The sequence below is a fragment of the Streptomyces sp. NPDC111656 genome (assembly GCF_055656965.1).
Genome location: NZ_JBVKCA010000002.1, coordinates 870,273 through 927,943 on the forward strand (window position 1 = coordinate 870,273; position 57,671 = coordinate 927,943).

49 protein-coding genes, 2 pseudogenes and 1 riboswitch (2 of these 52 cut by a window edge) are annotated in these 57,671 nt (G+C 69.4%); of the genes and pseudogenes, 19 read left to right on the plus strand and 32 right to left on the minus strand.

Annotated elements, in window-relative coordinates; all coding sequences use genetic code 11:
* On the minus strand, positions 1–310 hold the start of the coding sequence (locus ACZ7M3_RS09555) for a CHRD domain-containing protein (protein ID WP_472061972.1). The gene continues 722 nt to the left of window position 1, outside the view; 310 of the gene's 1,032 nt are visible here — the first part of the coding sequence; its start codon is at positions 308–310; the stop codon falls past the left edge of the window.
* Positions 311–513: 203 nt separating this feature from the next.
* Complete coding sequence (locus tag ACZ7M3_RS09560) at positions 514–1,524, minus strand: polyprenyl synthetase family protein (RefSeq protein WP_060894821.1); 1,011 nt, start codon at positions 1,522–1,524, stop codon at positions 514–516.
* 285 nt (positions 1,525–1,809) lie between these two features.
* Here ACZ7M3_RS09560 and ACZ7M3_RS09565 point away from each other — a divergent pair.
* From ACZ7M3_RS09565 to ACZ7M3_RS09575, 3 genes and pseudogenes are all read left to right on the plus strand, one after another.
* Positions 1,810–3,639: pseudogene (locus tag ACZ7M3_RS09565) on the plus strand (CocE/NonD family hydrolase); the annotation flags it as partial.
* Entirely contained in the window at positions 3,621–3,863 is a 243-nt protein-coding gene (locus tag ACZ7M3_RS09570; protein ID WP_472062225.1) for a hypothetical protein, read from the plus strand. The pseudogene ACZ7M3_RS09565 and the gene ACZ7M3_RS09570, both read left to right, overlap by 19 nt.
* A 315-nt stretch (positions 3,864–4,178) precedes the next feature.
* A riboswitch (cyclic di-AMP (ydaO/yuaA leader) is annotated at positions 4,179–4,298 on the plus strand.
* Positions 4,299–4,300: 2 nt separating this feature from the next.
* Positions 4,301–4,999, plus strand: a complete 699-nt coding sequence (locus ACZ7M3_RS09575) for a LysM peptidoglycan-binding domain-containing protein (protein WP_388531626.1) — start codon at positions 4,301–4,303, stop codon at positions 4,997–4,999.
* A gap of 149 nt (positions 5,000–5,148) precedes the next feature.
* On the opposite strand, the pseudogene ACZ7M3_RS09580 reads toward ACZ7M3_RS09575, so the two are convergent.
* From ACZ7M3_RS09580 to ACZ7M3_RS09590, 3 genes and pseudogenes are all read right to left on the minus strand, one after another.
* Positions 5,149–5,949 (minus strand): annotated as a pseudogene (locus tag ACZ7M3_RS09580) (HAD family hydrolase); the annotation flags it as partial.
* A gap of 304 nt (positions 5,950–6,253) precedes the next feature.
* Complete coding sequence (locus tag ACZ7M3_RS09585) at positions 6,254–7,456, minus strand: FAD-dependent oxidoreductase (protein ID WP_472061975.1); 1,203 nt, start codon at positions 7,454–7,456, stop codon at positions 6,254–6,256.
* 27 nt (positions 7,457–7,483) lie between these two features.
* Complete coding sequence (locus tag ACZ7M3_RS09590; protein ID WP_472062208.1) at positions 7,484–8,734, minus strand: carboxylate--amine ligase; 1,251 nt, start codon at positions 8,732–8,734, stop codon at positions 7,484–7,486.
* A 365-nt stretch (positions 8,735–9,099) separates the two neighbouring features.
* Between ACZ7M3_RS09590 and fahA the strand changes: the two genes are divergently transcribed.
* The 7 genes from fahA to ACZ7M3_RS09625 all read left to right on the plus strand — a co-directional run bounded on the left by fahA (position 9,100) and on the right by ACZ7M3_RS09625 (position 17,835).
* Complete coding sequence (gene fahA, locus ACZ7M3_RS09595; RefSeq protein ID WP_472061977.1) at positions 9,100–10,323, plus strand: fumarylacetoacetase; 1,224 nt, start codon at positions 9,100–9,102, stop codon at positions 10,321–10,323.
* Between the two features lie 573 nt (positions 10,324–10,896).
* Positions 10,897–11,676 (plus strand): GntR family transcriptional regulator, encoded by a 780-nt coding sequence (locus ACZ7M3_RS09600; protein ID WP_472061979.1) that lies wholly within the window; start codon positions 10,897–10,899, stop codon positions 11,674–11,676.
* Positions 11,677–11,827: 151 nt separating this feature from the next.
* Positions 11,828–12,055 (plus strand): 4Fe-4S dicluster domain-containing protein, encoded by a 228-nt coding sequence (locus ACZ7M3_RS09605; RefSeq protein WP_010986276.1) that lies wholly within the window; start codon positions 11,828–11,830, stop codon positions 12,053–12,055.
* Between the two features lie 15 nt (positions 12,056–12,070).
* Positions 12,071–13,420 carry an ABC transporter substrate-binding protein gene (locus ACZ7M3_RS09610; RefSeq protein ID WP_472061981.1) on the plus strand — a complete coding sequence of 450 codons (1,350 nt, stop codon included), beginning with the start codon at positions 12,071–12,073 and terminating at the stop codon, positions 13,418–13,420.
* Complete coding sequence (locus ACZ7M3_RS09615; RefSeq protein ID WP_472061983.1) at positions 13,417–14,274, plus strand: ABC transporter permease; 858 nt, start codon at positions 13,417–13,419, stop codon at positions 14,272–14,274. Before ACZ7M3_RS09610 ends, ACZ7M3_RS09615 begins: the two co-directional genes overlap by 4 nt.
* Positions 14,258–15,064: an ABC transporter ATP-binding protein gene (locus ACZ7M3_RS09620; protein ID WP_472061985.1), complete on the plus strand. Its 807-nt coding sequence runs from the start codon at positions 14,258–14,260 to the stop codon at positions 15,062–15,064. Before ACZ7M3_RS09615 ends, ACZ7M3_RS09620 begins: the two co-directional genes overlap by 17 nt.
* A gap of 11 nt (positions 15,065–15,075) precedes the next feature.
* Positions 15,076–17,835, plus strand: coding sequence for a fumarate reductase/succinate dehydrogenase flavoprotein subunit (locus ACZ7M3_RS09625; protein WP_472061987.1), 2,760 nt, complete (start codon positions 15,076–15,078; stop codon positions 17,833–17,835).
* Positions 17,836–17,877: 42 nt separating this feature from the next.
* Here ACZ7M3_RS09625 and recQ read toward each other — a convergent pair whose 3' ends face one another.
* From recQ to ACZ7M3_RS09700, 15 genes are all read right to left on the minus strand, one after another.
* Positions 17,878–19,869: a DNA helicase RecQ gene (recQ, locus tag ACZ7M3_RS09630; RefSeq protein WP_472062210.1), complete on the minus strand. Its 1,992-nt coding sequence runs from the start codon at positions 19,867–19,869 to the stop codon at positions 17,878–17,880.
* Positions 19,870–20,280: 411 nt separating this feature from the next.
* Positions 20,281–21,930 (minus strand): NADH-quinone oxidoreductase subunit NuoN, encoded by a 1,650-nt coding sequence (nuoN, locus tag ACZ7M3_RS09635; RefSeq protein ID WP_351302323.1) that lies wholly within the window; start codon positions 21,928–21,930, stop codon positions 20,281–20,283.
* Positions 21,927–23,498, minus strand: a complete 1,572-nt coding sequence (locus ACZ7M3_RS09640; RefSeq protein ID WP_472061989.1) for an NADH-quinone oxidoreductase subunit M — start codon at positions 23,496–23,498, stop codon at positions 21,927–21,929. Before ACZ7M3_RS09640 ends, nuoN begins: the two co-directional genes overlap by 4 nt.
* A 5-nt stretch (positions 23,499–23,503) precedes the next feature.
* Entirely contained in the window at positions 23,504–25,417 is a 1,914-nt protein-coding gene (gene nuoL, locus ACZ7M3_RS09645) for an NADH-quinone oxidoreductase subunit L (protein ID WP_472061991.1), read from the minus strand.
* A 14-nt stretch (positions 25,418–25,431) separates the two neighbouring features.
* Entirely contained in the window at positions 25,432–25,731 is a 300-nt protein-coding gene (gene nuoK / locus ACZ7M3_RS09650; RefSeq protein WP_095853175.1) for an NADH-quinone oxidoreductase subunit NuoK, read from the minus strand.
* Positions 25,728–26,546 carry an NADH-quinone oxidoreductase subunit J gene (locus ACZ7M3_RS09655; RefSeq protein WP_168494509.1) on the minus strand — a complete coding sequence of 273 codons (819 nt, stop codon included), beginning with the start codon at positions 26,544–26,546 and terminating at the stop codon, positions 25,728–25,730. The genes nuoK and ACZ7M3_RS09655 overlap by 4 nt, the downstream gene beginning before the upstream one ends.
* Positions 26,543–27,145 (minus strand): NADH-quinone oxidoreductase subunit NuoI, encoded by a 603-nt coding sequence (nuoI, locus tag ACZ7M3_RS09660; protein WP_261687290.1) that lies wholly within the window; start codon positions 27,143–27,145, stop codon positions 26,543–26,545. The genes ACZ7M3_RS09655 and nuoI overlap by 4 nt, the downstream gene beginning before the upstream one ends.
* Complete coding sequence (nuoH, locus tag ACZ7M3_RS09665; RefSeq protein WP_472061994.1) at positions 27,138–28,514, minus strand: NADH-quinone oxidoreductase subunit NuoH; 1,377 nt, start codon at positions 28,512–28,514, stop codon at positions 27,138–27,140. The genes nuoI and nuoH overlap by 8 nt, the downstream gene beginning before the upstream one ends.
* Positions 28,511–31,015, minus strand: a complete 2,505-nt coding sequence (locus ACZ7M3_RS09670) for an NADH-quinone oxidoreductase subunit G (RefSeq protein ID WP_472061996.1) — start codon at positions 31,013–31,015, stop codon at positions 28,511–28,513. Before ACZ7M3_RS09670 ends, nuoH begins: the two co-directional genes overlap by 4 nt.
* Positions 31,012–32,361, minus strand: a complete 1,350-nt coding sequence (gene nuoF / locus ACZ7M3_RS09675; protein ID WP_177324079.1) for an NADH-quinone oxidoreductase subunit NuoF — start codon at positions 32,359–32,361, stop codon at positions 31,012–31,014. The genes ACZ7M3_RS09670 and nuoF overlap by 4 nt, the downstream gene beginning before the upstream one ends.
* Entirely contained in the window at positions 32,358–33,167 is an 810-nt protein-coding gene (gene nuoE, locus ACZ7M3_RS09680; RefSeq protein ID WP_355303184.1) for an NADH-quinone oxidoreductase subunit NuoE, read from the minus strand. Before nuoE ends, nuoF begins: the two co-directional genes overlap by 4 nt.
* 29 nt (positions 33,168–33,196) lie before the next feature.
* Complete coding sequence (locus ACZ7M3_RS09685) at positions 33,197–34,540, minus strand: NADH-quinone oxidoreductase subunit D (protein ID WP_384907150.1); 1,344 nt, start codon at positions 34,538–34,540, stop codon at positions 33,197–33,199.
* Positions 34,537–35,277: an NADH-quinone oxidoreductase subunit C gene (locus ACZ7M3_RS09690; RefSeq protein WP_472061998.1), complete on the minus strand. Its 741-nt coding sequence runs from the start codon at positions 35,275–35,277 to the stop codon at positions 34,537–34,539. The genes ACZ7M3_RS09685 and ACZ7M3_RS09690 overlap by 4 nt, the downstream gene beginning before the upstream one ends.
* Positions 35,274–35,828, minus strand: coding sequence for a NuoB/complex I 20 kDa subunit family protein (locus ACZ7M3_RS09695; protein ID WP_003998928.1), 555 nt, complete (start codon positions 35,826–35,828; stop codon positions 35,274–35,276). Before ACZ7M3_RS09695 ends, ACZ7M3_RS09690 begins: the two co-directional genes overlap by 4 nt.
* Before the next feature lie 14 nt (positions 35,829–35,842).
* Complete coding sequence (locus ACZ7M3_RS09700; protein ID WP_007383963.1) at positions 35,843–36,202, minus strand: NADH-quinone oxidoreductase subunit A; 360 nt, start codon at positions 36,200–36,202, stop codon at positions 35,843–35,845.
* Between the two features lie 725 nt (positions 36,203–36,927).
* Between ACZ7M3_RS09700 and ACZ7M3_RS09705 the strand changes: the two genes are divergently transcribed.
* A complete protein-coding gene (locus tag ACZ7M3_RS09705; protein WP_472062001.1) occupies positions 36,928–37,773 on the plus strand; it encodes a C40 family peptidase in 846 nt (281 codons plus the stop codon).
* 132 nt (positions 37,774–37,905) lie between these two features.
* Here ACZ7M3_RS09705 and ACZ7M3_RS09710 read toward each other — a convergent pair whose 3' ends face one another.
* Positions 37,906–39,201 carry a geranylgeranyl reductase family protein gene (locus ACZ7M3_RS09710; protein ID WP_067367481.1) on the minus strand — a complete coding sequence of 432 codons (1,296 nt, stop codon included), beginning with the start codon at positions 39,199–39,201 and terminating at the stop codon, positions 37,906–37,908.
* A gap of 98 nt (positions 39,202–39,299) precedes the next feature.
* Between ACZ7M3_RS09710 and ACZ7M3_RS09715 the strand changes: the two genes are divergently transcribed.
* Both ACZ7M3_RS09715 and ACZ7M3_RS09720 read left to right on the plus strand, forming a co-directional pair.
* Positions 39,300–39,806 carry a GNAT family N-acetyltransferase gene (locus ACZ7M3_RS09715; protein ID WP_472062003.1) on the plus strand — a complete coding sequence of 169 codons (507 nt, stop codon included), beginning with the start codon at positions 39,300–39,302 and terminating at the stop codon, positions 39,804–39,806.
* Positions 39,807–39,865: 59 nt separating this feature from the next.
* Positions 39,866–40,198: a PASTA domain-containing protein gene (locus ACZ7M3_RS09720; protein ID WP_261687295.1), complete on the plus strand. Its 333-nt coding sequence runs from the start codon at positions 39,866–39,868 to the stop codon at positions 40,196–40,198.
* Between the two features lie 48 nt (positions 40,199–40,246).
* On the opposite strand, the gene ACZ7M3_RS09725 is transcribed toward ACZ7M3_RS09720, so the two are convergent.
* The 4 genes from ACZ7M3_RS09725 to ACZ7M3_RS09740 all read right to left on the minus strand — a co-directional run bounded on the left by ACZ7M3_RS09725 (position 40,247) and on the right by ACZ7M3_RS09740 (position 45,155).
* Positions 40,247–40,942 (minus strand): demethylmenaquinone methyltransferase, encoded by a 696-nt coding sequence (locus ACZ7M3_RS09725; protein ID WP_355303063.1) that lies wholly within the window; start codon positions 40,940–40,942, stop codon positions 40,247–40,249.
* A gap of 71 nt (positions 40,943–41,013) precedes the next feature.
* A complete protein-coding gene (locus tag ACZ7M3_RS09730) occupies positions 41,014–42,396 on the minus strand; it encodes an acyltransferase family protein (protein WP_472062006.1) in 1,383 nt (460 codons plus the stop codon).
* Position 42,397: 1 nt separating this feature from the next.
* On the minus strand, positions 42,398–44,815 hold the full coding sequence (locus tag ACZ7M3_RS09735) for a bifunctional polysaccharide deacetylase/glycosyltransferase family 2 protein (RefSeq protein WP_472062008.1): 2,418 nt from the start codon (positions 44,813–44,815) through the stop codon (positions 42,398–42,400).
* Between the two features lie 19 nt (positions 44,816–44,834).
* A complete protein-coding gene (locus ACZ7M3_RS09740) occupies positions 44,835–45,155 on the minus strand; it encodes a hypothetical protein (RefSeq protein ID WP_306454735.1) in 321 nt (106 codons plus the stop codon).
* Between the two features lie 388 nt (positions 45,156–45,543).
* Here ACZ7M3_RS09740 and ACZ7M3_RS09745 point away from each other — a divergent pair, with 388 nt between their 5' ends.
* Positions 45,544–46,596, plus strand: coding sequence for a chitinase (locus ACZ7M3_RS09745; RefSeq protein ID WP_472062010.1), 1,053 nt, complete (start codon positions 45,544–45,546; stop codon positions 46,594–46,596).
* 85 nt (positions 46,597–46,681) lie between these two features.
* Here the strand turns inward: ACZ7M3_RS09745 and ACZ7M3_RS09750 are convergent, their stop codons facing one another.
* The 5 genes from ACZ7M3_RS09750 to ACZ7M3_RS09770 all read right to left on the minus strand — a co-directional run bounded on the left by ACZ7M3_RS09750 (position 46,682) and on the right by ACZ7M3_RS09770 (position 52,005).
* Positions 46,682–47,128 (minus strand): imidazolonepropionase-like domain-containing protein, encoded by a 447-nt coding sequence (locus tag ACZ7M3_RS09750; RefSeq protein ID WP_472062012.1) that lies wholly within the window; start codon positions 47,126–47,128, stop codon positions 46,682–46,684.
* 6 nt (positions 47,129–47,134) lie between these two features.
* On the minus strand, positions 47,135–48,349 hold the full coding sequence (mqnC, locus tag ACZ7M3_RS09755; protein WP_067367507.1) for a cyclic dehypoxanthinyl futalosine synthase: 1,215 nt from the start codon (positions 48,347–48,349) through the stop codon (positions 47,135–47,137).
* A 72-nt stretch (positions 48,350–48,421) separates the two neighbouring features.
* The gene (locus ACZ7M3_RS09760; RefSeq protein ID WP_472062014.1) at positions 48,422–49,300 is read right to left on the minus strand and encodes a prepilin peptidase; all 879 of its coding nucleotides are present in this window, start codon (positions 49,298–49,300) and stop codon (positions 48,422–48,424) included.
* A gap of 2 nt (positions 49,301–49,302) precedes the next feature.
* Entirely contained in the window at positions 49,303–51,048 is a 1,746-nt protein-coding gene (locus tag ACZ7M3_RS09765; RefSeq protein WP_472062016.1) for a serine/threonine-protein kinase, read from the minus strand.
* 108 nt (positions 51,049–51,156) lie between these two features.
* The gene (locus tag ACZ7M3_RS09770) at positions 51,157–52,005 is read right to left on the minus strand and encodes a menaquinone biosynthetic enzyme MqnA/MqnD family protein (RefSeq protein ID WP_095853193.1); all 849 of its coding nucleotides are present in this window, start codon (positions 52,003–52,005) and stop codon (positions 51,157–51,159) included.
* Positions 52,006–52,349: 344 nt separating this feature from the next.
* Here ACZ7M3_RS09770 and ACZ7M3_RS09775 point away from each other — a divergent pair, with 344 nt between their 5' ends.
* Positions 52,350–52,553, plus strand: a complete 204-nt coding sequence (locus ACZ7M3_RS09775; protein WP_028805073.1) for a cold-shock protein — start codon at positions 52,350–52,352, stop codon at positions 52,551–52,553.
* A gap of 115 nt (positions 52,554–52,668) precedes the next feature.
* On the opposite strand, the gene ACZ7M3_RS09780 is transcribed toward ACZ7M3_RS09775, so the two are convergent.
* Together ACZ7M3_RS09780 and ACZ7M3_RS09785 are read right to left on the minus strand one after the other, a co-directional pair.
* Positions 52,669–54,573 (minus strand): AMP-dependent synthetase/ligase, encoded by a 1,905-nt coding sequence (locus ACZ7M3_RS09780; protein ID WP_472062019.1) that lies wholly within the window; start codon positions 54,571–54,573, stop codon positions 52,669–52,671.
* A 192-nt stretch (positions 54,574–54,765) separates the two neighbouring features.
* Positions 54,766–55,188, minus strand: coding sequence for an ATP-binding protein (locus ACZ7M3_RS09785; protein ID WP_472062021.1), 423 nt, complete (start codon positions 55,186–55,188; stop codon positions 54,766–54,768).
* A gap of 133 nt (positions 55,189–55,321) precedes the next feature.
* Here ACZ7M3_RS09785 and ACZ7M3_RS09790 point away from each other — a divergent pair, with 133 nt between their 5' ends.
* The 4 genes from ACZ7M3_RS09790 to ACZ7M3_RS09805 form a co-directional block, all read left to right on the plus strand.
* Entirely contained in the window at positions 55,322–56,185 is an 864-nt protein-coding gene (locus ACZ7M3_RS09790) for a helix-turn-helix domain-containing protein (protein ID WP_472062023.1), read from the plus strand.
* Positions 56,182–56,445 carry a DUF397 domain-containing protein gene (locus tag ACZ7M3_RS09795; RefSeq protein ID WP_472062024.1) on the plus strand — a complete coding sequence of 88 codons (264 nt, stop codon included), beginning with the start codon at positions 56,182–56,184 and terminating at the stop codon, positions 56,443–56,445. Before ACZ7M3_RS09790 ends, ACZ7M3_RS09795 begins: the two co-directional genes overlap by 4 nt.
* Positions 56,446–56,506: 61 nt before the next feature.
* Complete coding sequence (locus ACZ7M3_RS09800) at positions 56,507–57,343, plus strand: MaoC family dehydratase (RefSeq protein WP_472062026.1); 837 nt, start codon at positions 56,507–56,509, stop codon at positions 57,341–57,343.
* Between the two features lie 216 nt (positions 57,344–57,559).
* Positions 57,560–57,671: the start of a DUF6716 putative glycosyltransferase gene (locus ACZ7M3_RS09805; protein ID WP_472062028.1), read on the plus strand. It continues 1,181 nt past the right edge of the window; the window shows 112 of its 1,293 coding nt (coding positions 1–112); its start codon is at positions 57,560–57,562; its stop codon lies beyond the right edge, outside the window.

Genomic DNA, 57,671 nt, shown 5'->3' on the forward strand with positions numbered 1-57,671 from the left:
CCAGAGCCGCGCCGTCCTTGTCGCCGACGGCGGGGCCGCCCTGGACGGGCACCTCGTTGGCGCCACGGAGGCTGGTGGCGAGGATGGTGCCGCCGCTGCCGCCGACGACCCCGCTCTGCGCGACGATGGCCTGGTCGCCGTGCACCGAGTGGCTCATGCCGCCGTGGTCACTGTGGTGGCTGCCGCCTGCGGCGACCGCCGGGATGACGGCGGCGGCGACACCGGCCGCGGCCGCCACCGCGACACCGGCCATGATCAGGCCCTTGCGGCGCGTGTCCGACATGGCCTTGAACGTGACGTTCGATTCCATGATTCTTTTTTCTCCCCGTAATGCAGCTGACGCCCCCTGCGTCAGCTTCTGTGCGGGAGTACGGACCGATTCCTACTCTGGACTCAATCCAACAATGTGACGTGCGTCACAACGAGTATGACCTGCGTCGACACCCGGGGAGGGCGTACGCCAGCGGCCCGCCCCGGTAGCAGCTCGCTCCGGCAGTGGCTCGCTCCGGGCACCTATCCGGCCCGGTGCACCACCGCGTCCACCAGCTCCATGAGCGCCGCCTTCGCGTCGCACTCGGGGAGCGGGACGAGCGCGGCGCGGGCCTCCTCCGCGTACCGCACGGTGTCACGGCGGGCCTGCTCCAGCGCCGGATGCGCCCGCAGCAGGGCCAGCGCCTCCGCGTGCCGGTCGTCGTCCGTGAGGTCGGAGTCGAGCAGCTCGCACAGCGCGATGTCCTCGGCGAGACCGAGCCGCTCCGCCCGCTCGCGCAGCCGCAGCACCGGCAGCGTGGCGATGCCCTCGCGCAGGTCCGTACCGGGCGTCTTCCCGGACTCGTGCGAGTCGGAGGCGATGTCCAGCACATCGTCCGCGAGCTGGAAGGCGACGCCCAGCCGCTCCCCGTACTGCGTCAGTACGTCCACGACCGTCTCGTCGGCGCCCGACATCATCGCGCCGAACCGGCACGCCACGGCGACCAGCGAGCCGGTCTTGCCGCCGAGCACGTCGAGGTAGTGGTCGACCGGGTCGCGCCCGTCGCGCGGCCCCGCCGTCTCCAGGATCTGTCCGGTGACGAGCCGCTCGAACGCCTCGGCCTGGATACGGACGGCCTCGGGCCCGAGGTCGGCCAGGGTGTGGGACGCGCGCGCGAAGAGGAAGTCGCCGGTGAGCACGGCGACCGAGTTGCCCCAGCGGGTGTTCGCGCTGGGCACGCCGCGCCGCGCGTCGGCCTCGTCCATCACGTCGTCGTGGTACAGGGTGGCGAGATGGGTCAGTTCGACGACCACGGCCGAGGGCACGACACCCGGCGCGTAGGGGTCACCGAACTGCGCGGCGAGCATCACGAGCAGCGGACGGAACCGCTTCCCGCCGGCGCGCAGCAGGTGCTGCGCGGCCTCTGTGATGAAGGGGACCTCGCTCTTGGTGACTTCGAGCAAGCCCTCCTCCACAGCCGTCAATCCGGCCTGGACATCGGCTTCGAGAGCCTGGTCCCGCACGCTCAGCCCGAACGGCCCGACGACGGTCACGAGAGGTTCTCCTGTCTGCTGACGATCACATGGCGAACTCGGTCGATCATTCGGTCGATGACACGGTTTGTCGATGTGTCGCTGCCATCACTCAAGTCAGCGTATCCGGTCACGTTTCGATCACCACGAGCGCCCACCGTCCCCACTGCCGACTTCCTCCCGACTTCCCTCTCCCCCGCCACCTGATGTCCCCCGAGCGGCAGACAGTCCCACACCTGGGCGGTACGGGATCACGGGCGGTATGTTCTTGATCGGTCGATACGACCGGATATGACCGTGATGAGCATGCACATCCGTACGTCCTTCTCTCACGAGACGACTCACGAGGATCTGTGGATCCCGCTCCCGGACGGCACCCGCCTGCACGCGCGCGTGTGGCGCCCGCTGGCCGACGCGCCCGTCCCCGCTTCCTCGAATATCTCCCGGACCGGCTCACCGACCGGACCGCGCCACGCGACTGGCGGCGCCGCCCCTGGTACGCGGGCCACGGCTACGCGTCCGTCCGGGTGGATGCCCGCGGTCGCGGCAAGTCGGAGGGCGGGCCGACGGACCCGTACGGGGAGGACGAGCGGGCCGACGGACCCGTACGGGGAGGGCGAGCGGGCCGACGGGGTGAAGTGATCCACCGGCTGGCGGACCGGCTCTGGCGCAGCGGCGCGGTGGGCATGTTCGGCATCCCTCGGGGCGGCTTCACCTCCCTCCGGATCGCGGCCCTCGCGCCCGAACCGCTCAAGGCGATCGTCACGGTCTGTTCGACCGACGACCCCTATGACAACGACGGGCACCGCATGGCAGGTTCCGTCCTCGCCGTCGAGACGCACGCCCGGGCGGCCACGGCGCTCGCCGACGCCGCCCGTCCGCCGGATCCTGCGCACGTGGGCCAGGTGATGTGGCGCGGCATGTGGGTGAAGCGCCTGGAGACGGTGGAGCCGTTCATCCATACGTGGCTATAGGTGGCTGTACGTGGCTGTCCCACCCGACCCGGGACGCGTACCGGGCTCCACGCCGGTGTGTGCGAGGACGGGGGAGCGCGAGGACGGGGGATACGGAGGGATCCGGACCGGGGCCTGCCGCCGGGCCCGGCGATCGGCTTCCTCCAGGAGACGCCGGGGTGGTGGGACCACTGGCTCGGGCCGGCCGATACGAGCGCCGCCGAGCCCAATCCCGATCCCGATCCCGACCCGGACCCGGACCCGGACCCAGACCCAGACGCGATCGGCCATCCCGACCTCGGCGCGATCAACAATCCCGGCCCCGGCGCGACCGCCGATCCGGACCCCGACGTGAACGACGATCCGGACCCCGACGTGAGCAACCGTGACGTCATGACGCAGCCCCTCCCGCGCTCCTACGTCATGGCCGCGCGCCCCCGGCGACGACGTACCCGCCCCTCCCCGGCCGCTGGGTGTGGCGACACCGCCTGGCCCTCCCCCTCCGTGACCCCGATCGCGTACGCGCTGCGGGCGCACCGGTGCCGGTGCGCTCCCCTCAGCACACGGGGGTGGACGCGGGCCGTTTCCGCCCCGTCGGGAACGACGCGGACCTGCCGCCGAACCAGCGGGAGGAGGACGCGAGGTCGACCTGCTTCGAGTTCGAGATCCCGGGGGGCCTGGTTCCTGGGGGCGCCCCAGGGTCCGCCTCCGCCGACGTCGCTGCCGACGGTTCCTCGACGCTGGTGACCCGGGGTGCTCTGAACCTGTCAGCGCGCTACGGCCCCGACCAGGCGGTCTCCTGGAAACCGGGCTCTACGGAGGACGTGGTTTTCGACCTGACCGCCATCGGCTACGCGTTCCCGTCCGGCCACCGCATCCGGCTCTCCCTGTCCTCCGCCCACTGGCCGTGGATCTGACCCCGGCCGGGCTCGGCGGTGGGGTTCGCCCTGGACCCGGCGGGCAGTTCCCTCGAACTTCCGGTGCGAGCAAGGGAGTCGGACCCGGGACACGTACACCATCGACGTCGATCCGTCCGCACCGCCCGGAGCCGCCCTGGGACGCCCGGGTCGAGACACGCTCTGAACTCAGCTGCGACGTCCGGGAGTTCGCCACCTCGAACGAGCTGATCCGCAAGGACGGCAACGCGGTGGTCTTCCATCGGACGTGGGAGAGAAGAATCCCCGGGCCGAGGCAGTGGCGAGGGGCAACAGGGCCTATGCGGGGCAGGAGTTCGAGCCCCGCCCGGACCCGATGTGCCACGAATTTCCCGAATACCGGGCCTGCGGCCTCTACTTCAAGCCCAACGTCGGCCGGCTCCCTGACGACGACCTCGACACGGACCTGTCCGCATGGGAGGTCCGTCCGGCTCCGCCCGCGAGCTCACCGGCCTGGACACTCGAAGCGTGATGTCCGATTTGCCGCCAGTGCCGCTTTATTTCTGCTTGGTCGCGTGAATTGGGTCACTCCCATACAGGGTGGGCTCTTTATCCCCTCTTGACGACTTCCCCTTTGCATAAGGCAAGTTGAGTGTCACGTTCCGGATTAATCGGGCATTTTCTCCCTCCTATCGCCCAGGTGAAAGCGATCTACACCGGGAAATGAGGGCTTGTTCCGGACATGTGCTCTCGCATACGTTCACGTCAATCCGGACGGACCGCCCAATCCTGCCGCCGACCGGAACAACCCAGCCACCCACACACACGCACGGCAGGAGCGGGGGACCCAGGTAAGCCGCCGATCCGGACACCGGAACGGCTAGGGGTGAAGTCGCACACACCGTGCGGCCGGGCAGCTCCCGCCCGAACCCGACAGCTCACTTCGCAGGCGCCGGAGAGGAATTCGCCATGTCCGCACGAGGCAAGCACCGCAGCTTCAAGATCCACGGCATGCTCACTCGGGGCATCCTCGCCGCGGGAATGGGCGGAGTCGCACTCGCCCTTCCGCTCGTGAGCGCGACCTGCGCGCAGGCCGCCACGGCCACCACCACTGATGTCCAGCTCATCACGTACAAGGTGGTCCCGGGCGACACCCTGGCCAAGATCGCGCAGAAGTACCCCAAGAGCGGCGGCGCGGCGAAGCTGTACACCGCCAACCGCGCGGTCATAGGCCCCGACCCGACGACGCTCCGTCCGGGCCTCACCCTGACCGTGGGCACCAGAACCGTCAAAACCCCCACCAAGAAGACCCCGGCGAAGACGGCGCCCACCACGTCGAAGACGTACGCGAACAACCTCGACGGATGGATCAAGCACTCGCTGGACATCATGGCCCGCAACAAGATCCCCGGCACCTACAACGGCATCCACCGCAACGTCATGCGCGAGTCCTCCGGAAACCCCCTGGCCATCAACAACTGGGACTCCAACGCCAAGGCCGGCATCCCCTCCAAGGGCCTGCTCCAGGTCATCGACCCCACGTTCAAGGCCTACCACGTGCCGGGCACGTCGATGAACCCCTACGACCCGGTCGCGAACATCACGGCGGCCTGCAACTACGCGGCGCACAAGTACGGCTCGATCGACAACGTCAACGGGGCCTACTGACAGGACTGGTGGGGCTGGTTGGGCCGGTAGGGCTGGTACGACTGCCGGGGCTGATGCGGCTGATACGGCTGATGAGGTCGGAGAGACTCGGAGAGCCCCCGGGACCCACCGGGCTCTCCGGACTCCCGGAACCGATCCGACCGGCACGGAAACAGCCGCTCCAGCACCACCGCGATCCCGTCGTCCTCGTTCGACAGCGTCACCTCGTCGGCCACCGCCTTCAGCTCCGGATGGGCGTTGGCCATGGCGACCCCCCGGGCGGCCCAGTCGAACATGGGGATGTCGTTGGGCATGTCGCCGAAGGCGATGGTGTCGGCGGGAGTGAGGCCGAGGTGGGTGGCGGCGAGCGCCAGACCGGTTGCCTTGGTCACGCCGCATGGCTGGAGTTCGACGGTCCCGGGCCCCGACATGGTGACGGTGGCCAGCGAGCCCACCACACCCCGGGCCGCCGAGGCCAACTCGTCGTCGGACAGCGACGGATGGCGGAGCAACACCTTGCTGATCGGCTCCGTCCACAGTTCGTCGCGGTGGCGCACTCGTACCGCCGGAAGCGTCGGATGCGGCATCACGTACCCCGGCTCGATGAGCGTCAGCCCGTCCACGCCGTCCTGGTCCACCGCGGCGTAGAGCAGTCCGACTTCCGCCTCGATCTTGCCGAGCGCGGTCTCCGCGAGTTCCCTGTCCAGGGTCACCGACCACAGCAGCCGGTCTGCCGCCGCGTCGTACAGCTGCGCCCCCTGCCCACACACCGCCAGCCCCGCGCCGCCGAGTTCGTCGAGCAACGGTCGTACTCTCGGCGCCGGGCGCCCCGTCACGACCAGGTGTCGGGCGCCCGCCTCGGCCACCCTCCCCAATGCGGCCCGGGACCGGTCGGAGAGGGTGTCGTCGCCGCGGAGCAGCGTTCCGTCCAGGTCAGTGGCGATAAGTGAATATGCAGTCGGAGCGGCCATGATCCGAAGAATACGGATCGAACGACTCGTCGGCCCGGCGGGAACCGGACGACGTCCGGTATCCCGTCAGCAACTGCGTTCACCGTACGGGGCGTACTGGGCGTACAAAGTGCACTTCCGCCCCCGCTCACCGAAGCGGGCGATACGAAAAGACTCCGAGCGGAATGTCACTCCAGAGGATGACGCGGCTGCGGTGACTGTGGCCGTCTGAGCCCAACACGAGCTCCGACGCGGCGGGTTGGGCCCCGCCCATGGCGTGGCCCACCGGTCACCGACCCCTCCGGCCGTACGGACCCCGGTCACCTCATGCGTGCGCGCCCGCCAAGTGCTTGGCCAGCCGCGGCGAAGCGAACTCCGTACCGCACACGAACCGCATCACCGGCCCGTACGAAGCCGCCGCCGGCAACCCCGTGAAGTACAGCCCGGGCACCGAGGAGCAGTACCCCGCACCGAGCTTGGGAGTGCCGCGGCTCACCGCGAGTGCCGTACGCAACTCGTGTCCCAGGAAGTCCATCGCGGCGATGTCGACGCGATATCCGGTCGCCGCGATGACATGGTCGGCGGCGAGCTCCTCGGCCCGTCCGCCCAGGGTCTGCACGGAGAGGACCGGACGCCCGTCGGAGACGTCGGCGCGAACGATCCCGGAAACCTCGCTGACCTCGACCTTGCCCTCGAAGCGGTCGCGCAGCCACCACGCCCCGAGGGGGCCGAGCACCCGGCGGACCAGGTAGTGCCGGGCCTCGCCGGGCAGATACCGGTAGGGATGCGGGTAGTAGCTGAGCGCCCACAGGGACCAGGCGCGCCCGAAGGGCGACTCGGGACGCAGCTTCGGCTGCTTCCAGGGCGGTGCGCCGAAGGCGACCCTGCCCCGTCCCCGGGACACCACCCGGACCTGCGCGCCCGCCTCCGCCGCGAGCGCCGCCGTCTCCAGCGCGGACTGGCCCGCGCCGACGACGATCAGTTCCTTGCCGGAGAACCGGGTGAGGTCGTGGTGCTGGGAGCTGTGCGAGACGGGGCCGGTGGGTGTGGGTCCGTCCGCCGCCGCGCCTCCTAGTTCGGGCGGCAGATGGGCGAGTCCGTACAGTCCCGTGGCCACGACGACCGCCCGCGCCGTGAACGACTCCCCCGAGTCCAGCTTGAGTTCGAAGCCCTCGCTGCCCCGGCGGTCGACGGACACCACCCGCACCCGCTCCAGCTCGGGCACCAGCTTCTGCTGGAACCACTCCCCGTACGCGATGAACGTCTCGACCGGAATGATGTCCTCGTCCGTGACGAGTCGGCGGATCCCCGCCGCGTCGCAGTAGTCGGCGATCGTGTGGCCGGGCTGCGGGGCGTCGAGACTGGACGCGACCGGGGTCGACTTGAGGAGCATCCCCTTGGGCATGTGGTCACGCCAGCTCACCATGGGCTCGCCGAACACGCGCACCGGGATGCCACGCGCCCGCAGATGGGCGGCGGTGGACAGGCCGAACGGGCCTGCACCGATGACTGCTACCGGATGAATCACGAAGTCCCTCCCCAGGACGTACTTTCGTCACTTCGTGGTCGTACTGGTGCTGCTGCCACGGCGGTTGGTCCGCCACAGCTGATACAGATGCCTCGCGCCCGGCCGCACGAAGCGCGCGAGCATCGTGAAGAACGGCCGCAGGTCGTCACCCGCGAGCCAGGCCAGCTCCGTGCCACTCGCGCGAGTCGGCGCGTGCGGGGTCGTGTAGCCGCTGCGCCGGTAGGCGAGCAGGGCCGGCAGGTCGATGTTCTCCACGATGTACCGGTGACCGGCCCGCTGTTCCCCTTCGGGAACGGTGCGCCCGGTCAGGTCGAGATGCATGGCCCGGACGACGTCGATCCCCGACTCGTTCTCGAAGAGCCGGAACTGCGCGCCCATCCGGGGGTTGAAGTCGAGGAGTTTGTACTGCCCGTCGCGCCGGTCGAAGCGCAGGTCGAGGTCGATGACGCCGCTGAAGCCGATCTGTTTGATGAAACGTGCGGCGAGGTCCGCGAGTTCCGGATTGTCGACGACGTACGCGTTCGCCGTCATTCCCGCGTGCGGCGGCCAGGAGCGGACCTTCACGCCCGTGAACATCGCGAGCGGCGTCGAGTCCACGTCGAAGTACGCGTGCACGATCCAGTCCTCCGCCTCCTCCCTGGGCAGGTACTCCTGGAGGATCACGCCCGGCTGATCACCCCAGTCCCGGGCGAGTGACAGCAGCCCCTCCCGGGTCGCGATCCTCGTCGTCCCGTTCACCGCCGGCTGGCTGCGGCGTACGAACGCCTCCCGGTTCTTGGCGACGATCGGAAACCGAGCGCTCTCGGCGAACTCCACGATCTCCTCGTACGACTGCGGAAAGGCCGCCGCCGGACTGGGGATGCCGTGTTCCACACAGAGTTCGTGCAGGCCCTGCTTGCTGGCGAGGCGCCGGGGCAGTTTGGCGTCGACCCGGGGGAAGAGAAACCGCTCCCCCAGCTCCTCCTGGTGCTCGGCGATCAGGACGGCCGCCTCCTCGTCCGTCGGGACGAGCACCGTCGGCCTCCCGATGCGGGCCCCGATCCGCAGCAACCCCTCGACGAGACGCTCCGGCTCCTCCGTCCCCGTCGTCGGCCAGACGAAGGCACGGCGCAGATAGCGCGAGGCCGCGGCAGGCGTGTAACGGTCCTCGGTGATCGCATACATCGGTATGCCGAGGCGGCCCAGACTTCGAATGGCGCCCACACCGCCGTGGTGCAGCGGATAGTCGCCAAACTTCACGATCAGGCCCGGAACGTTCCGATCGGCGTCGACCGGCACTCCGCTGACGCTCCTGGCCACGGGTCCCCCCACGTGTCCCCCCTACGGACCGGACCCACCCCGTCCGTGTCCCCAAAGGACGCTAAGCCGGAACTACCGCGTCCGACAAGGCCTATTCGGACATTGCGAACTCTTTAGGCACTGTCGAGGCAACTCTTCAGATACTGCCACTGCGCCTCACGACAACTCGCGGCAACTCATGGCAACTCTTTGGGCACTGCCGCAGCACGTCACTCCCCCCGTAACCTGTGCCGCGACCACCCGGAACACGTGAAACACCCGCGCACGCACCGCGCGGATGACACGGCCAAGCCAGTCACACGAACCACACAGCGCGCACGACCACGAAAGCGAGGCACCACCCGATGCCCCCCTTCGATGTCCCCGAGGGCGATCCCTTCGGCCCGCACAACCTCCCCTACGGCGTCTTCTCCCGGGCCGGAGCGTCCGAGCGGAGCGTCGGCGTCCGGCTCGGCGACCACGTCCTCGACGCGGGAGCGACCGCCCGGGCACTCGGCTCGCCCTATGCCGAACTGCTCGCGCAGCCCAGCCTGAACCCGCTGCTCGCCGCCGGCCGTACGGCCTGGTCCGACGTACGCCGCGCACTCACCGCCTGGGTGACGGTCCCGGCCCACCGGGAGACCATCGCACCTCTCCTGCACCCCCTCTCCGAGGTGACCCTGCACCTCCCCTTCGAGGTCGCGGACTACGTCGACTTCTACGCCTCCGAGAACCACGCCCGGAACGTCGGACAGATCTTCCGTCCCGACGCCACCGACTCCCTCACCCCCAACTGGAAGCACCTGCCGATCGGTTACCACGGCCGCTCCGGCACGGTCGTGGTGTCGGGCACGGAGGTGGTCCGCCCCTCGGGCCAGCGCAAGGCCCCTTCCGACACCGCCCCCGTTTTCGGCCCCTCCGTCCGGCTCGACATCGAGGCGGAGGTCGGCTTCGTGGTCGGTGCACCCTCGACCAGGGGCACGCCCGTCCCGCTCTCCTCCTTCCGCGACCACGTCTTCGGCCTCTGCCTCCTCAACGACTGGTCGGCGCGCGACATCCAGGCCTGGGAGTACGTCCCGCTCGGGCCCTTCCTCGGCAAGTCCTTCGCCACCTCCGTGTCGGCCTGGATCACCCCGCTCGACGCGCTGGACGACGCACGGGTCGCGCCCCCGGCCCGCACGCACCCCCTCCTCCCCTACCTGGACGACTCCGAGGACGAGCCCGGCGGCTACGACCTCCGTATCTCCGTCGCCGTCAACGGCCACGTCGTCTCCGAACCCCCCTTCTCCACCATGTACTGGACGGCCGCCCAGCAACTGGCCCACATGACGGTCAACGGAGCCTCCCTGCGCACCGGCGACCTGTACGGCTCGGGAACGGTCAGCGGCCCCTCCGAGCACGAGCGCGGCTCCCTCCTGGAACTCACCTGGAACGGCCGCGACACCCTCGACCTCCCCGACGGCAAGCGGGCCTTCCTGGAGGACGGCGACGAGGTCACCCTGACGGCCTGGGCCCCGGGTCCCGGTGGCACGCGGGTGGGACTGGGCGAGGTGAGGGGCCGCATCACCCCGGCACCCAACCCCTCCTGACTCCGGCGGCGTCCGGGGGCAACAGCCCCGGCGGGGTCTAGGGCAACAGCCCCGGCGGGGTCTGGGGCAACAGCCCCGGCGGGGTCCAAGGGCAATAGGCCCGCGCTGTTCCGGGGGTGCGAACCCCGCCGGGGTGCAGGGGCGAAGCCCCGCGTGACGACCCGAGCTCGCCGCCCCGGCGGGGTGCAGGAACGAAGCCCCGCGACGACCCGAGGGCACACAGCCCCGGGGTGCGGAGGCAGCAGGCCCTCGATGGCTCGAGCGCGCAGCCCCGCCGGGGCGCAGGAGAGAAGCCCCGCGGTGGTCCCCCCAGGGAGGGGAGCCCAGGGGGTCGAAGGGGCGGAGCCCCTGGGATGGGACGGGTAGGGGCGGCGGGGGCGACGACCCCTACCCCCGCCGGCCCACGCCCCCCGCATCCACAAGACACCCCCGCCCCACACCGCGCCCCCACGGGTGGCAGATCTCCCCTCCTCCCGGCCAAAACCGCAGGCCAACCCCCAACCCTCACCATCGACAGGTGGCGCAACACTCCAGCAACACCACCACCCGCACCCCGTCGGTATGGTCCGTCGCATGCCCACCGAACGCGTCCGAGAGCACGCCGGCCACGGCGCGACCACCGTCGCCGCCCACCGGCGTCGGCTGCGCGCGGACCGGGCGAGGCAACTCGCGGACCTGCTCCGCCACCAGGTGCTGACCGGCGGTTTCCCGGACGGCACCCTGCCGCACGAAGCCGCCCTCGGCACCGACTACCGTGCCTCGCGCAACACCGTCCGCCAGGCCCTCGACCTGCTCCGCGCGGAAGGTCTGGTGGAACGCCTCCCCGGCGTCGGCACCGTCGTCGTCGCCCAGAAGTACCCGCACGGACTCGACCGGCTGATGGGACTCGCGGAGACCCTGCGCGAACACGGCCAGGTCACCAACGAGGTCCGCACGGTCGGCCCCGTGGCCGCGCCCACCCCCGTGGCCGACCGCCTCCGTATCGCCCCCGGCGCCGACGTCCTCTACATCGAACGCCTCCGCCGCCTCGACGGGCTCCCCCTCTCCCTCGACCTCACCTACATCCCGCTCGACCTCGGCACCGCCCTGCTCGGCGCCGACCTGGAGAACACCGATGTCTTCCGCCTCCTGGAAGCCATCGCCGGCCAGCCGCTGGGGCACGCGGAGATCACCCTGGAGGCGGTCAACTCCGACGCGCACTCGGCGGCCGTCCTGCAAGCGCCCCGCGGTGCGGCCGTCCTCATGCTGGAGCGGCTCACCCACCTCGCCGACGGCCGCCCCGTGGACCTGGAGTTCATCCGCTTCCGCGGCGACCGCATCACGATGAGCGGCCAGCTCCGCCGCGCGCTCTGACGCCTCTCTTCACCACGCCACCGTCACCTCCCTTCCTCACCGCACCACGCCCCTCACCGCACCGCACCGCGCGCACCGCGCCCCTCCACCCCTTCATCGTTTCGAAGGGTCCTTCCGGTTCATCCCACGCACGACTTTTCTGGAGACAGCCATGCCCTTGGCGCCCCAGCGGGCCGACGTGCCCGTGACCATCGACGAGTCGAAGTGCATCGACGGCTGCACGCTCTGCGTGGACATGTGCCCGCTGGACTCCCTGGCCATCGACGAGAGCAACGGCAAGGCGTACATGCACGTCGACGAGTGCTGGTACTGCGGCCCCTGTGCGGCCCGCTGCCCCACCGGGGCCGTCACGGTCAACATGCCCTACCTCCTCCGGTGAGAGGACCGAACTCGCATGAAACTCAAGGCATTCGCCGCCCTGGCCACGGCCGCCCTCGTGCTTCCTCTCACCGCCTGCGGCAGCGGCACCACGACCGGCGCCGGCTCCACGGTCACCATCACGGTCGGCTACCAGTCCAAGACCATCAACACCGTCACGGCGGGAACCCTGCTTCGTTCCCTCGGCTCCTTCGAGAGGGAGTTGAACTCCCTGAGGGACGGCACCACGTACAAGGTGAACTGGCAGGACTACGCGACCGGCGCCCCGATCACCGCCCAGATGACCGCCGGGAAGATCGACATCGGCTCGATGGGTGACTTCCCGCTGCTGATCAACGCGGCCCGCGGCAAACAGCTCGGTCGCCCCACCCGCCTCGTCTCCGTCACCGGCTACAACCTCCGAGGCGGCCTCAACACCATCGTCACGGCGCCGGACTCGAAGCTCGCCACCCTCGACGACCTGCGCGGCAAGAAGGTGTCGACCAGCATCGGTTCGGCGGCCGACGGCACCCTCGTACGAGCCCTGCAGCGCGCCGGGATCGACCCGGACAAGGGCATCCAGAAGCTCAACCAGCAACCCGCGGTGGGCGCTTCGGCCCTCACCGCGGGCAGCACCGACGCGCTCTCGCAGTTCGTCGCTTGGCCCGGCCTGCTCGCCTTCCAGGGCAAGGCGAAGGCCCTGTACGACGGCGCCGCACTCGATCTGCCGACCTTCCACGGCGTCACCGCCCGAGAGGACTTCGCGAAGAAGCGCCCGGCCGTGCTGGAGGCCTTCCTCCGGGCGCAGTCGGAGGCGACGACCTATCTGCACGACCACCCGCTGGCCGCCGCCCAGAAGGTCGCGAAGGCGACCGATCTGCCCGCCGAGGTCGTCTACCTCTACAACGGCGCTCACGGCATCGCCACCTTCGACCCGGCCCTCAAGCCCCAGCTGATCTCCGCGCTGAAGAAGGACGTCTCCGTCCTGAAGTCGGCGAAGCTCGTGGGCGACGTCGACGTGGACGCCTTCGTCGACGACCAGTACGTGAAGCGCGCACTCGGCCCGACCGCGTACGCCGATCAGCTCGCCGCGTCACCTCCACCGGCCGCGAGCGAGGTGTGGCCCAAGGGCGCCTCCTCGACCCGTACCTTCGCCTCCCCCTCCGCTCTCCTCCACTACGTGTCCTCCCACCGCGACACCGTCCGCGCCGCGTACGTCCCCGACACCACGACCGGCACCCTGTGGTTCGCCGACCGGGCGGTGTGGGTGGCCGACGGCAGCGACCTGCGCCCCTTCGTCACTGCGGCGACAGCCCAGGCGTACCTCGCCGGCCACCAGGGCGCGCACACGATCTCGTACGCCTCCGCGCTGGAGCGGGCTTCATGACCCGGTATCTCGTCAGGGCCGCGTCGCTCGCCGCGGCCCTGACCGCCTGGCAGCTGTTGACCAGCCTGAACGTCGACCTCTGGCTGCGCTTCTCGCAGTTCCCCACCGTCGCCGACGTGGCCCGTGCCTTCGGTGACCGGCTCGGCGGCCACGACTACTGGACGGACCTCGCCGACAGCCTCACCCGGATCCTCACCGGCTTCCTGCTGGCGGCCGTCCTGGGGGTGGCCACGGGCGTGCTCGTGGCCCGCTCGCGCCTCGCCGAGGACCTGCTCGGCCCGCTGGTGGAGGTTCTCAGGCCGATCCCCGCGATCGCGCTCGTCCCGGTGGCGATCCTCCTCTTCCCCAGCAACGAACAGGGCATCGTCTTCATCACCTGCGCCGCGGCCTTCTTCCCTGTCCTGGTCTCCACCCGGCACGCGGTTCGGGCCCTGGTCCCCGTGTGGGAGGAGGCGGTGCGCACCATGGGCGGCGGCCGATGGCGGATCCTCGGCTCGGTCGTCCTGCCCGGCGCCCTCCCCGGGATCTTCGGCGGTCTCTCGGTCGGCATCGGCGTCTCGTGGATCTGTGTGATCTCCGCCGAGATGATCTCCGGCCAGTACGGCGTCGGCTACCGCACCTGGCAGGACTACACCGTCGTCGACTATCCCGGTGTCTTCGTCGGCATGGTCACGATCGGTGTGCTGGGCTGGGTCACCTCCACGGCTGTCGAGCGCGTGGGGCGGTGGCTCACCCGGTGGCTGCCACGCACCGAGTACGTCGCCGCGGCTCGCGTGCGCAGGGCCCCCGCCCCGGTCTCGTCCGTCCCTGAGCCTGTCCGCGAGGAGGAGGTGCGCGATGAGCACCTCGTCTGAGACCGGGACGCCCGTCGCCGCGCGCGGTACCCGGCTGTCCCTGACCCGCGCCTCGCTCGGCCGCCCCGGCGCCCCCGTCCTCGAAGGCGTCGACCTGGACGTCACCCCCGGCGAGATCCTCACCGTCGTCGGCCCCTCCGGCTGCGGCAAGTCGACCCTCCTGCGCACCCTGGCCGGGCTGCTGCCCGCACTCGCCGGAACCGTCACCCAGGACGGTCGCCCCCTGGTGGGGCCCGGTGCCGACCGGGCGCTCGTCTTCCAGGAGGACGCCCTCCTGCCCTGGCGCACCCTGCGTGCCAACGTCGAACTCCCGCTGGCCATCAAGGGCTCGTCCCGCACCGAGCGGCGCGCGCGGGCCTCGGCGTGGCTCGCCCGCGTCGGACTCGCCGACCGCGAACGGCAGTTGCCGCACCGCGTCTCCGGCGGACAGCGCCAGCGCGTCCAGCTCGCCCGCGCCCTCGCCGGAGCACCCCGCGCCGTCCTCATGGACGAACCCTTCGGCGCCCTCGACGCCCAGACCCGCGCCGGCATGCAGGACCTCCTCGTCGAGGTACTGCACGGCACCGGAGCGACCGTCGTCTTCGTCACCCACGACGTGGACGAGGCGCTGTTCCTGGGCGACCGGGTCGCACTCCTCGGCTCCGGGCACCCGGCCGACGACGGCGGTCCCGGCAGCCCCGGCCGGCTTCTCGCCGTACGTGAAGTACCGCGCCCGCGTGATCGATCCGCACTCGACGACCCGGCGCGACTCACCCTGCGCCGCGAGGTCCTCACGTCCCTCAGCACCTGAAAGGCACCCTCGTGGACACCCCCGTCGACAACCTCGTGGAGATCCCCGCGCTCGCGGACGCCGAAGAGCTGTCCTGCGACGTCCTCGTCATCGGCGGCGGCACGGCCGGCACCATGGCGGCACTCACCGCCGCCGAGCACGGGGCCGATGTCCTCCTCCTGGAGAAGGCGCACGTCCGCCACTCCGGCGCTCTCGCCATGGGCATGGACGGCGTCAACAACGCGGTGATCCCCGGCCGCGCCGAACCCGACGACTACGTCGCCGAGATCACCCGCGCCAACGACGGCATCGTCGACCAGTCCACCGTCCGCCAGACCGCGACCCGCGGCTTCGCGATGGTGCGGCGCCTGGAGTCGTACGGCGTGAAGTTCGAGAAGGACGAGCACGGTGAGTACGCGGTCCGCCAGGTGCACCGCTCCGGCTCGTACGTGCTGCCGATGCCCGAGGGCAAGGACGTCAAGAAGGTCCTCTACCGGCAGTTGCGGCGCCGCGAGATGCGCGAGCGCATCCGCATCGAGAACCGGGTGATGCCGGTACGGGTCCTCACGGCGGAGGGGCGTGCGGTGGGTGCCGCGGGCTTCAACACCCGCACCGGGCGGTTCGTCTCCGTACGTGCCGGGGCGGTGATCCTCGCGACCGGCGCCTGCGGCCGCCTCGGCCTGCCCGCCTCCGGCTACCTCTACGGCACGTACGAGAACCCCACCAACGCCGGTGACGGCTACGCCATGGCCTACCACGCCGGGGCCGAACTCACCGGCATCGAGTGCTTCCAGATCAACCCGCTGATCAAGGACTACAACGGTCCCGCCTGCGCCTACGTCGCCAACCCCTTCGGTGGCTACCAGGTCAACCGGCACGGCGAACGCTTCGTCGACTCCGACTACTGGTCGGGCCAGATGATGGCCGAGTTCGCCGCCGAGATCGCCTCGGACCGGGGCCCGGTGTACCTCAAGCTCAGCCACCTCCCCGAGGAGTCGATCAGCGCCCTCGAGTCCATTCTGCACACCACCGAACGCCCCACGCGCGGTACCTTCCACGCCGGTCGCGGCCACGACTACCGCACCCATGACATCGAGATGCACATCTCCGAGATCGGCCTGTGCGGCGGCCACTCCGCTTCGGGCGTACGGGTCGACGACCACGCCCGTACGACCGTGCCCCGCCTGTACGCCGCCGGGGACCTGGCCTGTGTCCCCCACAACTACATGATCGGCGCGTTCGTCTTCGGCGACCTCGCGGGAGCGGACGCCGCCCGGTACAAGCCCTACGAGGGCGAGTTGCCGCAGGACCAGCTGCGCGACGCACACGAACTGGTCTACCGCCCGCTGCACCACCCGGACGGGCCTCCGCAGTCCCAGGTCGAGTACAAGCTCCGCCGCTTCGTGAACGACTACGTGGCGCCGCCGAAGTCCGGCGCCCGGCTCTCCCTCGCCCTGGAGGCGTTCGAGCGGATGCGCGCGGACATCGCGGAGATGGGTGCCCGCACTCCACACGAGCTGATGCGGTGCGCCGAGGTCACGTTCATCCGCGACTGCGCGGAGATGGCGGCCCGCGCCTCTCTGGCCCGCACGGAGTCCCGCTGGGGCTTGTACCACGACCGCACGGACCATCCCGCGCGCGACGACGACTCCTGGTTCCACCACCTCGACCTGCACAAGTCCCCCTCCGGCTCCATGGAGTTCACGGCCCGGCCCGTGGCCCCCTATCTCGTCCCGGTTCCCGACTTCGTCCCGACGGGCGGCGCCTCCCGACACCTCGGCGAGGTCCACCCGGAGCCGGTCGCCACGGCGGGGGCACGGGACGCCGCACCGGTGGCCTCGGCGCCCCTTTCCGGCGCGGTCCCCGTCACCGATCCCGACCACAGGGGACTCGACCACACCGGCGCCGGCACCTCGCCCCGCCTCCTCGAACTCCTCGCCCTCACGGAGCAGGAGCCCGAACTCACCGCGCTACTGCCCTACTTGGACGACCCGTCCCCCGCTGTCCGACGCTCGGCCGTCGCCATCCTCACCGAGACCGTGCCGCCCGGCACCGGCCCCGCACTCGCCGCCGCACTCCGGGACCCGCACGGCGACGTGCGGGCCACCGCCGCGGCCTCGCTGCGCGAACTGGTGGAGACCCTGCCGGCCGAGCCGGACCTGCGCGAGGGCCTGGCCGCCGCCCTCACCGAGGACGATCCCGTCGTACGCGCCGCCGCCCTGGACGTCCTGCGCGCGCTGCGCCTGGGCGACGGGGAACTGTTAGCGGACGCCCTCGCCGATCCCGAAATCGCCGTCCGCGTCGAGGCCGTGCGCGCCCTCGTCTCCGTCGACGCCGCGGAGCATCTGAGCCGGGCCGCGGCCGACCCGTCCCGCGAGGTCCGCGTCACGGTGGCCAAGGCCCTCGCCAACGTGACCCCGGGAAAGCTCGTCGCGGACACCCTCGACCGGCTCACGACCGATCCGGACGCCCTGGTCCGGGCAGCGGCCTTCGCGACGCTGGCCGTCACCGGCTGTTCGACGTCCCTGGCCGTGCGTGCCGTCGCCGCCCAGGCCGACCCCGCCTGGCAGGTCCGCTCCGGCGCCGCGACCGCGCTGTCCGCCGCGGAGGCCCGGGTCGCCGTCCCGGCGCTCGCCCGGTCCCTGGAAGACCCGAACGCCGACGTCCGCAAGGCGACGGTCCTGGCCCTCGTGCAGCACTCCGCGCTCGACGAGGAAGCCCGCGCGGCCCTGGTCACGGCCACGGCGGACTCCGACGCGGACGTCAGGGCGTACGCGTCACGGGCCCTGTGACCACAGGGCTGAGCAGAGAGCTGGGCAGAGGGCCGGGGTGCCCTATATCCAGTCCTCCGGCTCCGGTTCCGCGTCCATCTCGGGCCAGTCCGGGTTCGGTGCCTCACCGGCCGCGGCAGTCGGCGCGGCTCCGGGGGCGCCGCCACCCAGGGAGGCGAGCACTCCGATCACGCCCTCGCCGTATGTCGCGAGCTTCTTCTCGCCCACCCCGCTGATGCCGCCGAGTACTTCGACCGAGGTGGGCCACACCATGGCGATCTCCCGGAGCGTGGCGTCGTGGAAGATGACGTAGGCCGGGACGCCCTGTTCCTTGGCCTGTTCGGCGCGCCAGGAGCGCAGGGCCTCGAAGGCGGGGACGAGCTCCTGGGGCAGGTCGGCCGCGGCGGCCTTGGCCTTGCGATCGCCCCGCGAGGACGAGGAGGAGGACGAGCGGGAGACGGTGGGCTTCGGCGGCTCCTTGCGGAGCGGCACCTCGCGCTCGCGCCGCAGCACCGTCCCGCTCTCCTCGGTCAGCACCAGCGTCCCGTACTCGCCCTCGACCGCGAGAAGACCTTGCGCCAGCAACTGCCGCACCACGCCACGCCATTCGGACTCGGCGAGGTCCTCACCGATGCCGAACACGGACAGCTGGTCGTGATCGAACTGGATCACCTTGGCGGTGCGCCGCCCCAGCAGGATGTCGATGATCTGGCCGGCGCCGAACTTCTGTCCGCGCTCGCGCTGCAGCCGTACCACCGTGGACAGCAGCTTCTGTGCCACGACCGTGCCGTCCGAGGTCTCGGGCGGTGCGAGGCACGTGTCGCAGTTGCCGCATGCCGGGGTGTGCGGGTCCTGGCCGAAGTAGGCGAGGAGCTGGGAGCGCCGGCACTGGACCGTCTCGCACAGGGCCAGCATCGAGTCCAGGTGGGCGGCGGCCCGGCGGCGGAACGCCTCGTCGCCCTCCGAGCCCTGGATCATCTTGCGCTGCTGGACGACGTCCTGAAGTCCGTACGCCATCCATGCCGTGGACGGCAGTCCGTCACGGCCCGCGCGTCCCGTCTCCTGGTAGTAGCCCTCGACTGACTTGGGCAGGTCGAGGTGGGCGACGAACCGCACGTCCGGCTTGTCGATACCCATGCCGAAGGCGATGGTGGCGACCACGACCAGGCCCTCTTCGCGCAGGAAGCGCGACTGGTGGGTGGCGCGGGTGCCCGCGTCCAGACCCGCGTGGTACGGCACCGCCTCGACGCCGTTGCGGGAGAGGAACTCGGCCGTCTTCTCCACCGAGTTGCGCGAGAGGCAGTACACGATGCCCGCGTCGCCCGCGTGCTCGTCGCGCAGGAAGGACAGCAGCTGCTTCTTGGGATCGGCCTTCGGGACGATCCGGTACTGGATGTTGGGACGGTCGAAGCTCGCCTCGAAGTGGCGGGCGGTCGGCATGGCCAGGCGCTGGGTGATCTCCTTGTGCGTCGCGCGGGTCGCCGTGGCCGTCAGCGCGATGCGCGGGACGTCCGGCCAGCGCTCGCCGAGCAGTGAGAGCGCCAGATAGTCGGGGCGGAAGTCGTGGCCCCACTGGGCCACGCAGTGCGCCTCGTCGATCGCGAAGACGGAGATCTTCCCGCGTGACAGCAGGTCCAGCGTGGTCTCCAGGCGCAGGCGCTCCGGGGCCAGGTAGAGCACGTCGAGCTCCCCTGACAGGAACTCGGCCTCCACCACGCGCCGCTCGTCGAAGTCCTGCGTGGAGTTCATGAACCCGGCCCGCACGCCCAGCGCGCGCAACGCGTCCACCTGATCCTGCATCAGCGCGATGAGGGGGGAGACCACGACGCCCGTACCCGGTCTGACCAGAGCCGGAATCTGGTAGCAGAGCGACTTGCCGCCACCCGTCGGCATCAGGACGACAGCGTCACCGCCCGCCACCACGTGCTCGATGATCGCTTCCTGCTCGCCGCGGAAGGCGTCGTACCCGAAGACGCGGTGGAGCGTGGCCAGTGCCTCGCTCTCTCCCAGTGTCTCCGTCGCGTCCGCTTCGGTCATCACACCCGTCCCGCCCATCGTCCTGTCCCCCGTACGTCGCGCCTCGACCACTGCGTCCACGATAGGGGTCCGCGCCGACAGCCCTAGAGTTATCCACAGGCTGCGACCGATCGGCTTCTCTACGCACTCGCGTCCGGGCCGTCTCACTGCCCTGCACGGCGTGCCCTGCACACGTTCAATCCGCTGGTCCCCACTCGCATGGCGCCGTCTCTCGAGCCGGGGACATGCTGCTCGGGCCGGAGGAGGGGGCCCAGGAAGCACGGGAAGCGCAAGCTCCTCGGGGTGGAGTGGATCGTTCCCTTCCGGAATCCCACGGTCAAGTCACGGTCCGTCCGGGCCAGGCTGCTCAGAGGGGGCACGCGATGCGCTGATCACAGCTCGGGCCCCGCTCCCTCACGTGGAGGGAGCGGGGCCCGGCCGGTGCGTGGTTCAGCGGACGAAGACTCCCGCCTGGCTCGCCAGGTTCAGGAAGTACTGCGGCGCCACACCGAGCACCAGCGTGACCGCCACGCCGAACCCGATCGCCGTCATGGTCAGCGGCGAGGGCACGGCGACTGTCGGTCCCTCCGGCCGGGGCTCGCTGAAGAACATGAGCACGATCACGCGGATGTAGAAGAACGCCGCGATCGCCGACGAGATCACACCGACCACGACCAGCGGTCCCGCACCGCCCTCCGCCGCCGCCTTGAAGACGGCGAACTTCCCGGCGAAGCCGGAGGTCAGCGGGATGCCCGCGAAGGCCAGCAGGAAGACCGCGAAGACCGCCGCCACCAGCGGTGAGCGGCGTCCGAGGCCCGCCCACTTCGACAGGTGCGTCGCCTCGCCGCCCGCGTCGCGGACCAGGGTCACGACCGCGAAGGCCCCGATCGTCACGAACGAGTACGCGCCCAGGTAGAAGAGGACAGACGAGACGCCGTCCGGCGAGGTCGCGATGACGCCCGCGAGGATGAATCCGGCGTGCGCGATGGACGAGTACGCCAGGAGCCGCTTGATGTCGGTCTGGGTGATCGCGACGATCGCACCGCCCAGCATGGTGACGATCGCGACGGCCCACATGACCGGCCGCCAGTCCCAGCGCAGGCCCGGCAGGACGACGTACAGCAGCCGCAGCAGGGCCCCGAAGGCGGCCACCTTCGTCGCCGCGGCCATGAAGCCGGTGACCGGTGTCGGCGCGCCCTGGTAGACGTCAGGGGTCCACATGTGGAACGGCACCGCGCCGACCTTGAAGAGCAGGCCCATGACGACCATCGCGGCGCCGATGAGCAGCAGCACGTCGTTGCCCATCGTGCCGGCGAGCGCCGGGTCGACGTTCGGGATCGTGCCGTCCACGACCTGCGCGATCGTCGCGTACGACACGGAGCCCGCGTAGCCGTAGAGCAGGGCGATGCCGAAGAGGGTGAACGCGGAGGCGAAGGCGCCGAGCAGGAAGTACTTGACCGCGGCCTCCTGCGACATGAGCCGCTTGCGGCGGGCCACGGCGCACAGCAGATAGAGGGGCAGCGAGAAGACTTCCAGCGCGATGAACAGGGTCAGCAGGTCGTTGGCCGACGGGAAGACCAGCATGCCGCCGATCGCGAAGAGCAGCAGCGGGAACACCTCGGTGGTGGTGAACCCGGCCTTCACCGCGGCCTTCTCGCTGTCGCTGCCGGGCACGGAGGCGGCCTGCGCGGCGAACGAGTCGACGCGGTTGCCGTGCGCCTCCGGGTCGAGCCGTCGCTCGGCGAAGGTGAAGACGCCGAGGATGCCCGCCAGCAGGATCGTGCCCTGCAGGAACAGGGACGGTCCGTCGACGGCGATCGCGCCCATGGCCGCGATGTGCGCCTTCGTGGTGCCGTATCCGCCCGCCGCCAGTGCGATCACCGCGGCGAAGGCGGCGGCGAGCGCGACGACGGACAGGAAGACCTGCGCGTAATAGCGGGACTTGCGCGGCACGAAGGCCTCGACGAGCACCCCTACGAGCGCCGCCCCGATCACGATCAGGGTGGGCGACAATTGCCCGTATTCGATCTTCGGCGCGTCGATCTTGGAGATCGGTTCGGCCGCGGTTGTCCACAGGCTGTGGACAGCTGCTGTGCTCACTTGGCCGCCTCCACCTCGGGCTTGGGGTCCGTCTTATGGACGTCGGACATGGTCTGCTGGACCGCCGGGTTGACGATGTCGGTGACCGGCTTCGGATAGACACCCAGGAAGATCAGCAGGACGATCAGCGGGGCGACCACCAGAAGCTCACGCACCCTGAGGTCGGGCATCTCGGCGACCTCCGCCTTCACCGGGCCCGTCATCGTCCGCTGATAGAGGACGAGTGTGTAGAGCGCGGCGAGGACGATGCCGAAGGTGGCGACGATGCCGACGGCCGGGTAGCGCTCGAATGTGCCCACCAGGACCAGGAATTCACTCACGAAGGGCGCGAGCCCGGGGAGCGAGAGGGTCGCGAGGCCGCCGATCAGGAAGGTGCCCGCGAGCACCGGGGCGACTTTCTGCACCCCTCCGTAGTCGGCGATCAGACGCGAGCCGCGCCGCGAGATCAGGAAGCCCGCCACCAGCATCAGGGCGGCGGTCGAGATCCCGTGGTTGACCATGTAGAGCGTCGCGCCCGACTGGCCCTGGCTGGTCATCGCGAAGATGCCCAGGATGATGAACCCGAAGTGCGAGATCGACGCGTACGCCACCAGCCGTTTGATGTCCCGCTGGCCGACCGCGAGCAGCGCCCCGTAGATGATGCTGATGAGGGCGAGGACGAGGATGACGGGCGTCGCCCACTTGCTCGCCTCCGGGAAGAGCTGGAGGCAGAAGCGGAGCATCGCGAAGGTACCGACCTTGTCGACCACCGCCGTGATCAGTACCGCGACCGGGGCCGTGGCCTCTCCCATGGCGTTGGGCAGCCAGGTGTGCAGCGGCCACAGGGGCGCCTTCACCGCGAACGCGAAGAAGAAGCCGAGGAACAGCCACCGCTCCGTGTTGGTCGCCATGTGCAGCGAGCCACTGGCGCGGGCCTGCACGATCTCCTGGAGCGAGAAGTTTCCGGCCACTACGTAGAGGCCGATGACGGCGGCCAGCATGATCAGGCCGCCGACCAGGTTGTAGAGGAGGAACTTCACCGCGGCGTACGAGCGTTGGGTCGCCGCCGCGTCGTTCCCGTGCTCGTGGGCACGGTCCCCGAAGCCGCCGATGAGGAAGTACATCGGGATCAGCATGGCTTCGAAGAAGATGTAGAAGAGGAAGACGTCGGTGGCCTCGAAGGAGATGATCACCATCGCCTCGACGGCCAGGATCAGGCCGAAGAAGCCCTGGGTCGGCCGCCAGCGCCTGCTTCCTGTCTCCTGTGGGTCGGCGTCGTGCCAGCCCGCCAGGATCACGAACGGGATCAGCAGCGCGGTCAGCGCGACGAGCGCCACCCCGATGCCGTCCACGCCCAGCTCGTACCGCACCCCGAAGTCCTTGATCCAGGCGTGGGATTCGGTGAGCTGGTAGCGGTCGCCGCCGGGGTCGAAGCGTACGAGCACGATCGCGGCCAGGACGAGCGTGGCGAGCGAGACGAGCAGCGCCAGCCACTTGGCGGCGACGCGTTGCGCGGCCGGCACGGCGGCCGTGGCGATCGCCCCGATCGCCGGGAGCGCCGCCGTCGCTGTCAGCAGAGGAAAGGACATCGGTATCAGACCGCCCTCATCAGCAGGGTCGCGGCGACGAGGATCGCCACACCGCCGAACATCGAGACCGCGTAACTGCGTGCATAGCCGTTCTGCAGTTTGCGCAGCCGCCCGGAGAGACCGCCCATGGAGGCCGCGGTGCCGTTGACGACCCCGTCGACCAGGGTGTGGTCGACGTACACCAGGGAGCGTGTGAGGTGCTCCCCGCCGCGCACCAGCACGACGTGGTTGAAGTCGTCCTGGAGCAGGTCGCGCCGGGCGGCCCGGGTGAGCAGGGAACCGCGCGGGGCGACGACCGGGACGGGGCTGCGCCCGTACTGGGCGTACGCGATTCCGGCGCCGACGACGAGCAGCACCATGGTGGCCAGCGTGACCGTGAGGGCGCTGACGGGCGAGTCGCCCTCCGAGTGCCCGGTGACCGGCTCCAGCCAGTTGAGGAAGCGGTCGCCGATACTGAAGAAACCGCCCGCGAAGACCGATCCGAAGGCCAGCACGATCATGGGGATCGTCATGGACCTCGGGGACTCGTGCGGGTGCGGCTCATGGCCTTCGGCGTCCGGCTGCCAGCGCTTCTCCCCGAAGAACGTCATGATCATCACGCGCGTCATGTAGTACGCCGTGATGGCCGCGCCCAGCAGGGCCGCGCCGCCGAGGATCCAGCCCTCGGTGCCGCCCTTCGCGAAGGCCGCCTCGATGATCTTGTCCTTGGAGAAGAAGCCGGACAGGCCCGGGAAGCCGATGATGGCGAGGTAGCCGAGGCCGAAGGTGACGAAGGTGATCGGCATGTACGTGCGCAGGCCGCCGTACTTGCGCATGTCGACCTCGTCGTTCATGCCGTGCATGACCGAGCCGGCGCCGAGGAACAGTCCGGCCTTGAAGAAGCCGTGCGTCACCAGGTGCATGATCGCGAATACGTAGCCGATGGGGCCGAGGCCCGCGGCCAGCACCATGTAGCCGATCTGCGACATCGTCGATCCGGCGAGCGCCTTCTTGATGTCGTCCTTCGCGCAACCGACGATCGCACCGAACAGGAGCGTGACGGCGCCGACCACGGTGACGACGAGCTGGGCGTCTGGCGCGGCGTTGAAGATCGCGGCGGAGCGGACGATCAGGTAGACACCCGCGGTCACCATGGTCGCGGCGTGGATGAGGGCCGAGACCGGGGTCGGGCCCTCCATCGCGTCCCCGAGCCAGGACTGCAGCGGCACCTGGGCGGACTTGCCGCAGGCGGCGAGCAGCAGCATCAGGGCGACGGCGGTGAGCTTGCCTTCGGTCGCGCCACCGACGAGCCCCGGGTGCCCCTCGGTACCGAGCACCGGCCCGAAGGCGAAGGACCCGAAGGTGGTGAACATCAGCATGATGGCGATCGACAGGCCCATGTCGCCGACGCGGTTGACCAAGAAGGCCTTCTTCGCGGCGGTGGCGGCGCTGGGCTTGTGCTGCCAGAAGCCGATCAGCAGGTACGAGGCGAGGCCGACGCCCTCCCAGCCGACGTACAGCAGCAGGTAGTTGTCGGCGAGGACGAGCAGCAGCATCGCCGCGAGGAACAGGTTCAGGTAGCCGAAGAAGCGGCGACGCCGCTCGTCGTGCTCCATGTATCCGATCGAGTACAGGTGGATCAGTGAGCCGACGCCGGTGATCAGCAGGACGAACGTCATCGACAGCTGGTCGAGCTGGAAGGAGACGTCCGCCTGGAAGCCCTCGACGGGGATCCAGCTGAACAGGTACTGGCTCATGGCCCGGTGGTCCGCGCTCTTGTCCAGCATGTCGGCGAAGAGGATCGCGCCGATCACGAAGGACGCGGCCGCGAGCGCCGTGCCGATCCAGTGGCCCACGGCATCGAGCCGCCTGCCGCCGCACAGCAGTACGGCCGCTCCGAGCAGAGGCGCCGCTACCAGCAGCGCAATCAGGTTCTCCACGATTCAGCGACCCCTTACAGCTTCATCAGGCTGGCGTCGTCGACCGAGGCCGAGTGGCGGGAACGGAAGAGCGACACGATGATCGCGAGCCCGACGACGACCTCCGCGGCGGCGACGACCATCGTGAAGAAGGCGATGATCTGGCCGTCGAGATTGCCGTGCAGACGCGAGAAGACGACGAACGCGAGGTTGCAGGCGTTGAGCATGAGCTCGACGCACATGAACACCACGATCGCGTTGCGTCTGATCAGCACGCCGGTGGCGCCGATCGTGAACAACAGGGCGGCGAGATAGAGGTAGTTGACCGGGTTCACTTGGACGCCTCCTCCGTCTTCGTGCGCTCCAGGCGTTCTTCGGCCCGCTGCTCCAGCGCCTTCAGATCGCTCAGCGCCTCGGTGGACACGTCACGGATCTGGCCGCGGTCCCGCAGCGTCTTGCTGACGGTCAGCTCGGACGGGGTGCCGTCCGGGAGGAGGCCCGCGATGTCCACCGCGTTGTGCCGGGCGTAGACACCGGGGGCCGGCAGCGGCGGTACGTGCTTGCCTTCCCGTACGCGCTGCTCGGACAGCTCGCGCTGGGTCTTGGCGCGCTCGGTGCGCTCGCGGTGCGTGAGCACCATGGCGCCGACGGCGGCCGTGATGAGCAGGGCGCCGGTGATTTCGAAGGCGAACACGTACTTCGTGAAGATGAGGGCGGCGAGGCCCTCCACGTTCCCGTTGGCGTTGGCCTTGCTCAGGCCGTTGAAGTCCTTCAGGGACGCGTTGCCGATGCCCGCGATCAACAGGACGCCGAAGCCGAGTCCGCACACCAGGGCCAGCCAGCGCTGACCCTTGATGGTCTCCTTCAGGGAGTCCGCCGCGGTGACACCGACGAGCATGACCACGAAGAGGAACAGCATCATGATCGCGCCGGTGTAGACGACGATCTGCACGACGCCCAGGAAGTAGGCGCCGTTGGCGAGGTAGAACACCGCCAGGACGATCATGGTGCCGGCGAGACAGAGCGCGCTGTGCACGGCCTTCTTCATGAAGACGGTGCACAGGGCGCCGATCACGGCGACCGTGCCGAGGACCCAGAACTGGAAGGCCTCTCCGGTGGAGGTGGAGTAGGCGGCGAGCTGCGCGCTCATGCCCCCACCCCCTCTTCCGTGGGCTTCTCACCCTTGGAGACGGCGACTTGGCGCTCCGTGCCCGGCGCCGCCTCGGTCACCAGACCCCGGTAGTAGTCCTGCTCGTCCGTGCCGGGGAAGATCGAGTGCGGTGTGTCGACCATGCCCTCCTCGAGCCCGGCGAGCAGCTGCTCCTTGGTGTAGATGAGGTTGGCGCGGCTGGAGTCGGCTAGCTCGAACTCGTTCGTCATCGTGAGCGCGCGGGTGGGGCACGCCTCGATGCACAGGCCGCACAGGATGCAGCGGGCGTAGTTGATCTGGTAGACGCGGCCGTACCGCTCGCCCGGCGAGTAGCGCTCCTCTTCGGTGTTGTCCGCGCCCTCCACATAGATGGCGTCCGCGGGGCAGGCCCAGGCGCACAGCTCGCAGCCGATGCACTTCTCCAGACCGTCCGGGTGGCGGTTGAGCTGGTGCCGGCCATGGAACCGCGGGGCGGTGGTCTTCTGCTGCTCCGGGTACTGCTCCGTCAGGCGCTTCTTGAACATGGCCTTGAAGGTCACGCCGAAGCCGGCGACGGGGTTCTGGAAACCGGGCTTGGTCTCCTTCGGCTCCTCAGCCATCGGACCCCTCCTTTCCGTCACGAGTTCCGCCATTCGATCCGTCACTCGCAGTATCGGACCCACCACTGACAATCAACTCGCGCTCGCGGCGCGGGCGACGCCGCGGCACGGGTGGCAGCTCCTGTCCCGGCAGTGGCGGCACCGGGAATCCACCGGCCATCGGGTCGAAGGCGGCGGGCTCGGCGGGCGCTTCCTGGGCGCCCTGTTTGTCGCGGAAGATGTCCACGGCGAACGAGAGCAGCAGCAGGACGAGGACACCGCCGCCGACGTAGAGGGCGATGTCGGCGAAGTCGTAGTTCTCGTTCTTGAGGGTCCGTACGGTCGCGACGAGCATCAGCCAGACCACGGAGACCGGGATGAGGACCTTCCAGCCGAGCTTCATCAGCTGGTCGTAGCGGACACGCGGCAGCGTGCCGCGCAGCCAGATGAAGAAGAACAGCAGCAGCTGCACCTTCACCACGAACCAGAGCATCGGCCACCAGCCGTGGTTGGCACCCTCCCAGAAGGTGCTGATGGGCCAGGGGGCCCGCCAGCCGCCCAGGAAGAGCGTGGTCGACACGGCCGAGACCGTCACCATGTTCACGTACTCGGCGAGCATGAACAGCGCGAACTTGATGGACGAGTACTCGGTGTTGAAACCGCCGACGAGGTCGCCCTCGGACTCCGGCATGTCGAAGGGGGCGCGGTTGGTCTCGCCGACCATCGTGATGATGTAGATCAGGAACGAGACCGGCAGCAGGATGATGTACCAGCGGTCGTGCTGCTGTTCCACGATCGTCGAGGTCGACATCGACCCGGAGTAGAGGAACACCGAGGCGAAAGCGGCGCCCATGGCGATCTCGTACGAGATCATCTGCGCGCAGGACCGCAGACCGCCCAGCAGCGGGTAGGTGGATCCGGAACTCCAGCCCGCGAGCACGATCCCGTAGATGCCCACCGAGGCGACCGCGAGGATGTAGAGCATCGCGATCGGCAGGTCCGTGAGCTGCATCGTGGTGCGGTGGCCGAAGATCGAGATCTCGTTGTCGGCGGGTCCGAAGGGGATCACCGCGATCGCCATGAAGGCCGGGATGGCCGCGACGATCGGCGCGAGGATGTAGACCACCTTGTCCGCGCGTTTGACGATGACGTCTTCCTTGAGCATCAGTTTGACGCCGTCGGCGAGCGACTGGAGCATGCCCCAGGGGCCGTGCCGGTTGGGTCCGATGCGCAGCTGCATCCAGGCGACGACCTTGCGCTCCCACACGATCGAGAACAGCACGGTGATCATCAGGAAGGCGAAGCAGAAGACCGCCTTGACGACCACCAGCCACCAGGGGTCGCGGCCGAACATGGAGAGGTCTTCAGTGGCGAGGTACAGACTGCTCATGCCTCCACCTCCTTGGGCGCCTCGGTGACGAGCGTCGCCGGGCCGATGCGGACGAGTGCGCCGGGCAGCGCCCCCGTGTCGGAGGCGACACCCCCTCCGGTGGAGTTCAGCGGGAGCCAGACCACGCGGTCGGGCATCTCGGTGATCTGCAGCGGGAGTTCGACGGTTCCGGCGCTACTGGTGACCGCGAGGAGGTCGCCTTCCTTGACGCCCGCCTCGGCGGCCGTGGCGGCCGACACACGCGCGCGTGCGGCATGCCGGGTCCCGGCGAGCGCGTCGTCGCCCTCCTGGAGGCGGCCCTGGTCGAGCAACAGCCGGTGGCCCGCGAGCACGGCCTCCCCCGCGGCGGGACGCGGCAGCGATGCCGCGATCTCCACGGGCCCGGTGGCCCGCAGGCCGCCCCAGGGACCGAGCCGGTCCAGCTCCCCGCGCGTGGTGCGCAGATCCGGCAGCCCCAGGTGTACGTCCATGGCGTCGGCGAGCATCTGCAGGACACGCGCGTCGGTGGGTGCCAGGTGGCGGGTCATCTGGTCGGGCTTGAGCGCGGCCTCGAAGAAGCGCACCCTGCCCTCCCAGTTCAGGAAGGTGCCCGCCTTCTCGGCGACCGCGGCCACCGGGAGGACGACATCCGCATGCTCGGTGACCTCACCGGGCCGCAGTTCGAGCGACACCAGGAAGCCGACTTCGGAAAGGGCCGCACGCGCGCGTGCCGGGTCGGGAAGGTCGGCGACCTCCACGCCCGCCACCACCAGGGCCCGCAGCTCCCCGCCGACGGCGGCCTCGACGATCTGGCCGGTGTCGCGCCCGTAGCGGTGCGGGAGATCGGAGACGCCCCAGGCGGTCGCGACCTCCTCCCGCGCGCGCGGGTCGGTGGCCGGACGCCCGCCCGGCAGCAGCGACGGCAGCGCGCCCGCCTCGATCGCGCCGCGCTCCCCGGCCCGGCGCGGGATCCACACCAGCGTGGCGCCGGTCGCGGACGCGGCCCGTACGGCGGCGGTGAGGCCGCCCGCCACGCCCGCGAGCCGCTCGCCGACGACGATCACCGCGCCCTCGGAGCGCAGCGCCTCGGCGGCCCTGGCACCGTCGCCCTCCACGCCGACGCCGCTCGCGAGGGCGTCCAGCCACTCGGTCTCGGTACCGGGCGCGGCGGGCAGCAGCGTGCCGCCCGCCTTCTTCAGGCCGCGTGTCGCGTACGTGGCGAGCGAGAAGGTCTTCTGTCCGTGTCCGCGCCAGGCCTTGCGCAGCCGCAGGAAGACTCCGGGCGCCTCTTCCTCGGACTCGAAGCCGACGAGCAGGACGGCGGGCGCCTTCTCCAAAGAGGTGTACGTGAGGCCCGTACCGTCGAGGTCCCGTCCGTGTCCGGCGACCCGGGAGGCCAGGAAGTCGGCCTCCTCGGCACTGTGCACGCGCGCGCGGAAGTCGATGTCGTTCGTGTCGAGGGCCACGCGCGCGAACTTGCTGTAGGCGTAGGCGTCCTCGACGGTGAGGCGGCCACCGGTCAGGACGCCGGTCCGGCCGCGGGCCGCCGACAGTCCCCGGGCCGCCGCCTCCAGGGCCTCGGGCCAGGAAGCGGGCTCCAGTTCACCCGACTCACCCCGTACGAGGGGTGTCTCGAGCCGGTCCCGCTGCTGCGCGTACCGGAACCCGAACCGCCCCTTGTCGCAGAGCCACTCCTCGTTGACCTCGGGGTCGGGGGAGGCCAGGCGCCGCATGACCTTGCCGCGCCGGTGGTCGGTGCGGGTCGCGCAGCCGCCCGCGCAGTGCTCGCAGACCGAGTGCGAGGAGACGAGGTCGAACGGACGCGACCGGAAGCGATACGCCGCCGAGGTCAGCGCGCCCACCGGGCAGATCTGGATGGTGTTCCCGGAGAAGTACGACTCGAACGGGTCGCCCTCGCCGGTGCCGACCTGCTGGAGCGCGCCCCGCTCGATCAGCTCGATCATCGGGTCGCCCGCGATCTGGTTGGAGAAGCGGGTGCAGCGGGCGCACAGCACGCACCGCTCGCGGTCGAGCAGTACCTGCGTGGAGATCGGGACCGGCTTCTCGTAGGTCCGCTTCTTGCCCTCGAAGCGGGATTCGGCGTTGCCGTGCGACATCGCCTGGTTCTGCAGCGGGCACTCGCCGCCCTTGTCGCAGACCGGGCAGTCCAGCGGGTGGTTGATGAGCAGCAGCTCCATCACACCGTGCTGGGCCTTTTCGGCGACGGGCGAGGTGAGATGAGTCTTCACCACCATTCCGTCCGTACACGTGATCGTGCAGGACGCCATGGGCTTGCGCTGGCCCTCGACCTCGACGATGCACTGGCGGCAGGCGCCGGCCGGGTCGAGCAGCGGATGGTCGCAGAATCGGGGGATTTCGATGCCGAGCTGTTCGGCGGCCCGGATGACCAGGGTGCCCTTGGGCACGCTGATCTCGGCTCCGTCGATCGTCAGCGAGACGAGATCCTCCGGCGGAACCGCCGCCTCTCCCCCTCCCGAGGGAGCGCTGGTGGTCACCGTCATGCGTTCACCTCCGTGCGGTCGGCCCAAGCCGTGGACTTGGCCGGGTCAAAGGGGCAGCCGCGGCCCGTGATGTGCTCCTCGTACTCCTCGCGGAAGTACTTGAGCGAGGAGAAGATCGGCGAGGCGGCGCCGTCGCCGAGGGCGCAGAACGACTTGCCGTTGATGTTGTCGGCGATGTCGTTGAGCTTGTCGAGGTCCGACATGACGCCCTTGCCGGCCTCGATGTCGCGCAGCAACTGCACGAGCCAGTACGTCCCTTCGCGGCAGGGTGTGCACTTGCCGCAGGACTCGTGGGCGTAGAACTCGGTCCACCGGGTGACCGCCCGCACGACGCAGGTCGTCTCGTCGAAACACTGGAGTGCTTTTGTGCCGAGCATGGAACCCGCGGCACCCACTCCTTCGTAATCAAGAGGGACGTCTAGGTGCTCGTCGGTGAACATCGGGGTCGAGGAGCCGCCCGGCGTCCAGAACTTCAACCGGTGGCCGGGGCGCATCCCGCCGCTCATCTCAAGGAGTTGACGGAGTGTGATGCCGAGCGGAGCCTCGTACTGGCCGGGGCTGGCGACGTGGCCGCTGAGCGAGTACAGCGTGAAGCCCGGGGACTTCTCGCTGCCCATCGACCTGAACCATTCCTTGCCTTTTCGGAGGATTGCGGGAACTGACGCGATCGACTCGACGTTATTCACCACAGTCGGGCACGCGTAGAGGCCCGCGACGGCTGGGAAGGGGGGACGGAGCCGCGGTTGACCACGGCGGCCTTCGAGCGAGTCGAGCAGTGCGGTCTCCTCACCGCAGATGTACGCGCCCGCGCCCGCGTGCACGGTGAGCTTGAGGTCGAGTCCGCTGCCGAGGATGTTCTCGCCCAGGTAGCCCGCCGCGTAGGCCTCTCGAACGGCCTCGTGCAACCGCCGCAACACGGGGACGACTTCACCGCGGAGATAGATGAACGCATGCGAAGACCGGATGGCATAACACGCGATCACAATGCCCTCGATGAGGCTGTGCGGGTTCGCGAAGAGGAGCGGGATGTCCTTGCAGGTTCCCGGTTCCGATTCGTCGGCGTTGACAACTAGATAGTGAGGTTTGCCATCGCCCTGAGGAATGAACTGCCACTTCATTCCTGTGGGGAATCCCGCGCCGCCCCGGCCGCGCAGACCGGAGTCCTTGACGTACGCGATCAGGTCGTCCGGCGACATGGCCAGCGCCTTGCGCAGCCCCTCGTACCCCTCGTGCCTCCGGTAGACGTCCAGCGACCAGGACTTCTCCTCGTCCCAGAAGGCCGACAGCACGGGTGCGAGCAGCTTCTCCGGGCTGGTCTCGTCGATCTCGGGTGCCAACGTCATCACTCCCCCTCCTCGGCTGCGGGACCCGCCGGGTGCGACGGATCGGAGGCCGATGTGTCCTGCGGCGCGTCGTGCGAGCTCAGGTGCTCGGCCGGCGGCTGGTCCTGCGGTGCCCGGCCGCCTCGTGGGTGGACCACGCGCGCGTGGACGCTCTCCCCCTTGGCCAGGCGGAGACCGATCAGTGAGGCGGGGCCCGCGCTGCCGCCCGCCTCCACGGCTCCCTCGCGCTCGTCGGGGAAGCCCGCCAGGATCCGCGCGGTGTCCTTGAAGGTGCACAAGGGGGCGCCGCGGGTGGGTGCGACCTGTGCTCCCGTGCGCAGGTCGTCCACGAGGCGCTTCGCGGAGGCCACGGTCTGGTTGTCGAAGAACTCCCAGTTGACCATCACGACCGGTGCGAAGTCGCAGGCCGCGTTGCACTCGATGTGCTCCAGCGTGACCTTGCCGTCGTCGGTGGTCTCGCCGTTGCCGACGCCCAGGTGGTCCTGCAGGGCCTCGAAGATCGCGTCGCCGCCCATGACCGCGCACAGGGTGTTCGTGCACACACCCACCTGGTAGTCACCGCTCGGCTTGCGCCGGTACATCGAGTAGAAGGTCGCGACAGCGGTGACCTCGGCCGTGGTCAGGTTCAGTACGTCCGCGCAGAACCGCTGCCCCGTGCGCGTGACATGGCCCTCCTCCGACTGCACGAGATGCAGCAACGGAAGGAGCGCCGAACGGGAGTCCGGGTAGCGGGCGACGATCTCGCGCGCGTCCGCCTCGAGCCGGGCTCGGACGTCGTCCGGATAGTCGGGCGCGGGCAGTTGGGGCATGCCCAGGCTGACGCCCTCGGGGGTGGTGGTCACCGGTCGACGCCTCCCATCACGGGGTCGATGGACGCGACGGCGACGATGACGTCGGCGACCTGGCCGCCCTCGCACATCGCCGCCATGGCCTGCAGATTGGTGAAGGACGGGTCACGGAAATGGACCCGGTAGGGGCGGGTGCCTCCGTCGGACACGACGTGCACCCCGAGCTCGCCCTTGGGCGACTCGACCGCCGCGTACGCCTGTCCCGGCGGGACGCGGAAGCCCTCGGTCACCAGCTTGAAGTGGTGGATCAGGGCCTCCATGGAGGTGCCCATGATCTTCTTGATGTGGTCGAGGGAGTTGCCGAGACCGTCGGGGCCCAGTGCGAGCTGGGCCGGCCAGGCGATCTTCTTGTCGGCGACCATGACCGGGCCGGGCTGCAGCCGGTCCAGACACTGCTCGACGATGTGCAGCGACTGGCGCATTTCCTCCAGGCGGATCAGGAAGCGCCCGTAGGAGTCGCAGGTGTCGGCGGTCGGGATCTCGAAGTCGTACGTCTCGTAGCCGCAGTACGGCTGGGCCTTGCGCAGGTCGTGCGGCAGGCCCGCGGAGCGCAGGATCGGGCCGGTGGCGCCGAGGGCCATGCAGCCGGCCAGGTCGAGGTAGCCGACGTCCTGCATACGTGCCTTGAAGATGGGGTTCCCGGTGGCGAGCTTGTCGTACTCGGGAAGGTTCTTGTGCATCTTCTTCACGAACTCGCGAATCTGGTCCACCGCGCCGGGCGGCAGGTCCTGGGCGAGTCCGCCGGGGCGGATGTACGCGTGGTTCATCCGCAGGCCGGTGATCAGCTCGTAGATGTCGAGAATGAGTTCACGATCACGGAACCCGTAGATCATGATCGTGGTGGCACCGAGTTCCATGCCTCCGGTGGCGATGCACACCAGATGGGAGGAGAGTCGGTTCAGCTCCATCAGCAGGACGCGGATGATCGTGGCGCGGTCGGGGATCTGGTCCTCGATGCCGAGGAGCTTCTCGACGGCGAGGCAGTAGGCCGTCTCGTTGAAGAACGGCGTCAGATAGTCCATGCGCGTCACGAACGTGGTCCCCTGGGTCCACGTGCGGAACTCGAGGTTCTTCTCGATGCCGGTGTGGAGGTAGCCGATGCCGCAGCGGGCCTCGGTGACCGTCTCACCGTCGATCTCCAGGATGAGCCGGAGCACGCCGTGGGTGGACGGGTGCTGCGGGCCCATGTTGACGATGATGCGTTCGTCGTCGGACTTCGCCGCGGACTGGGCGATCTCGTCCCAGTCGCCACCGGTGACCGTATATACGGTGCCCTCGGTCGTTTCCCGCGCCGCCGCGGCGGACGCGCCGGAAGAAGGGGTCTGCGTGCTCATGAGTACGACCTCCGCTGGTCCGGAGCAGGGATCTGGGCGCCCTTGTACTCGATGGGGATGCCACCGAGGGGGTAGTCCTTGCGCTGCGGGTGGCCCTGCCAGTCGTCCGGCATCATGATCCGCGTCAGTGCCGGGTGGCCGTCGAAGATCAGGCCGAAGAAGTCGTACGTCTCGCGCTCGTGCCAGTCGTTCGTCGGGTAGACGGAGACGAGCGAGGGGACGTGCGGGTCGGCGTCGGGGGCGCTGACCTCGAGGCGGATCAGCCGGTTGTGGGTGATCGAGCGCAAATGGTAGACGGCGTGCAGCTCCCGGCCCTTGTCGCTGGGGTAGTGCACTCCGCTCACGCCCGTGCACAGTTCGAAGCGCAGGGCCGGGTCGTCGCGGAGGGTCTGGGCGACCCGGACCAGGTACTCGCGTTCGATGTGGAAGGTGAGCTCGTCGCGGTCGACGATGGTCTTCTCGATGACGTTGTCGGGGACGAGTCCCTGTTCCTCCAGGGCGCCGTCCAGCTCGTCGGCGACCTCGTCGAACCAGCCGCCGTAGGGGCGGGTGGCCGGGCCGGGGAGCCGGACGGAGCGGACCAGGCCTCCGTAGCCGGTGGTGTCGCCGCCGTTGTTGGCGCCGAACATGCCGCGCTGAACGCGGATCTCCTCGCCGCCCTCGCCGCGCTGGCCGGGGAGGTTCGAGGCGCCGAGGTCCTTCTCGGGGTTCACCCCGTTGCCGTTCGCGTCGCTCACCGCAGCAGGCCCTTCATCTCGATGGTGGGGAGCGCCTTGAGCGCCGCTTCCTCCGCCTCGCGGGCCGCCTCCTCGGCGTTCACGCCGAGCTTGGAGGTCTGGATCTTCTGGTGGAGCTTGAGGATCGCGTCCATCAGCATCTCGGGGCGCGGCGGACAGCCGGGCAAATAGATGTCGACCGGGACGATGTGGTCGACGCCCTGCACAATGGCGTAGTTGTTGAACATTCCGCCCGATGAGGCACAGACCCCCATGGAGATCACCCACTTGGGGTTGGGCATCTGGTCATAGACCTGCCGCAGCACCGGCGCCATCTTCTGACTGACGCGGCCGGCAACGATCATGAGGTCGGCCTGGCGCGGTGAGCCGCGGAAGACCTCCATGCCGAAGCGCGCAAGGTCGTAGCGGCCCGCGCCGGTCGTCATCATCTCGATGGCGCAGCAGGCGAGTCCGAACGTGGCGGGGAAGACGGACGCCTTGCGCACCCAGCCCGCGGCCTGCTCGACGGTGGTCAGCAGGAATCCGCTCGGCAGCTTTTCTTCGAGTCCCATGTCTTAAAGGCCCCTCAGTCCCATTCCAGGCCGCCGCGCCGCCATACGTACGCGTACGCGACGAAGACGGTGAGCACGAAGAGCAGCATCTCCACGAGCCCGAAAACACCCAGGGCGTCGAAGGTGACGGCCCAGGGGTAGAGGAAGACGATCTCGATGTCGAAGACGATGAAGAGCATCGCCGTCAGGTAGTACTTGATAGGGAAGCGCCCGCCGCCGGCCGGCGTGGGGGTCGGCTCGATACCGCACTCGTAGGCCTCGAGCTTGGCCCGGTTGTATCGCTTTGGACCGATAAGCGTGGCCATGACCACGGAGAAGATCGCAAAGCCTGCCCCGAGGGCTCCCAGTACGAGGATCGGCGCATACGCGTTCACGCTCCTCGCTCCTCTCAGTCGGCACTGACTGCTGGCGGTTGCATCAGGCAAGCACTTCCGCCCCACCTGTCCCACGAACCCCGTGCGTCCCGACGAAGATCGCGTACATGTGAAGCAGGTCACAAGCCCAACTGCCTCGCATCTTATGCCCGCCGGTCTGTGATCTGCGACACGGGGTATTGCACAAGCTTTGTGATCTCCACCACCTGACGAAGGATCATGAAGTCGGATGAGCAGTGATCTTCATACGCGAAGCGTCCGCGCGATCACGAGATGTGACATTTCCGCTCGTCATCACAGGTCCGAGGCGGCGTCTCCATATCAAGAGACTTCCGACGCATGCAAATTGGTGCTGGACGCGGGGGCTTGATAGAGGAGCGCGTTCACACATCAGGGGGAGGGGTCTGGATGGATGTGGACGGGCGTCGGCGCGTGCATGCATTCACGAGCGCGGGGCAGTCGAGAGGTGCGCGCGAGACGCCGCCGGCCCGGTGACCGTTCCGTGACCTGTGTCACATGGATCTATGGGTCAGATAAGCCGACCTTGGCCACAGGCTGCAACCAATGGTAGGCAGAGGGCAATTCGGACGTAATGCGGAAAGCACATGATCACAGGCTTGATCATCTCTGTCCGGAATGCCCGTTACGGCGTCAATAAGAAGTGGCGCGACGCGGATTCGGCCGCGGATTGAACAACTGTGGCGCACCACACGTTTCTTGAAGGTATGAGGGAGTCCCTGATACCGGTTGTACCCATGTCCCACACCGCTCACATACGCAACCACCGGAAGCCCCGCCGCAACGCCTCGACGCTAGCGATGCGTGCCGGAGTTGCCGGTGGCGTTCTCAGCACCTTGGCCGTGGCCGGTGCGTCTGGTTCGGCGAACGCGGCCGAGCCCGTTACTCAGACCCTCGAACTGCCCACCCTGACGGCCGACCTGGCTACTCAGTTGGCGCAGTCCGCGGACGCCACGCAGCAGGCAGCCGCGAACTACGAGCTGCAGGCCGAGCGCGACGCGGCCGCCGCAAAGGCCGCGAAGCAGGCCAAGGCGGACCTCGCGGACGCCAAGAAGAAGGCCGAGGCCAAGAAGAAGGCCGAGGACGCGCGGAAGGCCGCGGCCGCCCAGGCCGCCTCCCGGTCGTCCACGCGGACCGTCCTGTCCAGCTCCGCGGGCTCCTCGGGCTCCTCGAGTTCGACCGTCTCCGCCCCGGCCAGCGGCAGTGTCGCCACCGTCATCGCCTTCCTCAAGGCTCAGGTCGGCGACGCCTACGTGATGGGCGGTACGGGCCCCAACGCGTGGGACTGCTCCGGCCTCGTGCAGGCCGCGTTCCGGCAGGTCGGTGTCGACCTGCCGCGCGTCTCGCAGGACCAGTCGACGTCCGGTACGCCGGTCTCGCTGTCCAACGTCCAGGTCGGCGACATCCTGTACTGGGGTTCGGCCGGTTCGGCGTACCACGTGGGTGTGTACATCGGTAACGGCCAGTACCTGGACGCGGCCAACCCCTCCAAGGGTGTGGTGATTCAGAACCTTTCGGGCTACCCGGCCACGGGCGCGGTGCGCGTTCTCTGAGTCGCGGGACCTTGTGAGTCATACGGCATGAAGGCCGCCACCCGAGTCGGTGGCGGCCTCGTCGTGCTGTCCCGGGGAGGGCGAGAGCGTCCCCGGAGGCCGCCCGGGCCCCCGGGCGGCCCCCTGACGGCGTCAGGCCTTCGGCGCCACCTTCGAGAGGCCGTTGATGATGCGGTCCATCGCGTCGCCGCCGGTCGGGTCCGTGAGGTTCGCGAGCATCTTGAGGGTGAACTTCATCAGGAGCGGGTGGGTCAGGCCGCGCTGGGCCGCGATCTTCATGACCTTCGGGTTGCCGATGAGCTTCACGAAGGCGCGGCCGAGGGTGTAGTAGCCGCCGTAGGTGTCCTTGAGGACACGGGGGTAGCGCTGGAGGGCCAGTTCTCGCTGGGCGGGCGTCGAGCGGGCGTGGGCCTGCACGATGACGTCCGCGGCGATCTGGCCGGACTCCATGGCGTAGGCGATGCCCTCGCCGTTGAAGGGGTTGACCAGTCCGCCGGCGTCGCCGACCAGCAGCAGACCCTTGGTGTAGTGCGGTTGGCGGTTGAAGGCCATGGGGAGGGCGGCACCGCGGATCGGGCCGGTCATGTTCTCCGGCGTGTAGCCCCAGTCCTCCGGCATGGACGCGCACCAGGCCTTCAGGACCTCGCGCCAGTCCAGCTCCTTGAAGGAGTCGGAGGTGTTGAGCACGCCGAGGCCGACGTTCGAGGTGCCGTCGCCCATGCCGAAGATCCAGCCGTAGCCGGGCAGCAGACGGTCCTCGGCGCCCCGCCGGTCCCACAGCTCCAGCCAGGACTCCAGGTAGTCGTCCTCGTGGCGCGGGGACGTGAAGTACGTACGGACCGCGACACCCATCGGGCGGTCCTCGCGGCGGTGCAGGCCCATCGCCAGGGACAGGCGGGTGGAGTTGCCGTCGGCGGCGACGACCAGCGGCGCGTGGAAGGTGACCTCGCGCTTCTCCCCCGCGTCGCCCAGCTTCGCGTGCACGCCCGTGATGCGGCCGGTGCGGTCGTCGATGATGGGGGCGCCGACGTTGCAGCGCTCGTACAGCCGCGCGCCCGCCTTCTGCGCCTGCCGGGCCAGCTGCTCGTCGAAGTCGTCGCGCTTGCGGACGAGTCCGTAGTCCGGGTAGGAGGCGAGATCCGGCCAGTCCAGCTGGAGGCGGACGCCGCCGCCGATGATGCGCAGGCCCTTGTTGCGCAGCCAGCCGGCCTCTTCGGAGATGTCGATCCCCATGGAAACGAGCTGCTTGGTGGCGCGCGGGGTCAGGCCGTCACCGCAGACCTTCTCCCTCGGGAACGCGGTCTTCTCCAGGAGCAGGACGTCGAGTCCGGCCTTCGCCAGGTAGTACGCGGTCGTGGAACCGGCTGGTCCAGCCCCGACGACGATCACATCTGCGGTGTTTTCGGAGAGGGGTTGGGGCTCGGTCACGGCGGGGTCTCCCCAAGACTCGAAATCTGCGTGCTGACGGGCACTGGACATGGGCAGTCTATGCAGCGGTACTGATCACCTGGCTGAAGGGTTGCCCCGTGAACCGAGCTCTCCCCGACGTACGGCTGCGTGTCCCCACCGACGAGGACGCGTTCGCCTGGCACCGGATCTTCGCCGACCCCGAGGTCATGGAGTTCCACGGTGGGAAGGCGGCCGAACTGTCGGTGTACGAGGAGCTCACCGCACGGCAGCGCCGGCACGACGCCGAACTCGGTTTCTGTCTGTGGACCCTGGTCGACGCGGAAGGTGAGGTGCTGGGCTTCACCGGGGCGCAGCCGTGGCCGCGCGAGTGGGGACCGAAGGGGGAGATCGAGATCGGGTGGCGGCTCGGCAGGGCGCATTGGGGCAAGGGGTACGTCACCACCGCCATGCTCACCACTCTGGAGCGGGTGCGCGCGGCGGGCGTCTCGGATGTCGTCGCCGTGGTCAGACAGGGCAACGAGCGCTCCATCGCCGTGACCCGACGCGTCGGCATGGAACTGTCCGAGGTCTTCACCCATCCCGCGACGGCCGAGCCCGCGCACTGCTACCGCCTCGCCCTCTGACGGCTTCCGAAAGGGCCCGGCGCGGGCTTACCCTTCCGGTACCGCTGGGGGTGACGTCTGTGCGTATAACACCCGAGACACCCGAAGTGCGCGTGCCGCGGCTCATCGGCCTGATGGCCGTGGACGCACGTGAGACGGCCGAGGCGCGAGGTGTGCTGCTCGTCGCGCCCGACCGTCCCGACTTCCATCTCACGGTCGTCGACTACGTCGTACGCCAGTTTCCGCCGCCCGGCTCCGAGGTACCGCGCGGGGCCGTGGTCACCGTGTGGTTCGACCTCGGTGACGCGGAGGGCGGCGCGGGAGTGCGCGAGCCGCGCCTGCCTCGTCCGCCGTCGGGCGGAATGCGCCGCGAGCTCGACGAGCCCGGAAATTCCTTCGAGGTGCTCAGGTGAACCGGGCACTCGCGAGAGCCGGGTGCGGCAGGTCGCCCGGCCGGGCCGTCAGGCGGCCTTGAAGCCTCGGTGCAGGGCCACCACGCCGCCCGTCAGGTTCCGCCAGGCCACCTTCGACCAGCCTGCCTTGCGCAGCTTCTCGGCGAGCTCGGGCTGGTTCGGCCAGGCGCGGATGGACTCGGCGAGATAGACGTACGCGTCGGGGTTGGAGGACACGGCACGGGCGACCGACGGCAGCGCGCGCATCAGGTACTCGGTGTAGACCGTGCGGAACGGCGCCCAGGTGGGGTGCGAGAACTCGCAGATCACGACCCGGCCGCCGGGCTTGGTCACCCGGTACAGCTCGCTCAGCGCCGTGTCGGTCTCCTGGACGTTGCGCAGGCCGAAGGAGATCGTCACCGCGTCGAAGGTGTCGTCCTTGAAGGGCAGCTTCGTCGCGTCGCCCGCGGTCAGCGGCAGCCAGGGGTGGTTCTTCTTGCCGACCCGCAGCATGCCGAGGGAGAAGTCGCAGGGCACGACGTACGCGCCGGTGCGGGCGAAGGGGAGCGACGAGGTCGCCGTACCGGCCGCCAGGTCCAGGATCTTCTGCGCGGGGCGCGCGTCGACCGCCTTCGCGACCTCCTTGCGCCACACCCGGTCCTGGCCGAGCGACAGCACGTCGTTCGTCAGGTCGTACCGTTCCGCCACGTCGTCGAACATCGAGGCGACTTCGTGCGGCTGCTTGTCCAGGGATGCGCGGGTCACTCCCCCATTGTGGCAGCACGGACCGGGCGACTCTGCGGCGCCCGGCCCGTACGCCGGTCTCACACGCCCCTTCAGGGGAGCAGCTTCGGCTTCTTCTTGGCGGCCACGTCCTCGACCCAGCCGACCAGCGGGATGGCGACCCAGATCAGCACCCAGCCGATGCCGAACAGGAACCACTGGCTCTCCAGCGGCAGCCACTTCTCGAAGGCGGGCACCTTCCAGAACTGGTCGATCAGCGGGACCGCGAGCACAAGGGCGATCTCGTGCCAGAGATAGATCGTCACCGCCCGCCCGTTGAAGATCGTCACGATCCGGTCGAGCCGTTTGAAGCGGGCGAGCCAGGCGAAGTCGACGTTGTAGTACGCCTTGAAGTACATCAGCAGGGTCACGAAGCCGGCCGACCAGAAGGTCTGTGCGACGGGGACCTCGTCCAGGTCGTACGTACCGAACTCCGCCTGGTGCGCGAAGGCGTACCAGCCGCCGTACGTCAGGAGGGCGAGCGACGCCAGGATCACCAGGGCGGGCTTGAGCCGCTGGAGCACGCCCTCGCGGTGCGCGAAGCCGACCAGCCAGCAGAACAGGAAGGTGGCGAAGTCCGTCAGGCCGCTGCCGAAGCGGTTGTCCGGAGGCTGCCAGGCGTACTGGAAGACCAGGATCGGGGCGAGGGAGAGGAGCAGGACCGGGACGGGGGCCTTGCGGAAGACCTTGAGGAGCAGCGGGGACATCAGGACGAACCAGAGATACGTCCGCAGGTACCAGAGGATCTCCCAGGCCTGGATGCCCCACTGGTTGCCCGGCGGGTCGCCGACCGGCACGATCCAGAAGACGATCTGCCAGCCCGGCATCCAGTCGTGGATCAGCATCGCCACCACGACGAAGAAGCCCCAGAACCAGAAGGGCGGCAGCAGCCGTCGCATCCGGCTCTTGACCACCTTCAGCGCGGGGCGCTCCAGGGACTTGGCCATCAGCGAACCGGCGAGCGCGAACATCACGCCCATCGACGGGAAGGCCAGGCCGGCCCAGGCCCACCCGAAGGTGTGGTACGCCACGACACGGACCAGCGCGACGGCGCGCAGCGCGTCGAAGTAACGGTCGCGTCCGGTGGCCTTGGCCTTCGGCGCCGGGTCGGCGGCGGGGCTTTCGGGCTCCCCGGCGTCAGGGCCGGGCTCGGTCCGGACGGCGGCGTCCGCCGCGGGCTCCGGCTCGGTCACCGGCAGGGGTGCCGTCTCGGTGACGTACACCTGGCCATGGTCGACGTACCCCTGGCCGTAGCCGTACTGCTGGGGGATCTGAGGCTGCCGGCCCTGGCCGTAGGGATCGGGCTGCTGCCCGTACCCATAGTCATATCCCTGCTGGCCCTGCTGGCCCTGCTGGCCCTGCTGGCCTTGGTACTCCTGCTGGCCCTGGTACCCCTCATATCCCTGGTACCGCTGTTGTTCCGAGCCCCAGCTCATGTCAGCTCACTCCTGCCGGGGTCCCGACCTCACCCGTGCGCTTGAGCTTCTGCCAGCGGAGGCGGCCGCCGGTCAGGGCGGTCACGGAGGAGTGGATCAGGACGAGGTACATCATCTGGCGGTAGGCGAGCTGCTGCAGCGGCAGCATCGCGAGGTAGCGGTACTTCTCGCGGTCGAGGCGGAACGCGTAGGCGGCGCAGACGAGTTGGACGACCAGCACCGCCAGCCAGGCCAGCAGTGAGGCCCAGAAGTCCACGAAGATCATCGAGTAGATGGTGAACACGTCGATGAGCGGAGCGAGGACCGGCGTGATGATCTGGAAGATCACGACGAGCGGCATGCCGATGCGGCCGAAGCGGCCCGACGGACCCTTGTCCGTCAGCGACTTGCGGTGCTTCCACAGCGCCTGCATGGTGCCGTACGACCAGCGGTAGCGCTGCGACCACAGCTGCTTCAGCGAACTCGGCGCCTCGGTCCAGGCCCTGGCGTGCTCCTGGTAGACGACCCGCCAGCCCGCGCGGTGCATCGCGATGGTGATGTCGGTGTCCTCGGCGAGCGTGTCCTCGCTCATGCCGCCGACCTCGAGGACCGCGTCGCGGCGGAACGCGCCGATCGCGCCCGGGATGGTGGGCATGCAGCGCAGCAGGTCGTACATGCGGCGGTCGAGGTTGAAGCCCATCACGTACTCGATGTGCTGCCAGGCGCCGATGATGGTGTTGCGGTTGCCGACCTTGGCGTTGCCCGCGACCGCGCCGATGCCCGGGTCCGCGAAGGGTTGCACGAGCTGGTGCACGGCGTCCGGTTCGAAGACGGTGTCGCCGTCCATCATCACGACGATGTCGTAACTGGCGTTGCGGACACCGTTGTTGAGGGCGGCCGGTTTGCCCGCGTTCTCCTGGCGGATGACCCGGACGTTGGGCAGGCCCAGCGACTCGGCGATCTCCTTGGTGCCGTCCGTGGAGCCGTCGTCGACGACGATGATCTCGATCGGATGGGTGCTCTGCGCCAGCGAGTGGAGCGTGTTGGCGATGCACTCCTTCTCGTTGTACGCGGGCACGATCACCGTCACCGGCCTGGTGACCGTCGGGCCCCAGCTGAACTTGCCGCCCTTGCCGCGTTTCCTGTTGCGCTGTCTGTAGTGGCGGCGGGCGAGGATCAGCATCATCCCGAAGCGGCCCATGACGGAGATGCCGACGACCAGCAACAGCCAGGAGAGCAGCGGCAGGACCCATTCGGCGACCGCGACCGCGTAGATGAGGGCCTTGCCCTCGTAGAGGGTCGAGCCGGTGGCCTTCTGCTGGCCGGACTGCTCGATGTTCACCTTGTTGGAGGAGTTGTTGGCGGAGCTGTTGGCGGAGCCCGAACCGGGCGCGGACTGCGCGCCGCCCGGCTGCTCGCCCAGCGCACCGGCACCGGCACCGGCCCCCGCTCCGGCACCCGCACCCGCACCCGCACCCGCACCGGTCTGTCCGACTCCGGCCTCGACGGCCTGTCCGGAACCGGCGGTGCCCGTGCGGCCGGCACCGTTCTGCGCCCCGTTCAGCTTCGCCATCGCGCCGCTGACGGTGGTGAAGGAGTACCCCTTCGCCTTCATCTTCTTGATGTACGTGTCGAGCGCCTTGACCGTCTCCGAGCGGTCGCCGCCCGCGTCGTGCATGAGGACGACGGCGCCCTTGTCGTTCTTCGGCGTGGCCCACTGGACGATCTTCGAGACGCCCGGCTTCTTCCAGTCGTCGCTGTCGGTGTCGACGAAGACGCTGGTGTAGCCGAGGTTGCCGATCTCCTTGTAGACGGGCCAGCTGTAGTTGTCGACGGCGTTGATCTCCGAGGAGTACGGGGCCCGGAACAGCGTCGTCGTGATCCCCGCCGCACCCGCGAGTGCGAGCTGGGTCTGCTTCAGCTCGCGCTGGAGCCGGCCCGTGCCCTGGTAGGAGAGGTCGACGTGGGTGAAGGTGTGGATGCCGACCTCGTTGCCCTGGTCCACGAGGTCCTTCACGACGCCCGGATAGCGGGAGACCATCGAGCCGACCATGAAGAAGGTGGCCTCGACGTCGTTGTCGTCGAGCACCTTGAGGATCTGGGGAGTCCAGGTCGGGGTCGGACCGTCGTCGAAGGTGAGCACGATGGTCTTCTTCGGAACGGACTGGGTCTTGGCCGTGCCGCCCGTGAACGTCAGGAGCGGACCGCCGTCGAGGATCTTCTGCGGCACCTTGTCGTAGGCCGCGCCGTCGCGCACCCGCGCGTCGTTGCCGATCTCGGAACGCAGATAGCCGTCGAGCAGCATCACGCTGGTGAGCCCCAGCAGGAGCAGCAGGGCGAGGATCACACGCGGTTTCTGCAGCGCCGCGGCCTTGCCGGCCGCCCGCTCCATCTTGGTGGGGGCGCGCCGGCGGCCGCGTGAAGGCGTCGTCGAAGTCATGGAGGTGGGTCCGTTCCGGTCAGTTGGCGCCGGTGGAAGCGGACGCGGATGCGGCCGGGGAAGCGACCGAGGAGGGGGCCGTGCCCGTGCGCAGGCCCGACGGCGGGGTGCCGGTCGGCCTGCCGGTGGGGGCCACGCCGCCCTGCGGCCGAAGGTTGCCCCCGGGTGCGGAGCCGGCCTGGCCGCCGCCGAACGGGAAGAGCGAGGACGGGGTCAGCGAGGTGCCCCAGCCCATGAAGGCCATCCCGAGGACGACCGCGTAACCGAAGCAGACGGCGCCGACGAGCATGCCGAACCTGCGCAGCAGACGTGCTCTGCGCCCGGAGTTGTCAACGAACACGGGACCGTCTTCGGACGCGCTGCCGCGTTTGCGGCGGCGGCCGCGCCCTTGACTGTTTTCGATGGCTGACTCGGATTGCATTCCCCGGATATTAGGGCTCCTTTATGTGGCCAATTCTCTGGTTCTCATGTGAGGCGCCCATGAAACTTGGCCCAAGCTGTCCATTCCCTGAGAGAATCCTTGAACATCCGCGCAGCCCAGGGTCGATACATATTTACCTTGTGTACCGATTCGCGACCCGGCTTGCCCGATTCGCGTACCGCTACTCATGGGTTACCCATGCGCTTCCTGTATTCGGAAATCACCCTCGGATGTGCCACCTTGGAACTCCCGAATCGCACTTTGTTTCGGTCCTGAGACAGAAATCACGAGAGCGGGTGCATACGCAATGAGGGGTTATCTGAGGCCGGCTGCCGGGCTCACCTGCCTGTTTGCTCTGGCGGCGGCGGGGTGCTCGTCCGGTGGTACGGGTACCACGGACGCGGCGCCCGCGCAGACCTCCCGGGCTCCGCGGACGAGTGCGGCGCCCTCCGAGAGCGCGTCCTCCTCCGACACCTCGTCCAGCACCTCGTACGCGCCCTACGTGAGCGCCACGGAGGCCTCCGCGACGGACTCGACGGGGTCTCCGACCACGTACAACCTGGCCTTCGTGATCTCCGACGGCACCAACTGCACGGCCAAGTGGAACGGCACGGACGCCATCGACAAGGCCGCCGTGAAGTCCCGGATCTCGGCGTTGAAGGAGTCCGGCGCGAGTGTGCGCGTCTCGTTCGGCGGGGCGTCCGGCAAGGAGCTGGCGGAGGTCTGCGGCAGCGCGAGCGCGCTCGCGGCGGCGTACGGGGCGGCGCTCGACGCCGCCGGGTCCACCCAGGCCGACTTCGACATCGAGGGGGACGCGCTGACCGACTCCGCGTCGGTGGCGCTGCGGTCCAAGGCGATCGCGCTGCTCCAGAAGGAGCGCGGTGACCTGAAAGTGTCCTTCACGCTGCCGGTCATGCCGTCCGGGCTGGATTCGGACGGTGTGGCGCTGCTGGAGTCCGCCAACGACAACTCCGTGACGGTCTCCACGGTCAACATCATGACCATGAATTACGGGAGTTCGTACTCCGGGGACATGGGCGACTACGCCGAGACGTCCGCCAAGGCGACCCACGATCAACTGCAGGATGTGTTCGGGCTGTCGAGTGCGGGGGCCTGGCAGGGGCTCGCGTTGACGTCGATGATCGGGGACAACGACGTGGCCAGTGAGACGTTCAGCCTCTCGGACGCGGCGCAGGTCCGTGCGTTTGCCGAGTCGAAGAAGATCGCTTGGGTGTCGATGTGGTCGACGTTCCGGGATCAGCAGTGTTCGAGTGGTGACGCTTCTTCGGACGATGCGGCCACCAATTGCAGTGGGGTTTCGCAGAGTTCGGGGGCGTTTGCGGAGGCGTTCGCTGGGTGAGTTCTTTGGCTGCGGGTTCGATGTGGCTGGTCGCGCAGTTCCCCGCGCCCCTGAAGGGGCGCTCCGGTGCACGCGGCTCCAGAACTCAGCGCCGCCTGTGTACCAGGCGGCCCGCGCACACCGTCGCGATGCATACCCCGTCCGCGTCGAACACCGCCAGGTCGGCCCGGCCCAGGGCCACGATCGCCGTAGGCCGGGTGCGGGCCAGGACCACGACGTCGTTTCGCTGGGCCGCGGCCCGGAGTTCCGGTGTGTCGACGTGCCCCTGAAGAACCGCCACCGCACCCGACTTCAGAATGGCGTGAACACGTTCCCGTGGGGACGGCGCCTCGGGCAGTGGGCCCTCATGGACGAGCGCCGGCCCGAGGGTCCCGGGCCAGCTGCGGACCCGCGCCCCCGGAAAGCGCTCAAGGAGCACGTCCAGCGGGCCCGTGCCCGCGACCCGGTCGCCCTCCACGGCGACCGCGCCGTCCTTCAGCGGGTCCGCGTCCCAGCTGATGCGCAGCTCGCCGGCGGTGTGGATCGTCAGCACGGGGGGCTAGTTGGAGGCGAGCAGCTTCAGCTCGGGGTGCGCCGTGCCACCCTCGATCGCGGTGGACGAGATGTGGGACATGACGCGCTCGTCGACCGGGTCGTTCGCCGGGTCGTCGTGGACGACGATGTGCTCGTAGGTCGTGGTCCGCTGGGCGGGCACGCGGCCGGCCTTGCGGATCAGGTCGATGATCTCCATACGGTTGGAGCGGTGCTTGGCACCGGCGGAGGAGACGACGTTCTCCTCCAGCATGATCGAACCGAGGTCGTCCGCGCCGTAGTGCAGGGAGAGCTGGCCGACCTCCTTGCCGGTGGTGAGCCAGGAGCCCTGGATGTGGGCGATGTTGTCCATGAAGAGGCGCGCGATGGCGATCATGCGCAGGTACTCGAAGAGCGTGGCCTGCGTGCGGCCCTTCAGGTGGTTGTTCTCGGGCTGGTAGGTGTACGGGATGAAGGCGCGGAACCCGCCCGTGCGGTCCTGTACGTCACGGATCATCCGCAGGTGTTCGATGCGCTCGGCGTTGGTCTCGCCGGTGCCCATGAGCATGGTGGACGTCGACTCGACGCCCAGCCCGTGCGCGGTCTCCATGATTTCCAGCCAGCGCTCGCCGGACTCCTTGAGGGGGGCGATCGCCTTGCGGGGGCGGGCCGGGAGCAGTTCGGCACCGGCGCCCGCGAAGGAGTCGAGGCCGGCGGTGTGGATCCGCTGGATGGCCTCCTCCACGCTCACCTTGGAGATGCGGGCCATGTGCTCGACCTCGGACGCGCCGAGGGAGTGGATGACCAGCTGCGGGTAGGCGGCCTTGATCGCGGCGAAGTGCTTCTCGTAGTACTCGACGCCGTAGTCCGGGTGGTGTCCGCCCTGGAACATGATCTGCGTACCGCCGAGTTCGACGGTCTCCGCGCAGCGGCGCAGGATGTCGTCGAGGTCGCGCGTCCAGCCCTTGGCGGTGTCCTTGGGGGCCGCGTAGAAGGCGCAGAACTTGCACGCCGTGACGCACACGTTCGTGTAGTTGATGTTGCGCTCGATGATGTACGTGGCGATGTGCTCGGTCCCCGCGTACCGGCGGCGGCGTACCGCGTCCGCGGCGGCGCCCAGGGCGTGCAGCGGGGCGTCGCGGTAGAGGACGAGCGCCTCTTCGGGGGTGATCCGCCCACCCGCGGCAGCACGGTCGAGGACGGCTGTGACATCAAAAGACGTGAGGTCGGCCTTCTCGGTCACCGGGAGCGTCCCTTTCGTAAGGGTTCTGGACGGACCCGGCCAGCCTACGCCAGCCCCGCCCGCGTCCCGACGTCAGGCCGCGTACGCCCCGATCAGCAGCCCGAGGTACGCCCCCGCGATCAGGAACGGTCCGAAGGGGATGGACGTCTTGCGCCCCGCGCGCCGCATCAGCACCAGCCCCAACCCGTACAGGCCGCCGAACAGGAACCCGGCGAAGGTCCCGAGCACCACGGTCCCCCATCCGTACCAGCCGAGCACGGCCCCGATTCCCAGCGCGAGCTTCACATCCCCGAAGCCCATGCCGTTCGGGTTGACGAGAAAGAGGAGGAAGTACGCGCCGCCCAGCACGAGCGACCCGAACAGCGCGGTCGGCCACTTTCCCGCGTGCTCCGGTACGAGGGCCGTCACGCCCAGCAGGACGAGCGCCAGACCCGCGAGCGGGAGGGTCAGGACGTCCGGCAGGCGCCGCACCCGGAAGTCCACGACCGCGAGCAGCACTCCGAGCGGCGCGAGCAGCAGCCAGACCGCCAGTTCGGGGCGGGCGCCGGTGGCGAGGGCGAGACCGGCGCAGGCCCCCGCGGTGGCGAGGGCGACGAGCGGGGTGCCGGGGCCGTAGCGGTACGCCGTCGGGGCGTCGCCCGACACCCGCCCCGCGCCGCCCGTCACCCGCCCGGCATCACCGGGCACCCGCCCCGCGTCTCCGGGCGCCGACCACGACGTACGAAGGTCACGAAGATACTGGGCGCAGTCGGGGCAGCGGGCGAGGCCGAGCCAGCCGCCCGCGGCGCCGGTGAGGACGTGTCCGTCGGGGCACCGGGTCCGCCACGCCTCGTCCGGCTCCACCGCGATGCGGTAGGCGGCCCGCGGTACCAGCAGTCCCGCCGCCGCGCCCCAGAGAGCGGCGAGGACGGTCAGCCACAGCGGCCGGACGGACCAGAGTTCGAGGTCCACGGCTACTCGGCCTTCGACATGCGCGCCACCGGATCGCCCGCGTCCGCGTTGTCCGTCTCGTACTTGAGGTCGCCCCCGGCGGGGATCAGCCGCACCTCGTGGCTGCCCGTCGTACAGGTGCCGGAGTTGGACGCCTTGGCGATGCTCGTCGCGGTGAGCTGTTTGTCCGTGACCTTCTTCAGGACGAGTACGTCGTCACAGATGCCGCCGATCAGATCGGTCGACCGGAACGTGCCCAACTCCTTGCCCACGGCGGCCTGGTGGAGGGTGACCCGGAACGTGCCCGCGGGCAGCTTCCCGCTCAGCGCGTAGGCGTCGCCCGACCAGGTGCCGAGGTAGTGCGCGGGCACGGAGGCGAGCGTCGCGCCCGCCGAGCCGGCGGCGCCCGGTGTCGCCGCCGGAGGGGTGGCCGCGGAATCGGAGCCGCTGGAAGCCGAGTTGTCGTCACCGCCGCCCGGGAGCAGATGGAACATGAACACCGAGCCCACGGTCGCCGCGGCCAGCGCTCCGGCCACGGCCAGCGCGAGCGTGCAACTCACCCTGCGGCCACGACCGTTCGCACCGGGTGCCGAGGTCGCGGCCATGCTGACGGAGAGCTTGCCCGGGTGATCCTCCCGGTGCTCTCGCCGGTCCTGGTGGCCGGGGCCGGCCGCGGGCGTGCTCGGGTGGACCGTCGGCGCCGCGACCGCGTCCTGGACATCGCGCTGCCCCGGAACGTACGTCGGCATGGCGTAGGGCGGCATGGTCGGCGGCGGACCGAACACCCCGCCGGGCGGCGGCGTCCCGGCCCCGGAGCCCGTGCCCATCGAAGGGCTGCTGAACTCCACCGGCCCGGACGGCGTCACCTCCGCCGCCTCCAGGTTCAGCAGCTGCACCGCGCTGCGGCTGACCTGCTCCACCAGGGGCCCCGGCAGCCAGCCGGCGGTCACCAGCCGGGCCGCCCCCTCGGGGGCCAGCCGTCCGGCCACCTCACCCGGGGTCGGCCTACCGGCCGGGTCCTTGGCGAGGCAGGCGGCCACGAGTTCCCGTAGCTCCCCCTCCAGGGAGCCGAGTCGGGGTTCCTCGTGCACCACCTTGTAGAGGAGGGCGGCCGAGGAGTCGCCGGGGAACGGGGACTCGCCCGTCGCCGCGTACACCAGCACCGCGCCCAGGGAGAAGACGTCCGCCGCGCCCGTGACTCCCTTGCCGAGGATCTGCTCGGGGGACATGTAGCCGGGGGAGCCGACGGAGACGCCCGTCGAGGTGAGCGAGGCGGTGCCGTCGGTGGCCCGGGCGATGCCGAAGTCGATGAGGAGGGGGCCGTCGAGGGTGAGCAGGACGTTGGAGGGTTTGACGTCACGGTGGACGAGGCCCAGTGCGTGCACCGCCGTGAGCGCCTCGGCCAGGCCCGCGCCCAGCACCCGTACCGAATGCGCCGGAAGCGGACCGCCCGCGTCCGCGACCGCCGCCGCGAGCGAGGGACCGGCCGCGTATCCGGTCGCGACCCACGGCACGGAGGCCTCCGGATCCGCGTCGAGGACCGGGGCCGTCCACGCGCCGCCCACCCGCCGCGCGGCCTCGACCTCGCGGCGGAAGCGGGCACGGAACTCCTCGTCGAGCGCGAAGTGCGGGTGCACGATCTTGACCGCGACCGTCCGCCCGCCCGCGCTGCGGCCCAGGTACACCCGTCCCATACCGCCGGAACCCAGCCGGCCGAGCAGCCGGTAGGGCCCCACGACCGTGGGTTCATCCACTCCGAGCGGCTGCATGGCGCTCCCACCTCCCCCGTACGCACGGACGCACTGCCCAGCAGGGTAGTTCCGTACGCCCCCGCGGGGTCACGAACACCCCCGCGGGTTCACCACGTCCCCGCGATCTCAGGGAGTCAGCAGTTCGACCCTCACGTCGGTCGGGAAGCCGGTGGTCGAGCCGACCCGCCGGGCGAACTCCTGGACGGCCGCGAGCTGCGGGCCGCCGAAGCGGAAGTCGAGCGTGGTGAAGTACTGCTCCAGGGTCCGCTCGTCGAAGGCCTCCCAGCGGGCCGCCTGCTCGGCGACCTTGGAGACCTCGTCCAGCGAGAGGTCCCGGGAGGCGAGGAAGGCCTCGTGCACCTTGCGGGTGACGGCGGGCTCGCGCTCCAGGTAGTCGCGCCGGGCCGCCCACACGGCGAAGACGAACGGCAGGCCCGTCCACTCCTTCCACAGCGTGCCGAGGTCGTGCACCTCCAGACCGAACTTCGGCCCGTCGAGGAGGTTGGCCCGCAGTGCCGCGTCCCCGATGAGGACGGCGGCGTCGGCCTCCTGCATCATCAGGCTGAGGTCGGGCGGGCACGTGTAGTAGGACGGCTGGACGCCCACACTCTCGGCCAGCAGCAGCTGCGCAAGCCGAACGGACGTACGAGAGGTGGAGCCGAGGGCGACCCGGGCGCCGTCCAGCTGGTCCAGCGGGACCTGCGAGACGATCACGCAGGACATCACCGGACCGTCGCAGCCGACCGCGATGTCCGGGAAGGCGACCAGCTCGTCGGCGTGCTTGAGGAACTCGACGAGCGTGATGGGCCCGATGTCGAGGTCGCCCTGCACCAGCTTCTCGCTGAGCTTCTCCGGGGTGTCCTTGGTGAGCTCGAAGTCGAGGAGCGTGCCCGTTCTCGCGAGCCCCCAGTAGAGGGGCAGGCAGTTCAGGAACTGGATGTGGCCGACGCGCGGCCGGGTGCGGTAATTGTCCACATCGCGAGGCTAGACCCCATGGAGTACGGTGCAGTCTCCAGGGTCCCCACGTGGTTTCCGAAACCCTTCCGCCCTCTTGTGTCAACCCTTGCGACAGCGAGTCGACACCGGCTTCGTCAACCCATCCGCCATGCGGGTCAAACATCCGGGTGACGTGATCTTGCCCCCTATTGCTTTCGGCTGCCTGCGTGCTAGGCTCGCCGCAAGTTGCAGTTTGGTTTCCCTTGCAGTACAGAGCCTGCGGAGCATGTGACCGCGGGCTCTCGTCGTTTTCAGACGAATGCAGTTGTTTACACAATCGCAGGTTCTGGAGCAGGGCAACCCTTTGGGCCCAAGGAGGGCTTATGGCTACCGGAACCGTGAAGTGGTTCAACGCCGAAAAGGGCTTTGGTTTCATCGCCCAGGAAGGCGGCGGCCCGGACGTCTTCGTCCACTACTCCGCGATCAACGCGAGCGGATTCCGCTCTCTCGAAGAGAACCAGTCGGTTTCCTTCGACGTCACGCAGGGTCCGAAGGGCCCGCAGGCGGAGAACGTCACCCCGATCTGAGTCTGCGGGCTTCATGAGCCCAATGCTTTGATCCGGAACGGATCGCAGTACCCAAGGAGCCCCGCGCCAGCCGGTCGCGGGGCTCCTGCCTTGTCCGGATCGGTCCGGAGCGGCCCTACCGCACGTACAGCTCCTCGATCTCCTTGCCGAAGTCACGCTCGATCGCCGCCCGCTTCAGCTTCAGGGTGGGGGTCACGTGACCCGCCAGTTCCGTGAAGTCTCCCGGGAGGACGGCGAAGCGACGGATGGACTCGGGGCGGGAGACGAGTTTGTTGGCCTCGTCGATCGCGCGCTGGAGGATGACGTTCAGCTCCGGGTCGTCCATGAGGAGCTCCGGCGGGACCGGGTGCTTGCCGATCATCTGGCGCCAGTGGGTGACGCCGTCCTGGTCGAGGGTGATGAGGGCGGTGACGTAGGGGCGGCGGTCGCCGAGGACCATGCACTGGGCGATCAGCGGATGCGAGCGGAGCCAGTTCTCCAGGGGCGCGGGAGCCACGCTCTTGCCGCCCGCGGTGATCAGGATCTCCTTCTTGCGGCCGGTGATGGTGAGGTAGCCCCCGTCGTCCAGTTCGCCGATGTCACCGGTCGCGAACCAGCCGTCCGGCGCCGCGTCGACGACGCCGCCCGCGTTCGGGTCCCAGTAGCCGCGGAGGATCTGTTCGCCGCCCAGCAGGATCTCACCGTCCCCGGCTATCCGTACCCGGGTGCCCGGCAGCGGCCAGCCCACCGTGCCCAGTCGGGGTTTGAGCGGGGGCGTGACGGTCGCGGCGGCGGTGGTCTCCGTCAGGCCGTACCCCTCGAAGATCTCGATGCCGGCACCGGCGTAGAACGCGGCGAGACGGCGGCCCAGCGGGGAGCCGCCGCAGATCGTGTAGCGGACCTTGCCGCCCAGCGCGTTGCGGATCCGGCGGTAGACCAGGGGGTCGTAGAGGGCGCGGGCGGCGCGCAGGGAGCGCGAGGGACCCGGCCCGGTGCCGTGCTGCTTGGCCTCGACCGCCTCGCCGTAGCTGCACGCGATGCGCGCGGCGCGGTCGAAGGAGGACCCGCGGCCCATCTTCTCGGCCGTGGCCCGGCCGGTGTTGAACACCTTCTCCAGGACATAAGGGATGGCCAGCAGGAAGGTGGGGCGGAAGCTCGCCAGGTCCGCGAGCAGGTCCTCGGTACTCAGGCTCGGCGCATGGCCCAGGCGCACCCGGGCGCGCAGACAGGCGACCGCGACCATCCGCCCGAAGACATGGGAGAGGGGGAGGAAGAGGAGCATCGACGCGGCGTCCGAGGTCTTCGCCTTGAAGATCGGGTAGAGCAGTTCGATCGCGTTGTCGATCTCGGCGAAGAAGTTGCCGTGGGTGAGTACGCAGCCCTTGGGGCGGCCGGTGGTGCCCGAGGTGTAGATGAGGGTGGCGAGGGTGTCGGGACCGAGCACCCCACGGCGCACGGCGACCTCCTGGTCCGGGATGTCCCGGCCCAGCTCGGCCAGCCGCTCCAGGTGCCCCTTCTCGAAGACCCACATGTGCCGCAGGTCGGGGAACCGGTCGCGTTCCGGGCCGAGCGCGGACGCCTGCGCCACCGTCTCCGTGGCGAGGGCGACGGCTCCCGAGTCCTGAAGGATCCAGCGGACCTGGAAGACGGAGGAGGTGGGGTAGACGGGGACGGTGACCAGGCCCGCCGCCCAGGCCGCGAAGTCCAGGAGCGTCCACTCGTACGTCGTCCGCGCCATGATCGCGATGCGGTCGCCGGGCGCCAGGCCCTCGGCGATCAGGCCCTTCGCCACCGCCAGCACCTGCGCGGCGAACTCGGTGGCGGTCACGTCCTCCCAGGCGCCGTCGGCGTTCTTCCTGCTGAGGACCGCCGCGTTCGGGGCCACGGTCGCGTTGTCGAACGGGATGTCCGCGAGCGAGCCGTGGGTCACCTGGCCGACGAGGGGTGGCACGGACACCTCGCGCACCACTCCGTCCAGCCGCCTGATCTCGGGCTCCACGAGGGAGGGCGGGGAGTCGTACGGGCTGGGCTGGGTGGACATGGAGTGGCTCCTTGGCTACCAGGACCCGGTCGGTATGAGGCGGGTTGGGGGCGCAAAGCCTCATACGTGCCTGGGGCGTGGGGGGTTCATGCGAGTTTCAACAAGGCAGGGGTGACCGGGATCGTACGGGGCGAGAGTGTGGGGTTTGTGGGTGTTCAAGGCGGGCGAAGTGCGAGTTACCCGGGGTAAATCTTAATTCTTCAGCGGAAGTTCGGCCCATACCGTCTTGCCGACCAGCCGGTGCGCGACGCCCCATACGGTGGCGAGCACGGCCACGACGACCAGACCCCGCCCTCCCTCACCGTCCACCTCCCTCGCGCCGAACCGCAGATGCCGGTCACCGCGCGTGTCACTCACCTCGATGCGCAGCGTGCCCGCCGGGAGGCGCAGCAGACGGAGTTCGAAGTCGCGTCCGGGTACGCGGCCGTGCGTGACCGCGTTGGCGGCGAGTTCGGCCACGACGTGCTGCGCGGTGTCGTTCACGTCGCTGTCGTGCGGGTATCCCCACTCGGCCAGTTGGTGTGCGGTGAGGTGACGGGCCAGTCGGGCGCCGCGCGGGGTGGAGCTGAGGCGCTGGCTCAGTTCGTCGGTGGGGGTGGAGATTCGAGAGTTCACCTCACCGAGCGTGGTCGGCTCGTCCTACGCTGACCAGGAGTGACCCGGCGACGCTGCGTAGCCGTACGGGTGCGGTGCGCGGGGTGTGCGGGTTGTCGGCCATGGCGGTGAACGTGTGGAGGCGGTGGCGTACGTGACGGAAGAGACCGACCGGAGGCCGGAGACACCGGCGGAGGCCGAGGGAACGACGGGCTTGTTCACCGCACTCGGCAAGATGCTGAAGCTGCTGCGTGAGCGGGCGGGGCTGACGCAGAAGGAGTTCGGGCAGACGGTGGGGTACGGGCCCGACGCGATCTCCGCCATGGAGCGGGGCGTACGGGTGACTCGGCCCGAGCTGCTGGAGAAGGCGGACGAACTCCTCGACGCCGGGGGCCTGTTGAAGCAGGCGATCCCCGAGGTCAGGGAGGCGATGAAGAAGGCGCGGACGCGTCATCCGGAGTGGTATCGGGGGTACGCCGGGATGGAGGCGGAGGCTGTCGAGCTGCACCACTACTGCAACCACGCGATGCATGGGCTTCTCCAGACCGAGGATCACGCCCGAGCCGTGTTCAGCAAACGGCGCCCGTTCCTCAGCGAGGAGACCATTGAGAAGCGGATCGCCGACAGGCTCTCCCGCCAACAGGTGTTCGACCGTTGGCCGCCGCCCGTTGTGAGTTACGTACTCGAAGAGGTCGTACTCGACCGGCCGATCGGTGGCGGGCACGTCCACAAGGAGCAGCTGCAGCGGCTGTTACTCGTCGGCAGCATGCGGAACGTCGAGATCCAGGTGATGCCGACCCACCGGGAGGAACACCCCAACCTGGACAGCGCGTTCAACATGCTGGTCCCCAAGGGGCACGGGCAGGTGGCGTACACGGAGGCCCAGGGGTACCCCCAGTTGATCACCGATCAAGAAGAGGTCCGAAAGATCGCCGACCGCTATGGTTTTATGCGCGCACTGGCGCTCAACCCCATGGAGTCCCGGGCCCGGATCGAAGAGAAGCTGGAGAAGCTGTGAGCACCGAGAAACTCAACTGGTTCAAGTCCAGCTACAGCAGCGGCGAAGGCGGCGACTGCCTCGAAGCCGCCTACACCTGGCGCAAGTCGAGCTACAGCGACGGCGAGGGAGGTCAGTGCCTCGAAGTCGCTGTCACCCCCCACACCATCCACCTCCGCGACTCCAAGAACCCCACCGGCCCCCACCTCACCCTCTCCCCCACCACCTGGTCCGCCTTCCTCACCGCGGCGGTTGCCGAGGACCATCTGATCGGCCATTAACGTGGCCTTACCGTGGGTAACCTGACTCTGGAGTAAATACACCCGAGCCGGGAGTTGGACCATGGCCGACCGCTACCTGACCCCTCTCCTCGCCCGAGGCGCCCTCTTCTCCCCCTTCAAGCGGCAGCCCCGCCCGGACGCCACCGTCCCCCCGACCCGCCTGGTCCTCCCGGACGTCCGTATCGATCTCGCCCGGCTCTCCACGTACGAACGGATCTGCGGGTTCGCCACGGGGGCGGACGCGCTGCCGGTGACGTATCCGCACGTTCTCGGGTTCCCGCTCGCCCTGCGGATCATGGCGAGCCGCTCGTTCCCGCTGCCGCTGCTGGGGCTCGTCCACACCTCGATCGAGATCACCCAGCGGCAGGCGCTGGCCGCCACCGACAGATACGAACTCGGTGTGCGTGTCGCGGGGTTGGAACCTCATCGCCGTGGGACGCAGGCCTCGGTCGTGACCGAGGCGAGCGTCGACGGCGAGGTGGTGTGGGAGTCGAGGAGTGTCTATCTCGCGCGGCACCGGACGACCGGGGAGCCGACGGCCACGCCCCCGCGGGACTCCGACGGCGGCGAACCGCTTCCCGTCCGTGCCGAGTGGCGGCTCGGCGGTGACGTCGGGCGTCGGTACGGCGCCGCCTCGGGAGACCGCAACCCCATCCATCTGCACCCCCTCACCGCCCGCCTCTTCGGCTTCCCGCGTGCCATCGCGCACGGCATGTGGACCGTCGCCCGCTGCCTGGCCGAGCACGGGCCGCAACAAGCGGTGGGAGTGCGGGCCGAGTTCAGGGCGCCGGTACTGCTGCCCGGGACGGTGACGTACGCCGCACGGGGTTCCTCGTTCGAGCTCCGCACGGGCGACCGGATCCATCTGACCGGTGACGTACGGCCGCTCCACGCGTGAAAGGCGTGAACTTCGGGCGAACACCGCATGGCGGAATGGCTCGCCCCGGACGCCCGTCGCCATCAACTCCCGGGTCACAAGGTCATGTTGAGATAGGTCTCACAGTGCACACCCAGTGACCCCAGCTGCCTTCAAGCAGCCCCTCATCCCACCCTCAGACACCCTTCCTAGCCTCGGTCCACTCCCCCGACCGCCGCCAGGAAGGGCTCCTGAACCGTGTCCCCCAGACGTATCGCCGTACTCGCCGACTCCGACACCCGCTGGAAGTGGGGCGCGTCCGTCGCCCGGCAGATCGCTCCCGAGCACGCCCTCGACGCGGTCTTCCTGC

Excerpts from the sequence above, each read along its gene's own strand:
- ACZ7M3_RS09575 (WP_388531626.1), top strand. The coding sequence starts at position 4,301 with ATGTCCGCACGAGGCAAGCACCGCAGCTTCAAGATCCACGGCATGCTC.
- fahA (WP_472061977.1), top strand. The coding sequence starts at position 9,100 with ATGCCCCCCTTCGATGTCCCCGAGGGCGATCCCTTCGGCCCGCACAAC.
- ACZ7M3_RS09600 (WP_472061979.1), top strand. The coding sequence starts at position 10,897 with ATGCCCACCGAACGCGTCCGAGAGCACGCCGGCCACGGCGCGACCACC.
- ACZ7M3_RS09605 (WP_010986276.1), top strand. The coding sequence starts at position 11,828 with ATGCCCTTGGCGCCCCAGCGGGCCGACGTGCCCGTGACCATCGACGAG.
- ACZ7M3_RS09610 (WP_472061981.1), top strand. The coding sequence starts at position 12,071 with ATGAAACTCAAGGCATTCGCCGCCCTGGCCACGGCCGCCCTCGTGCTT.
- ACZ7M3_RS09615 (WP_472061983.1), top strand. The coding sequence starts at position 13,417 with ATGACCCGGTATCTCGTCAGGGCCGCGTCGCTCGCCGCGGCCCTGACC.
- ACZ7M3_RS09620 (WP_472061985.1), top strand. The coding sequence starts at position 14,258 with ATGAGCACCTCGTCTGAGACCGGGACGCCCGTCGCCGCGCGCGGTACC.
- recQ (WP_472062210.1), bottom strand. The coding sequence starts at position 19,869 with ATGGGCGGGACGGGTGTGATGACCGAAGCGGACGCGACGGAGACACTG.
- ACZ7M3_RS09640 (WP_472061989.1), bottom strand. The coding sequence starts at position 23,498 with ATGTCCTTTCCTCTGCTGACAGCGACGGCGGCGCTCCCGGCGATCGGG.
- ACZ7M3_RS09655 (WP_168494509.1), bottom strand. The coding sequence starts at position 26,546 with ATGAGCGCGCAGCTCGCCGCCTACTCCACCTCCACCGGAGAGGCCTTC.
- nuoI (WP_261687290.1), bottom strand. The coding sequence starts at position 27,145 with ATGGCTGAGGAGCCGAAGGAGACCAAGCCCGGTTTCCAGAACCCCGTC.
- nuoH (WP_472061994.1), bottom strand. The coding sequence starts at position 28,514 with ATGAGCAGTCTGTACCTCGCCACTGAAGACCTCTCCATGTTCGGCCGC.
- ACZ7M3_RS09670 (WP_472061996.1), bottom strand. The coding sequence starts at position 31,015 with ATGACGGTGACCACCAGCGCTCCCTCGGGAGGGGGAGAGGCGGCGGTT.
- nuoE (WP_355303184.1), bottom strand. The coding sequence starts at position 33,167 with ATGCCCCAACTGCCCGCGCCCGACTATCCGGACGACGTCCGAGCCCGG.
- ACZ7M3_RS09685 (WP_384907150.1), bottom strand. The coding sequence starts at position 34,540 with ATGAGCACGCAGACCCCTTCTTCCGGCGCGTCCGCCGCGGCGGCGCGG.
- ACZ7M3_RS09695 (WP_003998928.1), bottom strand. The coding sequence starts at position 35,828 with ATGGGACTCGAAGAAAAGCTGCCGAGCGGATTCCTGCTGACCACCGTC.
- ACZ7M3_RS09705 (WP_472062001.1), top strand. The coding sequence starts at position 36,928 with ATGAGGGAGTCCCTGATACCGGTTGTACCCATGTCCCACACCGCTCAC.
- ACZ7M3_RS09730 (WP_472062006.1), bottom strand. The coding sequence starts at position 42,396 with ATGAGCTGGGGCTCGGAACAACAGCGGTACCAGGGATATGAGGGGTAC.
- ACZ7M3_RS09735 (WP_472062008.1), bottom strand. The coding sequence starts at position 44,815 with ATGACTTCGACGACGCCTTCACGCGGCCGCCGGCGCGCCCCCACCAAG.
- ACZ7M3_RS09745 (WP_472062010.1), top strand. The coding sequence starts at position 45,544 with ATGAGGGGTTATCTGAGGCCGGCTGCCGGGCTCACCTGCCTGTTTGCT.
- ACZ7M3_RS09765 (WP_472062016.1), bottom strand. The coding sequence starts at position 51,048 with ATGCAGCCGCTCGGAGTGGATGAACCCACGGTCGTGGGGCCCTACCGG.
- ACZ7M3_RS09775 (WP_028805073.1), top strand. The coding sequence starts at position 52,350 with ATGGCTACCGGAACCGTGAAGTGGTTCAACGCCGAAAAGGGCTTTGGT.
- ACZ7M3_RS09780 (WP_472062019.1), bottom strand. The coding sequence starts at position 54,573 with ATGTCCACCCAGCCCAGCCCGTACGACTCCCCGCCCTCCCTCGTGGAG.
- ACZ7M3_RS09800 (WP_472062026.1), top strand. The coding sequence starts at position 56,507 with ATGGCCGACCGCTACCTGACCCCTCTCCTCGCCCGAGGCGCCCTCTTC.